At 68.3% G+C, this 44898-nt stretch carries 41 protein-coding genes and 2 tRNA genes; 25 read left to right on the top strand and 18 right to left on the bottom strand.

All coding sequences use genetic code 11. From position 1 onward, the window contains the following. Positions 1-660, top strand: a 660-nt coding sequence (locus ACK4HH_RS10180) for a low molecular weight protein-tyrosine-phosphatase (protein WP_409651335.1), incomplete at its 5' end; no start/stop codon positions are given. Beyond that, positions 657-2054: an adenylosuccinate lyase gene (gene purB / locus ACK4HH_RS10175; protein ID WP_409651333.1), complete on the top strand. Its 1398-nt coding sequence runs from the start codon at positions 657-659 to the stop codon at positions 2052-2054. The genes ACK4HH_RS10180 and purB, both read left to right, overlap by 4 nt. A 13-nt stretch (positions 2055-2067) precedes the next feature. On the opposite strand, the gene ACK4HH_RS10170 is transcribed toward purB, so the two are convergent. From ACK4HH_RS10170 to ACK4HH_RS10135, 8 genes are all read right to left on the bottom strand, one after another. Beyond that, positions 2068-2307 (bottom strand): hypothetical protein, encoded by a 240-nt coding sequence (locus ACK4HH_RS10170; protein ID WP_409651331.1) that lies wholly within the window; start codon positions 2305-2307, stop codon positions 2068-2070. Then, positions 2304-2882, bottom strand: a complete 579-nt coding sequence (locus ACK4HH_RS10165; RefSeq protein ID WP_409651329.1) for a hypothetical protein — start codon at positions 2880-2882, stop codon at positions 2304-2306. Before ACK4HH_RS10165 ends, ACK4HH_RS10170 begins: the two co-directional genes overlap by 4 nt. Before the next feature lie 73 nt (positions 2883-2955). Next, entirely contained in the window at positions 2956-4347 is a 1392-nt protein-coding gene (dnaB, locus tag ACK4HH_RS10160) for a replicative DNA helicase (protein ID WP_409651327.1), read from the bottom strand. 424 nt (positions 4348-4771) lie between these two features. Further along, positions 4772-5224: a 50S ribosomal protein L9 gene (gene rplI / locus ACK4HH_RS10155; protein ID WP_409651325.1), complete on the bottom strand. Its 453-nt coding sequence runs from the start codon at positions 5222-5224 to the stop codon at positions 4772-4774. A gap of 9 nt (positions 5225-5233) precedes the next feature. Then, positions 5234-5494, bottom strand: coding sequence for a 30S ribosomal protein S18 (gene rpsR / locus ACK4HH_RS10150; protein ID WP_047561128.1), 261 nt, complete (start codon positions 5492-5494; stop codon positions 5234-5236). Positions 5495-5547: 53 nt separating this feature from the next. After that, positions 5548-6060 (bottom strand): single-stranded DNA-binding protein, encoded by a 513-nt coding sequence (locus tag ACK4HH_RS10145; protein ID WP_409651323.1) that lies wholly within the window; start codon positions 6058-6060, stop codon positions 5548-5550. A 2-nt stretch (positions 6061-6062) separates the two neighbouring features. Continuing rightward, positions 6063-6464 (bottom strand): 30S ribosomal protein S6, encoded by a 402-nt coding sequence (rpsF, locus tag ACK4HH_RS10140; RefSeq protein WP_255160609.1) that lies wholly within the window; start codon positions 6462-6464, stop codon positions 6063-6065. Between the two features lie 146 nt (positions 6465-6610). Beyond that, complete coding sequence (locus ACK4HH_RS10135) at positions 6611-8041, bottom strand: CCA tRNA nucleotidyltransferase (protein ID WP_409651320.1); 1431 nt, start codon at positions 8039-8041, stop codon at positions 6611-6613. Positions 8042-8066: 25 nt separating this feature from the next. Between ACK4HH_RS10135 and ACK4HH_RS10130 the strand changes: the two genes are divergently transcribed. From ACK4HH_RS10130 to ACK4HH_RS10105, 6 genes are all read left to right on the top strand, one after another. After that, positions 8067-10154, top strand: coding sequence for a DUF6049 family protein (locus ACK4HH_RS10130; protein ID WP_409651318.1), 2088 nt, complete (start codon positions 8067-8069; stop codon positions 10152-10154). Then, positions 10151-11788, top strand: a complete 1638-nt coding sequence (gene murJ, locus ACK4HH_RS10125) for a murein biosynthesis integral membrane protein MurJ (RefSeq protein ID WP_409651316.1) — start codon at positions 10151-10153, stop codon at positions 11786-11788. The genes ACK4HH_RS10130 and murJ overlap by 4 nt, the downstream gene beginning before the upstream one ends. A gap of 123 nt (positions 11789-11911) precedes the next feature. Beyond that, positions 11912-12865 (top strand): thioredoxin-disulfide reductase, encoded by a 954-nt coding sequence (trxB, locus tag ACK4HH_RS10120; protein WP_409651314.1) that lies wholly within the window; start codon positions 11912-11914, stop codon positions 12863-12865. Between the two features lie 29 nt (positions 12866-12894). Then, positions 12895-13218 carry a thioredoxin gene (gene trxA / locus ACK4HH_RS10115; protein ID WP_255160613.1) on the top strand — a complete coding sequence of 108 codons (324 nt, stop codon included), beginning with the start codon at positions 12895-12897 and terminating at the stop codon, positions 13216-13218. 145 nt (positions 13219-13363) lie between these two features. Further along, complete coding sequence (locus ACK4HH_RS10110) at positions 13364-14674, top strand: PLP-dependent aminotransferase family protein (protein WP_409651311.1); 1311 nt, start codon at positions 13364-13366, stop codon at positions 14672-14674. 17 nt (positions 14675-14691) lie between these two features. Then, on the top strand, positions 14692-15660 hold the full coding sequence (locus tag ACK4HH_RS10105) for a D-alanine--D-alanine ligase (protein WP_409651309.1): 969 nt from the start codon (positions 14692-14694) through the stop codon (positions 15658-15660). Positions 15661-15669: 9 nt separating this feature from the next. On the opposite strand, the gene ACK4HH_RS10100 is transcribed toward ACK4HH_RS10105, so the two are convergent. From ACK4HH_RS10100 to rpmH, 8 genes are all read right to left on the bottom strand, one after another. Next, on the bottom strand, positions 15670-16623 hold the full coding sequence (locus ACK4HH_RS10100; protein ID WP_409651307.1) for a ParB/RepB/Spo0J family partition protein: 954 nt from the start codon (positions 16621-16623) through the stop codon (positions 15670-15672). Further along, complete coding sequence (locus tag ACK4HH_RS10095) at positions 16623-17516, bottom strand: ParA family protein (protein WP_409651305.1); 894 nt, start codon at positions 17514-17516, stop codon at positions 16623-16625. Before ACK4HH_RS10095 ends, ACK4HH_RS10100 begins: the two co-directional genes overlap by 1 nt. 91 nt (positions 17517-17607) lie before the next feature. Further along, the gene (gene rsmG / locus ACK4HH_RS10090; protein WP_409651303.1) at positions 17608-18258 is read right to left on the bottom strand and encodes a 16S rRNA (guanine(527)-N(7))-methyltransferase RsmG; all 651 of its coding nucleotides are present in this window, start codon (positions 18256-18258) and stop codon (positions 17608-17610) included. 46 nt (positions 18259-18304) lie between these two features. After that, the gene (locus tag ACK4HH_RS10085) at positions 18305-18826 is read right to left on the bottom strand and encodes a protein jag (protein ID WP_409651301.1); all 522 of its coding nucleotides are present in this window, start codon (positions 18824-18826) and stop codon (positions 18305-18307) included. Between the two features lie 3 nt (positions 18827-18829). Continuing rightward, on the bottom strand, positions 18830-19786 hold the full coding sequence (gene yidC / locus ACK4HH_RS10080) for a membrane protein insertase YidC (protein ID WP_409651299.1): 957 nt from the start codon (positions 19784-19786) through the stop codon (positions 18830-18832). Positions 19787-19795: 9 nt separating this feature from the next. After that, the gene (gene yidD, locus ACK4HH_RS10075) at positions 19796-20101 is read right to left on the bottom strand and encodes a membrane protein insertion efficiency factor YidD (protein ID WP_409651339.1); all 306 of its coding nucleotides are present in this window, start codon (positions 20099-20101) and stop codon (positions 19796-19798) included. 8 nt (positions 20102-20109) lie between these two features. Continuing rightward, complete coding sequence (gene rnpA / locus ACK4HH_RS10070) at positions 20110-20448, bottom strand: ribonuclease P protein component (protein ID WP_409651297.1); 339 nt, start codon at positions 20446-20448, stop codon at positions 20110-20112. An 8-nt stretch (positions 20449-20456) separates the two neighbouring features. Next, positions 20457-20594 carry a 50S ribosomal protein L34 gene (gene rpmH / locus ACK4HH_RS10065; RefSeq protein ID WP_199224450.1) on the bottom strand — a complete coding sequence of 46 codons (138 nt, stop codon included), beginning with the start codon at positions 20592-20594 and terminating at the stop codon, positions 20457-20459. Positions 20595-20897: 303 nt separating this feature from the next. Here rpmH and dnaA point away from each other — a divergent pair, with 303 nt between their 5' ends. The 16 genes from dnaA to ACK4HH_RS09985 all read left to right on the top strand — a co-directional run bounded on the left by dnaA (position 20898) and on the right by ACK4HH_RS09985 (position 42201). Further along, positions 20898-22310: a chromosomal replication initiator protein DnaA gene (gene dnaA, locus ACK4HH_RS10060; protein ID WP_409651295.1), complete on the top strand. Its 1413-nt coding sequence runs from the start codon at positions 20898-20900 to the stop codon at positions 22308-22310. A gap of 397 nt (positions 22311-22707) precedes the next feature. Beyond that, positions 22708-23850: a DNA polymerase III subunit beta gene (dnaN, locus tag ACK4HH_RS10055; protein ID WP_409651293.1), complete on the top strand. Its 1143-nt coding sequence runs from the start codon at positions 22708-22710 to the stop codon at positions 23848-23850. A gap of 5 nt (positions 23851-23855) precedes the next feature. Beyond that, positions 23856-25004: a DNA replication/repair protein RecF gene (gene recF, locus ACK4HH_RS10050; RefSeq protein ID WP_409651291.1), complete on the top strand. Its 1149-nt coding sequence runs from the start codon at positions 23856-23858 to the stop codon at positions 25002-25004. Between the two features lie 35 nt (positions 25005-25039). Beyond that, positions 25040-25555 carry a DUF721 domain-containing protein gene (locus tag ACK4HH_RS10045; protein ID WP_409651289.1) on the top strand — a complete coding sequence of 172 codons (516 nt, stop codon included), beginning with the start codon at positions 25040-25042 and terminating at the stop codon, positions 25553-25555. A 174-nt stretch (positions 25556-25729) separates the two neighbouring features. Then, complete coding sequence (gene gyrB / locus ACK4HH_RS10040; protein WP_409651287.1) at positions 25730-27769, top strand: DNA topoisomerase (ATP-hydrolyzing) subunit B; 2040 nt, start codon at positions 25730-25732, stop codon at positions 27767-27769. Between the two features lie 44 nt (positions 27770-27813). After that, the gene (gyrA, locus tag ACK4HH_RS10035) at positions 27814-30381 is read left to right on the top strand and encodes a DNA gyrase subunit A (RefSeq protein WP_409651285.1); all 2568 of its coding nucleotides are present in this window, start codon (positions 27814-27816) and stop codon (positions 30379-30381) included. Continuing rightward, positions 30378-30785, top strand: coding sequence for a DUF3566 domain-containing protein (locus ACK4HH_RS10030; protein WP_409651283.1), 408 nt, complete (start codon positions 30378-30380; stop codon positions 30783-30785). Before gyrA ends, ACK4HH_RS10030 begins: the two co-directional genes overlap by 4 nt. A 63-nt stretch (positions 30786-30848) precedes the next feature. Further along, positions 30849-30922: transfer RNA gene (locus ACK4HH_RS10025), tRNA-Ile, on the top strand. 173 nt (positions 30923-31095) lie between these two features. After that, a tRNA-Ala gene (locus ACK4HH_RS10020) sits at positions 31096-31168 on the top strand. Positions 31169-31340: 172 nt separating this feature from the next. After that, positions 31341-32318, top strand: coding sequence for a phosphate ABC transporter permease subunit PstC (gene pstC, locus ACK4HH_RS10015; RefSeq protein WP_409651281.1), 978 nt, complete (start codon positions 31341-31343; stop codon positions 32316-32318). 2 nt (positions 32319-32320) lie between these two features. Further along, positions 32321-33778 carry a phosphate ABC transporter permease PstA gene (gene pstA, locus ACK4HH_RS10010; RefSeq protein ID WP_409651279.1) on the top strand — a complete coding sequence of 486 codons (1458 nt, stop codon included), beginning with the start codon at positions 32321-32323 and terminating at the stop codon, positions 33776-33778. A 29-nt stretch (positions 33779-33807) separates the two neighbouring features. Beyond that, positions 33808-35457 carry a phosphate ABC transporter substrate-binding protein PstS gene (locus ACK4HH_RS10005; RefSeq protein WP_409651277.1) on the top strand — a complete coding sequence of 550 codons (1650 nt, stop codon included), beginning with the start codon at positions 33808-33810 and terminating at the stop codon, positions 35455-35457. Between the two features lie 80 nt (positions 35458-35537). Further along, positions 35538-38012 (top strand): hypothetical protein, encoded by a 2475-nt coding sequence (locus ACK4HH_RS10000; RefSeq protein WP_409651275.1) that lies wholly within the window; start codon positions 35538-35540, stop codon positions 38010-38012. Positions 38013-38185: 173 nt separating this feature from the next. Continuing rightward, entirely contained in the window at positions 38186-40243 is a 2058-nt protein-coding gene (locus ACK4HH_RS09995) for an Ig-like domain-containing protein (protein WP_409651273.1), read from the top strand. Positions 40244-40352: 109 nt separating this feature from the next. Beyond that, positions 40353-41360, top strand: a complete 1008-nt coding sequence (locus ACK4HH_RS09990; protein ID WP_409651271.1) for a sortase — start codon at positions 40353-40355, stop codon at positions 41358-41360. A gap of 46 nt (positions 41361-41406) precedes the next feature. Further along, a complete protein-coding gene (locus ACK4HH_RS09985; RefSeq protein WP_409651337.1) occupies positions 41407-42201 on the top strand; it encodes a phosphate ABC transporter ATP-binding protein in 795 nt (264 codons plus the stop codon). On the opposite strand, the gene ACK4HH_RS09980 is transcribed toward ACK4HH_RS09985, so the two are convergent. Then, entirely contained in the window at positions 42177-43610 is a 1434-nt protein-coding gene (locus tag ACK4HH_RS09980) for an ATP-binding protein (protein WP_409651269.1), read from the bottom strand. The two genes, ACK4HH_RS09985 and ACK4HH_RS09980, sit on opposite strands and share 25 nt — an antisense overlap. Further along, positions 43610-44272, bottom strand: coding sequence for a response regulator transcription factor (locus ACK4HH_RS09975; RefSeq protein WP_409651267.1), 663 nt, complete (start codon positions 44270-44272; stop codon positions 43610-43612). The genes ACK4HH_RS09980 and ACK4HH_RS09975 overlap by 1 nt, the downstream gene beginning before the upstream one ends. A 122-nt stretch (positions 44273-44394) precedes the next feature. Here ACK4HH_RS09975 and ACK4HH_RS09970 point away from each other — a divergent pair, with 122 nt between their 5' ends. After that, the gene (locus ACK4HH_RS09970; protein ID WP_409651265.1) at positions 44395-44775 is read left to right on the top strand and encodes a hypothetical protein; all 381 of its coding nucleotides are present in this window, start codon (positions 44395-44397) and stop codon (positions 44773-44775) included. The last annotated feature ends 123 nt before the right edge of the window (positions 44776-44898 follow it).

Raw genomic sequence — 44898 nt, 5'->3', positions numbered from 1 at the left:
ATCCAGCGCCGCCTCGTCGGCCCCCGAGCGTGCCGCACCGGGCGGCCCGCGCTCGCCGCCCGCGCCCGGCAGGTCGCTGCGAGCACGAGCGCAGCGGGTGTGGAGGAGGGCCGACTGGGCCACAATGGGGGCATGAGCTTCGACCGGGTCCTCGATGCACCCGGCATGTTCCGCATCTGCTTCGTCTGCACGGGCAACATCTGCCGCTCGCCCATGGCCGAGGCCATCTTTCGCGAACTCATCCGCGCGCGCGGCTGGGAGCAGCACGTGGGCGTGCACTCGGCGGGCACGGGCGAGTGGCACGTGGGCGAGAGCAGCGATCCGCGCACGGTCGCCTCGCTGCGGGCCCGCGGCTACGACGGCGGCGGCCATCGCGCCCGGCAGTTCGATGTGACGTGGTTCGAGGGCCTCGACCTCATCATCGCCTTCGACCGCACCCACGAGCGCATCCTCAAATCGTGGGCGCCCGACGACGACGCCCGGGCGAAGGTGCACCTGCTGCTGAGCTTCGACCCCGAGGCCGGCGGCGCGCTCGACGTGCCCGACCCCTACTACTCCGACGCGGCGATGTTCGACGCCGTGCTCGGCATGATCGAGCGGTCGTGCCTCGCGCTCTTCCGCCAGCTCGAACCCGGCATACGACAGGGAGTCGTCTCATGAGCCCGCTCAGCATCCAGCCCCTCAGCCCGCTCGACGGGCGCTACCAGGCCCAGGTCGCCGCGCTCGGCGAGCACCTGAGCGAGGCGGGGCTCAACCGCGCCCGTATTCAGGTCGAGGTCGAGTGGCTGATCCACCTCACCGACGCCGAGCTGTTCGGCGCGCGCCGGCTCACGGCCGACGAGGCACGGCAGCTGCGCGCGATCGTCACCGAGTTCGGCGACGACGACATCGCCGACCTCGCCCGCCGCGAGGCCGTGACGCGCCACGACGTCAAGGCCGTCGAGTACCTCGTGCGCGACAAGCTCGCGACGCTTGGCCTCACCGAGATCGCCGAGCTCACGCACTTCGCCTGCACGAGCGAAGACATCAACAACCTCGCCTACGCCCTCACGATCCGCGCGGCCGTGCGCGATGTCTGGATGCCCCGCGCCCGCTCGCTCGTCGAGACCCTGCGCGCCCTCGCTCTCGAGCTGCGCGACCAGCCGATGCTCGCCCACACGCACGGCCAGCCCGCGACGCCCACGACGATGGGCAAAGAGCTCGCCGTCACGGTGCACCGCCTCGAGCTGCTGCTCGCCTCGGTCGACGAGGTCGAGTACCGGGGCAAGTTCTCGGGGGCCACCGGCACCTTCTCGGCGCACCTCGCCGCCGACCCCGACCACGACTGGATCAGCGCATCCCGCGACTTCGTCACGGGCCTCGGCCTCACCTGGAACCCGCTCACGACGCAGATCGAGTCGCACGACTGGCAGGCGCAGCTCTACCAGCGCATCAGCCACGTCGGCCGCGTGCTGCACAACCTGTGCACCGACGTGTGGAGCTACATCTCGATGGGCTACTTCCGGCAGATCCCCCAGCCGGGCGCGACGGGCTCGTCGACCATGCCGCACAAGATCAACCCCATCCGCTTCGAGAACGCCGAGGCGAACCTCGAGCTCGCGAGCGCCCTGCTCGACTCGCTCGCCGCGACCCTCGTGACCTCGCGCCTGCAGCGCGACCTCACCGACTCGACGACGCAGCGCAACGTGGGCGTCGCGCTCGGGCACTCGCTGCTCGCGCTCGACAACCTCATCAAGGGCCTCGGCGAGATCGCGATCGATCCGGATGCCCTGGCTCGCGATCTCGAGGGCAACTGGGAGGTGCTCGGCGAGGCGATCCAGACGGTCATCCGCGCCGAGGTCACCGCGGGCCGCAGCTCGATCGCCGACCCCTACGCGATGCTCAAAGAGCTCACGCGGGGTCACCGCATCGGCGGCGACGAGCTGCGCGCCTTCGTCGAGGGGCTCGACATCTCGGCCGAGGCCAAGGCCCGGCTCGTGGCGCTCACGCCGGCGGGCTACACCGGCGCCGCATCCCGCCTCGTCGACTTCGTCGACCCCGCACTCGGCGAGTAGCGGCGACCGCGGCTCAGTCGTTCTTGGTCTCGGGCTCGCGCTCGCCGTCGCCCGGGCGGTTGGGGGTGATCGCGAGCATGAGCATCGCGAGCACGACGAGATCGAGCACGAAGGTGCCGCCGAACACGATGAGCGAGAAGATCGGCTCGCGCGTGACCATGAGGGTGATGAGCCCGACGAAGACCGCGACGAGCGCCGCGAGGCCGACGAGCTCGCCGGGGCCGAGCGTGACGCGGGGGCGGGGTTCGGTCATGAGGCGGTGCTCTCTTTCACGAGGGGCGTCCACTTGAGACTGAGGCCGGCGATGAGCAGAAAGATGCCGAGCACGACGGCATAGGCGCCGAAGAAGCCGACGGCGCTCACCGAGTCGCCGACGAGGGCGAGCACGATCGCGAGAGCGAGCGTGCCGGCACCGATGATGACGGCGTCGCGCGCGAGCGGGCTGACACCGCGGTGGCGCATGCCCCACACGAGCTCGAGCGCGCCCGCGAGCACGGCGTACCCGCCGACGAGCAGCAGCAGCACGGGCAGGCCGCCCCCGAGGGTCGCGACCGCGACGAAGGCGAGCGCACCGGCGACTCCCGCGACGATCGCGAGGCCGCGGTGCAGTGCCCGCGCAGGCTCGGCCGCGGTCTCGCGCCAGCCCGCGACGAGCAGCGCGAGAGCGGTGGCGAGCCCGAAGACGCCGAGCATCGTCAGGCCGAGGGCGGGGGAGTGGTCGGCCGTGAAGGTGATGATGACGCCGACGGCGATCGCCGGCACAGCCCGCAGCACGGGGGCGAGCCACCCAGAGCGCTCGGCAGCGGTCGAAGTGGGCTCGGCGGTCATTGCTCCATCGTAGAGCGGCGAGACCGAGAGGCTCCTGCGACCCGGGGCGGTCGAGGGCTCAGCGGTGAGGCGCTCAGATGCGCGGCATGTCGGCGAAGCGCGAGAAGTGCCCGTGGAAGCCGACCGTGATCGTGTCGGTCGGGCCGTTGCGGTGCTTGGCGACGATGAAGTCGGCCTCGCCCGCGCGCGGGTTCTCTTTCTCGTAGGCGCTCTCGCGGTGCAGCAGAATCACCATGTCGGCGTCTTGCTCGAGCGACCCCGACTCGCGCAGGTCGCTGAGCGCGGGCTTCTTGTCGGCGCGCTGCTCGGGGCCGCGGTTGAGCTGGGAGAGTGCGACGACGGGCACCTGCAGCTCTTTCGCCATGAGCTTGAGCGCGCGCGAGAACTCGCTGACCTCCTGCTGACGGCTCTCGACGCGCTTACCGCTCGTCATGAGCTGCAGGTAGTCGATGATGACCATCTTGAGGCCGACCTTCTGCTTGAGGCGGCGGCACTTGGCGCGGATCTCGACGAGGGTCATGTTGGGGCTGTCGTCGATGTAGAGGGGGGCGTCGTTGATGCGCCCGCGCGTGGCCGCGATCGTCGTCCAGTCGCGGGCGTCGACCGTGCCCTTGCGCATGGCCTGCAGCGGCACCGAGGCCTCGGCCGAGAGCAGGCGCATCGCGATCTCGCTGCGCCCCATCTCGAGCGAGAAGATGATCGTCGGCAGGTCGTGCTTGATGGCGGCGGCGCGCGCGAAGTCGAGGGCGAGGGTCGATTTGCCGAGTGCCGGACGCGCGGCGACGAGCACGAGCTGGCCGGGGTGCAGACCGTTGGTCAGTGCATCCAGATCATGAAAGCCCGTGGGCACGCCCGTCATCTGGCCGTCGCGGCCCTTGGCGGCCTCGATCTCGTCGATCGCGGTCGTCACGGCCTCGGTGAGGGGGATGAAGTCTTCGGCCTCGACACCGCCCGCGACCTGGTAGATCTCGGCCTGCGCGTTGTTGACGAGGTCGGTGACCTCGCCCTCGGACGCGTAGCCCATCTGCACGATGCGCGTACCCGCCTCGACGAGGCGCCGCAGCACGGCCTTCTCGGCGACGAGCGAGGCGTAGTAGCCCGCGTTCGCGGCGGTCGGCACGATGGCCGTGAGCGTGTGCAGGTAGTCGGCACCGCCGGCGCGGCTGAGCGCGCCCGACTTCGTGAGCTCGTCGGTGACGGCGATGACGTCGGTGGGCTCGCCGTGCGAGTAGAGCGTGAGGATCGCCTCGAAGATCACCTCGTGCTTGGGGATGTAGAAGTCGATGCCCCGCACCGATTCGATGACGTCGGCGACCGCGTCTTTGCTCAGCAGCATGCCGCCGAGTGCGCTCTGCTCGGCGAGCAGGTCGTGCGGCGGCACGCGATCGTGCGAACGGGCGTCGCTCGAGGGCCGGGATTCGGGGGCGCGCGAGTCGGACGCGGTCGAGATGTGCGCGATCGACATGTGCCCCTCCTCCCCGTTCGCGACGCCGTGCCTCAGGTCTACTGCCGACCACTGACGGCGGCCTCGACGACGCGCCAGCGGCGGCGGTTCGTCGTGCGCGCCCACCCTAGGAACCGGGCGCCCGCAGCCTCAAATCAGGCCTGTGGATAACTGTGTGGAATCGTGCGGAGAAACGCCGTGCTCCGTGTGAGCAAGGTGTGGAAAGTGCTGTGCACTCTCAACGAGTTGCTGCGTCGATACCGGCTCTGACCAGGCCTTCAACTGTGCACACGGTGTGTGGAGAAAGAGGGTTCAACCGTGCCATGAGACTTGCCGATGCCGGCGGCCGAGCTGTGGACGAACACGCCGACGAGCCCTTGACAGCGGGATGCAGAAAGCGGTACCCGCGCCGAGGCGCGAGTACCGCTTTCGAGCGCTGCGATGACTACTTCGCGGCCACGACCGAGATCGTGATGGTCGCGACGATGCCGTCGCGCAGCTTGAGGATCGCCTCGTGCTGGCCGAGCCCCTTGATGGGCGCGACGAGCTCGAGCAGGCGCTTGTCGATCGAGCCGAGACCGGCAGCGGCCACCGCGTCGGCGATGTCGCCGGTCTTGACCGAGCCGAACAGGCGGCCCTCGGCGCCCGCCTTGACGGCGAGCGTGACCGGGTTGGCCTCGAGGCGGGCCTTGAGATCCATGGCCTCCTCGATCGTGGCGTGCTCGCGCGCGGCGCGGGCGGCCTTGATCGAGTCGACCTGCTTCTCGCCACCGCGGCTCCACGCCACGGCGAGACCCTGCGGGATGAGGTAGTTGCGGGCGTACCCGTTCTTGACCTCGACGACGTCGCCGGGCGCACCGAGACCGGTGACGTCCTGCGTGAGGATGAGCTTCGACATCAGGTACTCCTATCGGCCCGCGCCGGCGTACGGAAGCAGGGCCATCTCGCGCGCGTTCTTGACGGCGCGGGCGATGAGGCGCTGCTCCTGCACGGAGACACCGGTGATGCGACGGGCGCGGATCTTCCCGCGCTCCGAGATGAACTTGCGGAGGGTCGCGACGTCTTTGTAGTCGATGACGCCGACGCGGATCGCCTTCGCGGGAGCGGCGTTCTTCGCGCCCTTGCCCCCGCGCGGCTTGCGGCGGTCGCCGCTGCTCTTGCCAGCCATGTGGTTGTCCTTTTCTTACGGGATGTTCAGTGGTGATCCGGTGCGCGACCGGATCAGAAGGGAGTGTCGTCCGAGAACGAGCCGGGAGTGTTCCACACGTCGCCGCCGGCGGCAGGAGCGCCGCCCGCCGCGGGTGCGCCCCAGGGCTCGTCGGCGATCGGAGCGCCACCGCCCCGGCCGCCGCCCATGGCGCCGCCGGTGCTCGCGCTGCGCGTCACCTGAGCGGTGGCGTAGCGCAGGCTCGGGCCGATCTCGTCGACCTCGAGCTCGATGGTGGTGCGCTTCTCGCCCTCTTTCGTCTCGTACGACCGCTGCTTCAGGCGACCCTGCGCGATGACGCGCGAGCCCTTGGTCAGCGACGAGGCGACGTGCTCGGCGAACTCTCGCCACACGCTCGCGCGCAGGAACAGCGCCTCGCCGTCCTTCCACTCGTTCGACGCGCGGTCGAACGAACGGGGGGTCGAGGCGATAGTGAAGTTCGCGACGGCGAGTCCGCTCTGCGTGTACCGCAGCTCGGGGTCGGCGGTCAGGTTGCCGACAACGGTGATGATCGTCTCGCCGGCCACGACTACTCCGCGGCCTTGGCGGTCGAGGCGGCCTTCGTCGCGGCGACCGCCGCGCGAGCGGCCTTCGCCTCGGCGCGGGCCGTGTTCTCGGCGGCGATGGACGCAGCGCGGGCGACGGCCTCTTCGGTGCGCAGCACCTTGGTGCGCATGACGGCCTCGCTGAGCTTCAGCTGGCGGTCGAGCTCTTGCGTCGCGGCCGAGGTCGCCGAGAAGTTGACGACGGCGTAGATGCCCTCGGTCTTCTTGTTGATCTCGTACGCGAGCCGGCGACGGCCCCAGATGTCGACGTTCTCGATGGTGCCGCCGTCGTTCCGGATCACGCCGAGGAACTTGTCCAGGCTCGGAGCGACAGTGCGCTCATCGATCTCCGGGTCGAGAATGACCATCAATTCGTACTGATGCATGACTCACCCACCTCCTTCGGACTCGAACGGCTGCAGACGGTCTGCAGCAGGAGGGTTATGGCATCGTTCGCCACCGCGCGCCAGAGCGGCGGGGCAACCTGCAGAGTCTAGTCGGATGCGGAGCCCGACTCAAACCACCGGCCTCGTCACCCGACCCGCTGCGCGTACCACTCGCGCAATCGCCGCTCGGCCTCGTCGGCGCCGAGCGGCCCCGCGTCGAGCCGCAGCTCGAGCAGGAACCGGTACGCCTCACCCACGATCGGCCCGGGTCGCAGGTCGAGCAGGGCCATGATCTGCTCGCCGTCGAGATCGGGGCGGATCGATTGCAGCTCTTCTTGCTCGGCGAGGGCGGCGATGCGCGCCTCCAGCTCGTCGTAAGCGCCGCGCAACCGCGCCTCTTTGCGGCGGTTGCGGGTCGTGACGTCGGCGCGGGTCAGAATGTGCAGGCGCTCGAGCAGGGCATCCGCGTCGCGCACATACCGGCGCACGCCCGAGTCGGTCCACGGGGCGTCGCTGTAGCCGAAGAAGCGCAGGTGCAGCTCGATGAGGCGGCTGACCGCCGTGATCGTGTCTTTGTCGAAGCGCAGCGCGGTCAGCCGTTTGCGCGCGAGCTTGGCGCCGACGACGTCGTGGTGGTGGAAGGTGACGGCGCCGCCGGGCTCGACGCGCTTGGTCGCGGGCTTGCCGATGTCGTGCAGCAGCGCGGCGAGCCGCAGCACGACGTCGGGCGCGGCCCCGGGGGTGCGCTCGGACTCGAGCTCGATCGCCTGCTCGAGCACGGTGAGCGAGTGCTCGTAGACGTCTTTGTGGTGGGCGTGCTCGTCGACCTCGAGCCGCAGCGCCGGCAGCTCGGGCAGCACGATCGCCGCGAGCCTGGTGTCGACGAGCAGCGCGAGACCGCGACGCGGCTCGGTCGTGCTCAGCAGCTTGACGAGCTCGTCGCGCACGCGCTCGGCCGAGATGATCGCGAGGCGCTCGCGCATGCGAGCCATCGCCTCGACGACGGCGGGGTCGACGTCGACCTGCAGCTGGGCGGCGAACCGCGCGGCCCGCAGCATGCGCAGGGGGTCGTCGCCGAACGAGTCGTCGGGGCTGCCGGGCGTCATGAGCCGGCGCGCGAAGAGGTCGTCGAGGCCGCCCGAGGGGTCGACGAGGGTGCGACCCGGCAGCCGCAAGGCCATGGCGTTGATCGTGAAGTCGCGGCGGATCAGGTCGCCCTCGAGCGAGTCGCCGAACGCCACCTCGGGCTTGCGCGAGTCGGGGGAGTACGCGTCGGCCCGATAGGTCGTGATCTCGACGGTGTGCGGCCCGAGCCGCGCGCCGATCGTGCCGAAGGCGCGGCCGATGTCCCAGTGCGCGTCGGCGACGGGCTTGACGATGCGGATGATGTCGTCGGGCCGCGCCGAGGTCGCCAGGTCGAGGTCGTTGACGGGACGACCCAGAAAGGCGTCGCGCACGGGGCCGCCCACGAGGGCCAGCTCGTGGCCCGCCGCGGCGAAGCGCTCGGCGAGCGCTGCGAGGGGCTCGGATGCGGCGAGGGCCTCGAGTCGGGTGACGGCCTCGGCCACGCTCTCCATAGTCACCAGAGTCTAGACTTCCCCCATGTCGGTCGAGCGGGAACGAGCACCCCGCCCCGCCCTCCTCACCCTCGCTCGCGCGGGCGCCGCCGCCGCCATCGCGACCGCGCTCGCGATGGCCCCGCTGCCGGTGATCGAGCCGGGGGGCGCAGCGCGCGCCGCGACGACCGATGCCCCGGCCGAGGTCGCGATCGACCTGCTCGCCGCCCCGTCTGCGACGGGCATCGTGCGGGCGGGAGACGACCTGAGCGTGCGGGTGACCGTGACCAACGCGGGCGAACAGCCGACCGGCGCGATCTCTGTCGCGCTCGGCCTCGACGCGGCGCGCTCCGCCACGGCCGCCGAGCTCGCGGCCTGGTTCGACGGCGTGACCGTCGCGAGCTCTGATCAGCGGGTGGCCACGGCGTCGCTCTCGTCGCTCGATCCCGGGGCGAGCGCCGTGCTCGACCTGATCGTGCCTGCTGAGCGCGCAGCCCTCAGCGGGCCGTTCGGCGCGCGCCTCGCTGTCGTGCGCGCCACGATCGACGACGAGGTCGCGGCCGTCGACCGCACCGCGGTCGTCTGGGTGCCGAGCGCGACGACCGTGCCCGAAGCCGCCACGACCTTCGTCGCCGCGATCTCGACCCCCGGAGAGAGCGCGGCGTTTCTCGATGCCGACGCCCTCGCCGCGTACACCGCCGAGGCGGGGGCACTCACGCGCACCCTCGACGCCGTCGCCGGGCGCCCCGTGCTGCTCGCGATCGACCCCCGCATCATCGCCTCCATCCGCCGCCTGGGCGCCGACGCCCCGGCCACGGCGACGGCCTTCCTCGAGCGGCTGTCGAACGCGCCCAACGAGAGCTTCGTGCTGCCCTGGGCCGACGCCGACCCCATCGCCACGATCGCCGCACAGGGCGTGCCGCTGCCCGAGACCGAGGGCACGGGCGTCGTCGACGCGACCACGGCCAATGTCGAGGGCGCGAGCCCCAGCCCGAGCCCCGAGCCGGGCCCGACCGTGACCCTCGATGAGCTCACGGCCTGGCCCGCGACGCTCGACGGCTGGAACTGGCTCGACCACGGTGCGCTGTCGGCCGATGGCCTGCCCGTGCTCGCCGAGGCGGGCACGAGGGTGCTCGTGGCGCCCGCGGCCGCCCTCGGCAGCGCTGCCGCCGTGCAGCGCGGCGGCGAGATCACGCTGGTGCGCACCGACGACGCGCTCGCCGCCTCCGCCCGCGACGCGAGCCTCGCGGTCTCGCAGCAGCGCTTCGACCGGTCGATGGCGCGCGTCTCGTCGCTGCTCGCCGCGACGGCGAGCGCTGAGCCGGGCATCCCGACCCTCATCGCGCTCAGTCGCGGGCAGCTGGCGGGAACCGACCGCCTCATCGACACGATCGCGCAGACCGTGGCGCTGCCCTGGGCACGCGGGGCTGAGGCCTCGGCGGCGCTCTCGCGCCCTGCCGCCGAGGCGGTCGTCGGAGCCGCCGGCGCTGACGACGCCCGTGCGCAGGCCGTGCGCTCGGCGCTCGAGGCCGAGGCCGCCGACCGAGTGTTCGCGGGCATCGCCGTCACGCCCGCGGCGATCACCGACATTCGCCGGCTCGAGCTGCTCGCCGCGCTCTCGCAAGGCTGGGGCGAGCGCTCGACCGAGGCGCTGCGCGGCTTCACGAGCGACTCGATCGCGCTGCGCTCCTCGGTGCAGGTGGTCGAGAGCAGCGCGATCACGCTGCTCGCCGACCGGGCCTCGCTGCCCGTCACGGTGCAGAACGACCTCGACGTGGCGGTGCGCGTCTTCGTGCGCGTCGAACCCGACACGGCGCAGCTGCGCGTCGTCGATCCCCGCGTCGAGACGCTCGTCGAGCCGCAGTCGCAGACGCGAGCGCTCGTGCCCGTCGAGTCGCTCACGAACGGCCAGGTCGATATCGCCGTCTCGGTGCGGGATGCCGAGGCCCGCGTCATCGGAACCCCCACGCGCGTCTCGCTCAACCTGCAGGCCGGGTGGGAGACCGCGGGAACGATCGCCGTGGCCATCGCGCTGCTCGCCCTGCTCATCGCCGGCATCGTGCGCGACGTGCGCAAGCGCCGCCGCCGCGCGCAGAGCGACGACGCGGTCGTCGAGGCGCAGGACGCCCCGTGAGCGATCGCGAGAGCGGCGGAATCGGCCGAGCGAGCATGATGCTCGCCTCGGGCACGATCGTCTCGCGCCTGCTCGGCTTCGTGAGCGCGGTCGTGCTGGCCCAGACGATCGGCACGGTCGGGGCGGGGGCCGACGCCTTCGCGCTCGCCAACCAGCTGCCGAACAACATCTACGCGATCGTCGCGGGCGGGGTGCTGAGCGCCGTGCTCGTGCCGCAGATCGTCAAGGCTGCCCTGCACGACGATGGCGGGCAGCGGTTCATCAACCGGCTCGTGACGCTCGGGCTCGTCGTGTTCTTCGCCGCGGCGGTCATCGCGACCCTCGCGGCGCCCCTGCTCGTGTCGCTCTACGCCCAACAGTCGGTCGACGGCGGGCGGGGCTTCACCGACGACGAGCTCGCGCTCGCGGTGGCCTTCGCGTACTGGTGCCTGCCGCAAGTGCTGTTCTACGCCGTCTACAGCCTGCTCGGCGAGGTGCTCAACGCCCGACGCGTGTTCGGCCCCTTCACGTGGGCCCCCGCGCTCAACAACGTCGTCGTCATCATCGGCCTCATCGCCTTCACGATGCTGTTCTCTGAGGATGTTCAGGTCGCGACCGCCTGGACGCCCGCGATGATCGCGGTGCTCGCCGGCTCGGCGACCCTCGGCATCGCCGTGCAGGCGCTCGTGCTCTTCGCCTTCTGGCGCCGGGCCGGATTGCGCTACCGACCCGACTTCCGCTGGCGCGGTGTCGGGCTCGGAGCGACGGGCCGCGCGGCCGGGTGGGTCTTCGGCATGGTCATCGTCACGCAGCTGGCCGGCATCGTGCAGGCCAACGTGGCCTCGCTCTCGGCGGCGGGCGGCGAGCCCTCGCTCGCCGTGCTGCGCTTCTCGTGGCTCATCTTCATGCTGCCGCACTCGGTCGTCACGGTGTCGCTCGCCACGGCCTACTTCACCCGCATGAGCGCGCACGCGCGCGACGACGATCGCGACGCCGTGCGGGCCGATGTGAGCGAATCGCTGCGGCGCATCCTCATGATCATGGTGCTCGCGACCGTCGGGCTGCTCGTGGTCGCCGGACCCTTCGCGCGGCTCTTCGGCGGGGCTCCCGAGGTCGTCGACGGCATGGCGCGCGTGATCGTGGCCTTCGTGCTCGGGCTCATCCCCTTCACCGTGCTCTTCGTCGTGCAGCGGGTGTTCTACGCGCTCGGCGACACCCGCACGCCCTTCTTCATCCAGCTCGCCCAGGCGGGCGTGTTCGTCGCCGGCGCCGCGCTCGTCGCGACGCTGCCGACCGGCTCGATCGCCGTCGGCATCGCCCTCGTCACCTCGCTCGCCGGAACCGTGCAGACGCTCATCGCGCTGCTGCTGCTGCGCCGCCGACTCGGCGGTGTCGACGGGCGGCACGTGCTCACGCGGTTCGGGCAGTTCGCCCTCGCGGCGGTGCCGGCGAGCGCCGCGGGCGTGCTCGTCGGCGCCGGGCTCGGCGCCTTCGCCCTCGAGGGCTGGGCGCGCTCGGGCGAGGGCGCGGCCGTGCTCACGATGCTCGCCATCGCGGCGATCATGACCCTCGTCTACGCGGGTGTTCTCGCCCTGCTGCGCCTGCCCGAGTTCACGGCGATCACCGAGCCGATCATCCGGCGCTTGCGGCGCTGACGGCAGGTGAACAGCGGCTGAACGCGAGCCGCCCGCGGAATAGTGCCGACCTAGACTGGGTTGTCACTGCTGCCGCCCGCGCGGGCGGCGACCGCACGGCGAACGCCGACCGCAAGGGGAATCATGCGCCACGTCATCATCATCGGCTCCGGCCCTGCCGGATACACCGCGGCCATCTACGCCGCGCGCGCGAACCTCGCGCCGCTCGTCATCGCGAGCTCGGTCGAGTTCGGCGGCGAGCTCATGAAGACCACCGAGGTCGAGAACTTCCCCGGGTTCCCTGAGGGCATCATGGGCCCTGAGCTCATGACCCGCATGCAGCAGCAGGCCGAGCGCTTCGGTGCCGAGATCGTCTACGACGATGTCGTCTCGCTCGAGCTCGACGGCCCCGTCAAGGCCGTGACGCTCGGCAACGGCGACCGCCACGAGGCGCACGCGGTGATCTACGCCACGGGCTCGGCCTACCGCAAGCTCGGCCTGCCCGACGAAGACCGCCTGAGCGGCTACGGCGTCTCGTGGTGCGCCACGTGCGACGGCGCGTTCTTCCGGCAGAAGACCGTCGCGGTCGTCGGCGGCGGCGACTCGGCCATGGAGGAGGCGACCTTCTTGACGCGCTTCGTCGACAAGGTCTACCTCATCCACCGCAGCGAGAGCTTTCGCGCCTCAGCGGCCATGCTCGATCGCGCCAAGGCCGACGAGAAGATCGAGTTCGTCATGAACACGCGCATCGAGCAGATCTTCGGTGCCGACCTCGTGACGGGCGTCGGCCTCGTCGACACCGTCACGGGCGAGCAGCGCACGCTCGACGTGCAGGGGGTGTTCGTCGCGATCGGCTCCGACCCGCGCACCCACCTGGTGCACGGCGTGCTCGAGCTCACCGAGCAGGGCACGATCGCCGTGGATGGCCGCTCGTCGCGCACGAGCCTGCCGGGCGTCTTCGCCGCGGGTGACGTGGTCGACCCCACCTACAAGCAGGCGATCACCGCCGCCGGCAGCGGCACGGTGGCCGCCCTCGATGCCCAGCACTACCTCGAGACCGTGCACGATGCGAGCCGCGCCGCGGCCAGCGCGGTCTGATCCGACCGAGTAACGACTAAGGAGAACCCATGAGCACGCGCGATGTGACCGACGCCACCTTCGAGGCCGAGGTGCTGAAGAACGAGAAGACGATCATGGTCGACTTCTGGGCAGAGTGGTGCGGCCCGTGCCGCGCCGTCTCGCCGATCCTCGACGCGATCGCGGCCGAGCACCCCGACAAGCTCGAGATCGTCAAGCTCGACGTCGACGCCAACCCCGAGACGGCCATGAAGTACCAGATCACCTCGATCCCGGCCATGAAGGTGTTCCGCGGCGGCGAGGTCGTCAAGACCGTCATCGGCGCCAAGCCCAAGCCCGCACTCGAGGCCGACCTCGCCGAGTTCCTGGTCTGAGCGCTCCCCGCGCAGAAGCCCGTCCCCCGATGCGGGGGCGGGCTTCTGCGCATTCGGCCCGTATTCTTGATCGCACGTGCTCCGGGGGTCCGTCCGCCGCGTCGCTCCGCACCGGCCGCACGCCGACATCGAGAACGGGCACAGCATGACGATCTCCCGCGAGGGCACGAACCTCGACCCGTGGTACGGCCACTACGCCGACCGCACCTCGGGGCTGAGCGCCTCCGAGGTGCGCGCGCTGTTCGCGGTGGCCTCGCGGCCCGAGGTCGTCTCGCTCGCCGGCGGTATGCCGTTCGTCTCGGCGCTGCCCCTGCCCACGATCACCGAGTCGATGGACCGCGTCATGCGCGAGCGCGGGGCTGCGGCCCTGCAGTACGGCTCGGGGCAGGGCACGCCCGAGCTGCGCGAGCACATCCTCGAGATCATGGCGCTCGAGGGAATCCGCGCGGGCGTCGACGACGTCGTCGTCACGACGGGCTCGCAGCAGGCGCTCGACCTCGTCGCGAAGCTGTTCCTCGACCCGGGCGACGTCGTGCTCGCCGAGTCGCCGTCGTACGTCGGGGCGATGGGCATCTTCCGCTCGTACCAGGCCGAGGTCGCGCACATCGCGATGGATGCCGACGGCATGATCCCCGCGGCCCTCACCGAGCGCATCCAGTCGCTGCGCGCGGCGGGCAAGCGGCTCAAGCTGCTCTACCTGATCCCCAACTTCCACAACCCCGCGGGCGTGACGCTCTCGAGCGCGCGCCGCCTCGAGATCATCGATATCGCGCGCAGTGCGGGCATCCTGATCCTCGAGGACAACCCATACGGGTTGTTGTGGTTCGATCGCCCCGCCCCGGCGGCCATGCGCAGCGTCGAGACCGACGGCATCGTCTACCTCGGTTCGTTCTCGAAGACGCTCGCGCCGGGCTTCCGCGTGGGCTGGGCCCTCGCGCCGCACGCGATCCGCGAGAAGCTCGTGCTCGCGGCCGAGGCCGCCATCCTCAGCCCCAGCTCGCTCAACCAGATGGTCATCAGCGACTACCTCGACCGAGCCGACTGGCGCGGCCAGATCGACGTGTTCCGCGACCTCTACCGCGAGCGCCGCGACGCCATGATCGATGCGCTCGAGCAGTACCTGCCCGACCTCAGCTGGACGATGCCGAACGGCGGCTTCTACGTGTGGGTCACGCTCACCGAGGGCCTCGACTCGAAGGCCATGCTGCCGCGCGCCGTCAAAGAGCTCGTCGCCTACACGCCCGGCACCGCCTTCTTCGCCGACGGCTCGGGACGCGGCCACCTGCGACTGGCGTTCTGCTACCCGCCGCCCGCCGAGATCCGCGAGGGCATCCGCCGGCTCGCGACCGTCGTGCGCGGCGAGCAAGAGCTGCTCGAGACCTTCTCGCCCACCGGCCCGATCGCGGCCGTCGCCTACGACCCCCACGTGGCGAGTCCGCCGCCGAACCTCTCATGAGCCAGGATGCTGCGCCCATGACCGGCCCCGACGCACCCGCTCGCCGCGTCGTCGTGCTCGCCGGCGGCATCTCGCACGAGCGCGACATCTCACTCAAGTCGGGGCGCCGGGTCGCCGACGGCCTGGCCGCGCACGGCCTCAACGTGTCGCTGCTCGATCCCGACGCCGCGCTGCTGCCCGCCCTGCTCGCCAATCGGCCCGATGTCGTGTGGCCGACGCTGCACGGGGCGAGCGGAGAAGACGGCGCGCTGCGCAGCCTGCTCGAGTTCATGGGCCTGCCCTATGTGGGCTCGTCGGCGAGCGCGACGCGCCTCGCCTGGGACAAGCCGCGCGCAAAGACCATCGTCGAGCGCGCGGGGGTTCCCACCCCGCACTCAATCGCCCTCACGCGCGACGCGTTCCGCGAGCTGGGCGCCGAGAGCGTGCTCGCGGTCGTGCGCGGCGAGCTGCCCCCGCCCGTCGCCGTCAAGCCCGCGCAGGGCGGCTCGGCCCAGGGAGTGAGCCTCGTCGACACCGACGACGAGCTGCGGCGCGCGATGGTGCTCGCCTACACGTACTGCGACGTCGCGCTCATCGAGCAGCGCATCACGGGCGTCGAAGTGGCCATCGGCATCATCGACACGGGTGATGGTCCCGTCGCCCTGCCGGCCGTCGAGATCGAACCGCTCTCGGGCGTCTACGGCTTCGAGGCCCGCTACAACGCGGGGGAGACGCGCTTCTACGCCCCCGCGCGCATCGACGACGCGACAGCCGCGCGCGCCACCGAGGTGGCCCTCGCAGCGCACCGCGCGCTCGGCCTGCGGCACATCAGCCGCATCGACCTCATCATCGACGGCGCCGGCACCCCGTGGTTCCTCGAGGCGAGCGTCATGCCCGGCCTGACCGAGACCTCGACCTTCGCGCTCGCGCTCGAGGCCGCGGGCCACGACGTGGGCTGGGTCTACGCCGAGCTCGCGCAGGCCGCCGTGCGCGAGGCCCGGCGCTAGCGGCTCTGCCTAGCGAAACCCGTCGTCGCCGAGCTCACCGAGGATTCGGTTGAGGTCGGCCACGGTCGCGAAGTCGATGACGAGCGAGCCCTTCTTCTGGCCGAGCGTGATCGAGACACGGGTGTTGAGCCGGTCGCCGAGCCGCTCGGCGATCTCGTTGAGCTGACCCTGCTTCGATCCTGCCGCCGGCCTCTTGGCCGGCTTCGCGCCGGCGGCTGACCCGCTCAGCAGCGCCGCAGCGGCCTCGGCCTGCCGCACCGAGAGCTCTTCGTTGACGATCTTGTCTGAGAGCTTGAGCATCGCGGCCGGGCTGCCCGCGGCGAGAATCGCGCGCGCGTGGCCCGGGGTCAGCACCCCCGCCGCCACGCGACTCTGCACGGCCTGCGGCAGCTTGAGCAGCCGCAGGGTGTTGGTGATCTGCGGGCGCGACCGGCCGAGTCGCTCGGCCAGCTGCTCTTGTGTGATGCCGAAGTCCTCGAGCAGCTGCTGGTAGGCGCTCGCTTCTTCCAGGGCGTTCAGCTGCGCACGGTGCAGGTTCTCGAGCAGGGCATCCCGCAGCATGTTGTCGTCGCTCGTGTTGCGCACGATCGCGGGGATCGCCTCGAGACCGGCGATCGTGGATGCCCGCAGCCGGCGCTCGCCCATGATGAGCTCGTAGGCGGGCTCTCCCGGCTGAGCCCCGGCGCGCTCGCGCACGACGATGGGCTGCAGCACCCCGAACTCGCGCACCGAGTGCACGAGCTCGGCGAGCTCTTCTTCGCGGAACTCGGTGCGCGGCTGCTGCGGGTTCGGCACGATGTCGCTCGGGGCGATGGCCGCGAGGCGCGCGCCGGGCACGACCGCGAGCTGCTCGCCCTCGGTGGGGGCGGGGGAGGGGAAGAACACGTCGACCGGCCGGTCGCCCTCGCCCGTGGGGATGAGGGCGCCGATGCCGCGACCCAGTCCGGTGCGCTTCTGAGCCATCAGGCGGCCTCTCCTCGACGGGCGATCTCGGCGGCGGCCTCGAGGTACGACAGCGAGCCGGGCGAGCCCTCGTCATAGCTGATGACGCTCTGGCCGTAGCTCGGGGCCTCGCTGATGCGCACCGAGCGGGGGATGAGGGTGTCGAGCACCTGCTCGGGAAAGTGCTCGCGCACATCTTGCACCACCTGGTTGGCGAGGTTGGTGCGGGAGTCGTACATCGTCAGCAGGATCGTCGAGACGCGCAGCTGGGGGTTCAGGTGCCGCTCGATCAGCTGGATGCTGTTGAGCAGCTGGCTGAGCCCCTCGAGCGCGTAGTACTCGCACTGGATGGGGATGAGCACCTCGCGCGCGGCGACGAAGGCGTTGATCGTCAGCAGGCCCAGCGACGGCGGGCAGTCGATGAAGACGTAGTGGAAGGGCTCGGGACTCGCGGCGAGGAAGGCGTCGAGGGCCGAGCGCAGGCGCTGCTCGCGCGCCACGAGCGAGACGAGCTCGATCTCGGCACCCGCGAGGTGGATGGTCGCGGGCACGCAGTACAGCTGCGCGAACTCGGGACTCTTCTGCACGACGTCAGCGAGAGGCGAGTCGCCGACGACGACGTCGTAGACGCTCGGGGTATCGGCGCGATGCTCGACACCGAGCGCCGTCGAGGCGTTGCCCTGGGGGTCGAGGTCGATCACGAGCACGCGCGCGCCGCTGCGCGCGAGGGCGGCAGCGAGATTGACGGTCGTGGTCGTCTTGCCGACACCGCCCTTCTGATTCGAGACGGTCAGCACGCGCGTCGCGGCCGGCAGGGGCAGGCTCGTCGCCTCGAGTGCGATGCGCCGACGAGTGATCTCCGCGACCTCACGCGCCAGGGGCGTGGTCTCGTCGTACGGTCCCTCGGTCGTCACTGATGAGCCTCCTGCTCGAATGTTTCACGTGAAACGTGCGCCGATGCACGGCACTCCGCGGGGCTCCCGCGGCGCGATGAGACGCGACCGGTCAGGATGCCCCGCCTACTGTAGCCCGAAACAGCCGGGTCACCTCGGGCACGAGCCCGCCGCCGAGCTCAAGCACCTCGGCATCGCGGACGCGGTAGCGGCGCAGCACGGCTGCAGCCGCGGCCATCTCGTCGACGACGCGAGCGCCCTTGAGGAAGATGAGCTCGCCGCCGTCACGCACGAGCGGAGCCGTAATGGGCACGAGCGTGCGCAGGGCGCTGACGGCGCGCGCCGTCACCTGATCGAAGGGTCCGGCAGTGACAGCGTCTTCGGCACGAGCACGCAGCACCGTGACATTCCTGAGCCCGAGGCGCTCGGTCTCGTCGCGCAACCACTCGGTGCGGCGCTCCATCGGCTCGATGAGCGTGAGGTGAGCATCCGGTCGCGCGATCGCGAGCACGAGCCCGGGCAGCCCGGCGCCACTGCCGACATCGGCCACGCGCGCACCCGGGTGCAGGAAGGGAGCGACGACGCCTGAGTTGATGATGTGCCGCGACCAGAGGCGGGCGGCCTCGAGCGGACCGATGAGCCCGAGCTGCTCGCCGTACTGCGCGAGGTCGGCCGCGAAGCGACGGGCGACCGGCAGCTGCTCGCCGAAGACCTCGGCGGCCGCGGGGGGCTCGGTCTCGACGACCGGAGGGCTCGCGGGCACCGCCCGGATCCCGGGCGATGTTTCACGTGAAACGGTGGGGGAGTCCTCAGCCACGACGGATGACGGTGTGGCGCTCAGCGCCCTCGCCCTCCGACTCGGAGGTCAGGCCGCGCTCGCCCACGAGGTCGTGCACAAGCTTGCGCTCGTAGCTCGACATGGGCGGCAGAGCGGCCGACTCGGCACCGGCCTCGATGCGCTCGACCGCGCGGTCGACGAGGCGCTGCAGCTCGTCGGCCCGTGCGTCGCGCGAACCGGCGATGTCGAGGATGAGCCGCGAGAACTCTCCCGTGCGCGCGTGCACCGCGAGCCGGGTGAGCTCTTGCAGGGCCGAGACCGTGTCGGGCTTCGAGAGCGTGCGCAGGGCATCCGCCTCTTCGGCCTCGATCGACAGGTACACGCGGCCGGCGCGCGTGGCGATCTCGATGTCGCCGTCGAGGTCGGCGAGGTCGAGCAGCTCTTCCAGGTAGTCGGCGGCGATGTCGCCCTCGTCGGCGACGGCGCTCTGCGCCACGTCGGTCGTCGGGGCGTCGTCGAGCACGGGCTCGGTGGTGTCGATGGTGTCGGTCATGGTCTAGCGACCACCCTTCTTCTTCGCGCGGTTCTTGCTGACCGGCTGCGGGCGCTGGGTCTTCTTGGGCTCTTCGACAGCGACGGTGCCGCCCTCGTCGACCTCATCGACGATGCCGCGCCGCTGGCGCTTCTTGGCCAGGCGGGCCTCGCGGGCGAGCGCTGCGTCGCTACCCGGGGTGGGCATGTTCCGAATAACGATGAACTGCTGCACCATCGTCCAGATGTTCGAGACGAACCAGTAGAACATCACGCCGAGGGGGAAGGCGACGCCCGAGAAGAGGAAGACGAGCGGGAGGATGTAGAGCAGGATGCGCTGCTGCCGGTACATCGGCGAGGCCTTCATCTCGGGGCTCTGGTTCTTCGACATGATCTGCAGCTGCGTGATGAACTGCGACGCCGTCATGAGCACCACGAGAATCGCGGCGATCACGATGACCCAGACGTTGCCGTCGGAGTTGACCATGGTCGCGCCGAGCGGAGCGATGCCGAAGAGCGTCGCGCGGCCGAACTCGGCCGAGAGCTGCTCGTTGAGCAGCCCCACGCCGGTGAGGCCCGCGAACGAGTTGTTGAGCACCGAGAACAGGCCGAAGAAGATCGGCATCTGCAGCAGGATCGGCAGGCACGACGACAGCGGGTTGGTGCCGTGCTTCTTGTAGAGCGCCATCGTGTCGCGCGACATGGCCTCGCGCGAGAACTGGTCGCGCTTGCCCTTGTACTTGTCCTGGATCTTCTTGAGGTCGGGTGAGATCTCGAGCATCTTGCGCTGGTTCTTGATCTGACGCACGAAGACCGGGATGAGCGCTGCGCGCACCACGACGACGAGCCCCGCGATCGAGAGCACCCAGGTGAGGCCGGCCTCGCTCTCGAGCCCCATCATGGTGAAGAGGGTGTGGAAGCCCACGAGGATCGCCTCGATGGCCCACTTGATGGGCCAGAGGATGATGGCGAAGATATCCATGGCGGCGGGTTATGCCTTTCTCTCGAGCACGATCAGGCCCCACGCGGTGCGCCGGTAGGGGGAGTTCTCAGTCACGGGCCAGTCGTCGATGCCGCCCTCGGCCCACGGGTGGCAGCGGGCCAGCCGGCGGGTGGCGAGCCAACCGCCCTTCACGACGCCGTGCTCTTGCACCGAGCCGAGGGCGTACGCCGAGCAACTCGGGTAGTAGCGGCACACGTCGCCGTACAGCGGCGAGATGATCGCGCGGTAGACGCGCAGCACGATGATCACGAGATTGCGGGGAACGAGCGCGACGGTGCGCGCGGCACGCATCACCGTCTCGCTCACGCTGCTCTCACCGCCCGCCTCATACCGTCGTCGATCTCAGCCCGCAGGGTATCCCACGAGACCTCGTGCGCGCCCGGGAGTGCCCGCACGACGATCAGATCCGAGGCCGGCACCTCGTCGAGCACGCCAGCGCAGATCGATTGGATGCGGCGGCGCACGCGGTTGCGCACGACGGCCCCGCCGACCTGCTTCGAGACGATGACGCCGAACCGGGGCCCCTCGGCCTCGCCGGTCAGGCGGTAGAGCACGGCGTGCGACGTCGTCGTGCGACGGCCGCGGCGTACCGCTCGACGAAAGTCATCAGCCCGGACGACCCGGTGTGCTCGCGGGAGCACCGAGGTGCTTAGGCCGAGAGCTCGGTGCGGCCCTTGCGGCGGCGCGCAGCGAGGATGGCGCGACCGGCGCGGGTGCGCATGCGCAGACGGAAGCCATGAACCTTGGCCCGACGGCGGTTGTTCGGCTGGAAGGTGCGCTTGGTCATGGTTCTCTCCTCGGCCCCAGGGGCCAGCGACGACGGATCAGGGATGTCCGATCGCTGCGAGTCAGGTCCGGACAGAAGTCAACCGGTTAACAATAGGTCCCGACCCCTTCCCGGTCAAACCGCGCGGGGCGCCCGCGCATTATCCACATCATGTGCACAGACCATTGGTATCGACGCGCCGGGCCGGATTACAGTAGGCGTCAGTCTTCTCGCCGTGCCGCCCGGTGCGCTGCGGCGACTTATCCACAGCGCTGTTCACCGCAGCCGCGCCTGATCAGCACCGACGAGTCGAGGAGCGCCACGATGCCGGACGAGACCGATTCCCCGCACGACCTCTGGGAGTCGGTGAAGGCGGCGCTCACTGCCGACGACCGCATCACCCCGCAACTGCACGGATTCATCAACCTCGTCGAACCGCGCGGCGTCATGGCCGGCACCCTGTATCTCGAGGTGCCGAACGAGCTGACTCGCGGCATGCTCGAGCAGCGCATCCGGCTGCCCCTGCTCAGCGCGCTGACCACGGTCGACGGCGAGGCCGTGTCGAGCTTCGCCATCGTCGTCAACCCCGAGATCCAGACCGAGAGCCTCGAGACCGCGCCCGATGTCATGGAGCAGAACCCCTCCTATATCGAGCAGTCCGTCTCGCCGCCCGCGGCCGACGCGTCCGGGCGCCGCGGCGACAGTCGCCTGAACGATAAATACAGCTTCGATAACTTCGTCATCGGAGGCTCCAACCGCTTCGCGCACGCCGCAGCAGTTGCGGTGGCCGAAGCGCCGGCGAAGGCCTACAACCCGCTCTTCATCTACGGCGAGTCCGGCCTCGGAAAGACGCACCTGCTGCACGCGATCGGTCACTACGCCGAGAGCCTCTACCCGGGGATCCGCGTGCGTTACGTCTCGAGCGAGGAGTTCACGAACGACTTCATCAACTCGATCGCGAACAACCGCGCGAGCCTCTTCCAGTCGCGGTACCGCGAGATCGACATCCTGCTCATCGACGACATCCAGTTCCTGCAAGGAAAGGATTCGACGCAGGAGGCCTTCTTCCACACCTTCAACACGCTGCACGATCACAACAAGCAAGTCGTCATCACGAGCGATCTGCCGCCCAAGCACCTCACGGGATTCGAAGACCGCATGCGAAGCCGGTTCGAGTGGGGCCTCATCACCGATGTGCAGGCACCCGATCTCGAGACCCGCATCGCGATCCTGCGCAAGAAGGCGCAGAACGACAAGCTGCAGGTTCGCGACGATGTGCTCGAGTACATCGCCTCGAAGGTGTCGAGCAACATCCGCGAGCTCGAAGGAACCCTCATCAGGGTAACAGCCTTCGCCAACCTCAATCGCACGCCCGTCGACATGCAGCTCGTGCAGACCGTGATGAAAGACCTCATCACGCTCGACGGTGACAACGTCATCGAACCGGTCGACATCATCAATCACACCGCCTCGTACTTCAAGCTCACGGTCGACGACCTCTACGGGTCGTCGCGCTCGCAGGCCGTGGCGACAGCGCGGCAGATCGCGATGTACCTGTGCCGCGAGCTCACGAACATGTCGCTGCCGCAGATCGGCAAGCTCTTCGGCAACCGCGACCACACCACGGTCATGTACGCCAACAAGAAGATCAGCGAGCTCATGAAAGAGCGCCGATCGATCTACAACCAGGTCACCGAGCTGACGAGCCGCATCAAGCAGAACCACCGCTACAGCTGAGTCGATCGACGCGAATCAGCCAACGTCCAGCTTCACTGCACGTTTCGCACACTGGGGACAGCCTGTGGATAACTCGTCGGAAGCATGGGGATGATGTGTTGAGGATCACGGCGATGGTGTGAAAGTCGATCGCCGCGCGAGGCGGTTGTCCCCGAGCCGCACGAGGCGCATCCACCAGCTGTGCACATCTTGCACGCGTGTAGTTCAGCCCGATCCCGCGACTGCCGCCGAGTTGTCCACAGTGTGAACAGCGGTTAATGATGGTGTTCTCTTCTTCTCTTCGATGAATGACGAGGGATAACTTTTCGAGGGTCGAAGCCCGGCAACCGCCCGCACACACGCTGTGCCAGTATGGAAGGCCCCGGGTGCCGGGCAGGGTCGACCGAGAGGGAGCCGCGTGAAGTTCCAGGTCAATCGCGACGTATTCAGCGAAGCGGTGTCGTTCGCCGTCAAGCTGCTGCCGCAGCGCACCACGCTCCCGATCCTGAGCGGCGTGCTGCTGCGCGCCGAAGGCTCGACCGTCACACTCTCGTCGTTCGACTACGAGGTCTCGGCGCAGACGTCGATCACGGCCGACGTGAGCGACGACGGCACGGTGCTCGTCTCGGGCCGGCTCCTCGCCGACATAGCCTCGCGCCTGCCCAACGCTCCCGTCGAGTTCACGACCATCGATGGCAAGATCGCCGTTCGATGCGGCTCGGCCCGTTTCACGCTCTCGAGCATGCCCGTCGAGGAGTACCCGAGCCTTCCCGTCGTCGATGGCGCGAGCGGCGTGCTGCCGGGCGAGGCGTTCTCGGATGCTGTGGCGCAGGTCGCCGTCGCCGCGTCGCGCGACGACGTGACGCCCGTCATCACGGGTGTGCAGCTCGAGATCGCCGACAACCGCCTGTCGCTCGTCGCGACCGACCGCTACCGCGTCGCCGTGCGCGAGATCGACTGGGAGTCGTCGGCCGTCGCCGAAGGGGTGACCGCCCTCGTGCCCTCGCGCACGCTCTCTGAGATCGGCAAGATCTTCGCGCACGCGGCCACCGTCACCGTCACGATCGTAAGCGGCGGCGATCGCGAGCTCATCGCCTTCTCGGCCGACCAGAAGACCGTCACCTCGCTGCTCATCAAGGGCAACTTCCCGCCCGTGAAGCGCCTGTTCCCCGAGTCGGTCGACAACTACGCGGTCATGAACACCGCCGAGCTCATCGAATCGACCCGACGCGTGCAGCTCGTGCTCGAGCGCGATGCCGCGCTACGCTACAGCTTCTCTGACGACGGTCTCACGCTCGAGGCCATCGGGTCAGAGAACGCCCAGGCCTCCGAGACGATCGATGCCCATCTCACCGGCGGCGAGACGACCGTCTCGCTCAAGCCCCAGTTCCTCATCGACGGGCTCTCGGCGGTGCACAGCGAGTTCGTGCGCATCTCGTTCACCAAGACCGACAACCCCAACAAGCCCGGTCCGGTTCTCATCACGAGCCAGTCGTCGAAGGACCAGCCGGGCGCCGACAACTACCGCTACCTGCTGCAGCCCAATCTGCTGCTGCGCTGACGCGCGTGCACGTCACGCATCTCTCGCTCGCTGACTTTCGCAACTACGCGCGCGCCGATGTCGAGCTGCGGCCCGGAGCGGTGCTGTTCGTGGGCCGCAACGGGCAGGGCAAGACCAATCTCGTCGAGGCGATCGCCTACGCCGGTTCGGCCTCGTCGCACCGGGTCTCGAGTGATCAGGCGCTCATCCGCTTCGGTGCTGGGTCGGGCATCGTGCGGCTGCGCGTGCAGCACGAGGAGCGCGCCGCGGTCATCGAGATCGAGCTGAACCGGGCATCCCCCAATCGCGCCCAGGTGAACGGATCGAGCGTGCGATTGCGCGATCTTCCGCGCTACTTCGCGAGCGTGGTGTTCGCCCCGGAGGATCTGGCGCTCGTGCGCGGCGACCCCGGTGTGCGCCGCGGATTTCTCGACACGCTCGTCGTGCAGCGCACCCCTCGGCTCGCGGGGGTCATCACCGATTACGAGCGTGTCGTGCGCCAGCGCAACTCGCTGCTGAAGTCGGCACGGGCGTCACGACTGTCCGCCGACAGCCTGTCGACGCTCGACGTGTGGGATGAGCGACTCGTGAGCCTCGGCACCGAGCTCATCATGGCGCGCGCCGACCTCGTCGATGCTCTTCGCCCCCACGTCGCACGCGCCTACCGGGCCGTCGCGGGCGATGACCACCTCACGCGCATGGCGCTTCGCGTGAGCGTCGACGGTCTCGACGACGAGGCGAGTCCCCCCGAAGTGGTCGATGCGGCCGAGCGCGTCGCCGACCGTTTTCGGGCGCGACTACTCGGGCGCCGCCGCGCAGAGCTCGAGCGCGCGGTCACGCTCGTCGGGCCGCATCGCGATGATCTCGTGCTCGAGCTCAACGGGCTGCCGGCGCGCGGATACGCCAGCCACGGCGAGAGCTGGTCGTACGCGCTCGCGCTCAAGCTCGCCGCAGCCGAGGTACTGCGGGCCGAGGCGATCGCGGGCGATCCTGTGCTTATTCTCGACGACGTGTTCGCCGAACTCGACGAGGGGCGCCGTGAACGACTGGCGGATGCCGTGGGCGGGTTCGAGCAGGTGCTCATCACCGCTGCCGTGGGCGGCGACGTGCCCGCTCGACTCGCGGCGACGCGCATCGGCATCGCCGCCGGCGCGATCGTGGAGGACGCGGCGTGACGACCGCCCGTGATCGCTCCGCGGACGATCAGCCGGTGGATGACCGCGCGGCGCCCGACCGCGAGCCGACCGAGAGCGAGGCGAGCGCGGTCTACCGGCGGCTGCGACGGGTCTTCGGCGATCCGGCGCTGCGGTCGTCCGATGCGCGCAAGCGTGCCACGCGCATCCCCGGCGACAGCGCACCGTTCGGGCTCGGCCGCGACCCCTCGGGCCTCGGGGACGTGCTCGAGTCGATGACCCGCACGCTCGGCTGGTCGTCGCCGCTCGCCCGCGGCGAGCTGCTGACGGCGTGGCCCGACCTCGTCGGAGTCGACATCGCGGCGCACTCCGAGCCCGCCGGCATCGACGACGGCGTGCTCACGGTGCAGTGCGACTCGACCGCGTGGGCCACGCAATTGCGCATCATGCGGGCCGAGATCCTCACCACGATCCTGCAGCGGTACCCCGACGCGCAGGTCACGAGCATCCGGTTCAGCGGGCCCGGCGCCCCCAGTTGGAAGCGGGGGCCGCGCTCCGTGCCCGGCCGCGGCCCCCGCGACACCTACGGCTGAGCGCCTGAGGCCGCGAAAACAAATCACTCCACCGGGGGCGAGATATCTCCCCAGAGGGCCGTTCTGACGGCTCCCAGAGGCGTTTTCTTGGTAGGATGGACCCGCCACACAGGGCGGTACCGACGCCCTTCTGATCGGCCACCAGCGATCGACCCGGCGGGAGCGCAATTCCATATGACCACCTCGTCCTCCACCCCCGACGGCACGCTCCCCGAGAGCGAGCCGGCGCTGGCGAAGCCCAACACCCCGACGCCGCGCAACGACCACAGCTACGGGGCCGGCGACATCCAGGTGCTCGAGGGCCTCGAGGCCGTGCGCAAGCGCCCCGGCATGTACATCGGTTCGACCGGCCCGCGCGGTCTGCACCACCTCGTCTACGAGATCGTCGACAACTCGGTCGATGAGGCGCTCGCCGGCCACTGCGACACCATCCACGTCACGCTGCTCGCCGATGGCGGCGTGCGCGTGGTCGACAACGGCCGCGGCATCCCCGTCGACGAGCACCCGGTCGAGAAGAAATCGACCGTCGAAGTCGTTCTCACGATCCTGCACGCGGGCGGAAAGTTCGGCGGGGGCGGCTACGCGGTCTCGGGCGGGCTGCACGGCGTCGGCAGCTCGGTCGTCAACGCGCTCTCCGAGCGCCTCGCCGTCGAGGTGCGTCGGCAGGGCAACGTCTACAGCCAGACCTACCAGCACGGTGTTCCGGATGCCCCGCTCGCCAAGGGCGCGGCGACCGACGAGACCGGCACGACCATCTCGTTCTGGCCGAACGGCGAGATCTTCGAGACCACCGAGTTCGACTACGACACTCTGCGCACCCGGTTCCAGCAGATGGCCTTCCTCAACAAGGGGCTGCGCATCACGATCGCCGACGAGCGCATCGACACCGATGCCGCGGCCGACGCCGCGCCGCGCCGCGAAGAGTTCCTCTACGAGAAGGGCCTCGTCGACTACGTCGAGTTTCTCAACTCGGCCAAGAAGATCGAGGTGGTGCACCCCGAGATCATCAGCTTCGAATCAGAAGACACCGAGAGGCGCATCGCGCTCGAGGTGGCGATGCAGTGGACGAACGCGTACTCCGAGTCGGTGCACACCTACGCCAACACGATCAACACGCACGAGGGCGGAACCCATGAAGAGGGATTCCGGGCTGCGCTCACGACGCTCGTCAACAAGTACGCCCGCGACAAGGGCATCTTGAAGGAGAAGGACGAGAACCTCTCGGGCGACGACGTGCGCGAGGGCCTCACGGCGGTCATCTCGATCAAGCTCGGCGAGCCGCAGTTCGAGGGCCAGACCAAGACCAAGCTCGGCAACACCGAAGCGAAGTCGTTCGTGCAGAAGGTGGCGGGCGAGCACTTGGCCGACTGGTTCGATCGCAACCCGGCGCAGGCGAAAGACGTCATCCGCAAGGCGCTGCAGGCCTCGGCCGCGCGCATCGCCGCGCGCAAGGCGCGCGAGCAGACTCGTCGCAAGGGCCTGCTCGAGTCGGGCGGCATGCCCGGCAAGCTCAAAGACTGCCAGTCGAAAGACCCCTCGCTCAGCGAGATCTTCATCGTCGAGGGCGACTCGGCCGGCGGTTCGGCCGTGCAGGGGCGCAACCCCGAGACGCAGGCGATCCTGCCGCTGCGCGGCAAGATCCTCAACGTCGAGAAGGCGCGCCTCGACCGCGCGCTCGGCAACGCCGAGGTGCAGGCCATGATCACGGCCTTCGGAGCGGGCATCGGAGAAGACTTCGATCCCGACAAGGTGCGGTACCACAAGATCGTGCTCATGGCCGATGCCGATGTCGATGGCCAGCACATCACGACCCTGCTGCTGACGCTGCTGTTCCGCTACATGCGTCCGCTCATCGACCTCGGCTACGTGTACCTCGCGCAGCCGCCGCTCTACCGCCTCAAGTGGACGAACGCCGAGCACGAGTACGTCTACAGCGACCGCGAGCGCGATGTGCTGCTCGAGTCCGGCCTGGCCGGCGGCAAGCGCATCCCGAAGGACAACGGTATTCAGCGCTACAAGGGTCTCGGCGAGATGAACCACCAAGAGCTGTGGGACACCACGATGAACCCGGCCTCGCGCACGCTGCTGCAGGTGACGCTCGAAGACGCCGCGGTCGCCGACAGCGTGTTCTCGACCCTCATGGGCGACGATGTCGAGCAGCGCCGCACCTTCATCCAGCAGAACGCGAAAGACGTGCGCTTCCTCGACATTTAGTCGAAGTCGCGCTCTGATCTCACTACCACCGAAGGATTCCCCTCATGGCAGACGACAACACGGGCACCGAGCCGGTCGACTACGGACCGGGCGGCCGCGTGAACCAGGTCGACCTGCAGCTCGAGATGCAGCGCTCGTACCTCGACTACGCGATGAGCGTCATCGTCGGGCGCGCGCTGCCCGATGTGCGCGACGGCCTCAAGCCCGTGCACCGCCGCGTGATCTACGCGATGTTCGACGGCGGCTACCGCCCCGACAAGGCCTACTCGAAGTGCTCGCGCGTGGTCGGCGACGTCATGGGCCAGTTCCACCCGCACGGCGACTCGGCCATCTACGACGCGCTCGTGCGGCTCGTGCAGCCGTGGGCGATGCGCTACCCGCTCGCCGCGGGTCAGGGCAACTTCGGCTCGCCCGGCAACGACGGGGCCGCCGCCCCGCGGTACACCGAGACCAAGATGGCCCCGCTCGCCATGGAGATGGTGCGCGATATCGAGGAAGACACGGTCGACTTCCACGACAACTACGACGGCCGCACGCAAGAGCCGGGCATCCTTCCCGCGCGGTTCCCGAACCTGCTCGTCAACGGCTCGGTCGGCATCGCCGTCGGCATGGCCACGAACATCCCGCCCCACAACCTGCGCGAGGTCGCCTCGGCCGCACTGTGGCACCTCGAGCACCCCGAGGCCGATCGCGAGAGCCTGCTCGAGGCGATCCTGCAGCGGGTCAAGGGCCCCGACTTCCCGACCGGCGCGCAGATCCTCGGCGTCAAGGGCATCCACGACGCCTACCGCACCGGCCGCGGTTCGATCACGATGCGCGCGGTCGTCACGGTCGAAGAAATCCAGAACCGCACGTGCCTCGTCATCACCGAGCTGCCGTACCAGGTCAACCCCGACAACCTCGCGATCAAGATCGCCGACCTCGTCAAAGAGGGCAAGCTCGGCGGTATCGCCGACATTCGCGACGAGTCGTCGGGCCGCACCGGCCAGCGCCTCGTCATCGTGCTCAAGCGCGACGCCGTCGCGAAGGTCGTGCTCAACAACCTCTACAAGCACACCCAGCTGCAAGACAACTTCGGCGCGAACATGCTCGCGATCGTCGACGGTGTTCCGCGCACGCTGCCGATCGACGGCTTCATCACGTACTGGGTGTCGCATCAGATCGAGGTCATCGTGCGCCGCACGGCCTTCCGGCTCAAGAAGGCCGAGGCCGACGCCCATATCTTGCGCGGGTACCTCAAGGCGCTGGATGCCCTCGACGAGGTCATCGCCCTCATCCGCCGCTCGCCCACGGTCGACGAGGCCCGCGACGGACTGATCGCGCTGCTCGACGTCGACGAGCTGCAGGCGACGGCCATCCTGAACCTGCAGCTGCGCCGCCTCGCCGCGCTCGAACGGCAGAAGATCCAGGATCAGGCCGACGAGCTCGAGCGGCTCATCGCCGACTACCAGGCGATTCTCGCGAGCCCCGAGCGCCAGCGGTCGATCGTGTCGGAGGAGCTCACCGAGATCGTCGACAAGTACGGCGACGACCGCCGCACCGAGATCATGTTCGGCTTCGACGGCGACATGAGCGTCGAAGACCTGATCCCCGAAGAAGAGATGGTCGTCACCGTGACGCGCGGCGGCTACATCAAGCGCACGCGCAGCGACAACTACCGCTCGCAGCACCGGGGCGGCAAGGGTGTCAAGGGCGCGCAGCTGCGGGCCGACGACGTCGTCGAGCACTTCTTCGTCACGACCACCCACCATTGGTTGCTGTTCTTCACGACGACCGGGCGGGTCTACCGGCTCAAGGCGTACGAGGTGCAAGAGGCGGGGCGCGACGCCAAGGGCCAGCATGTCGCCAACCTGCTCGCCCTGCAGCCGGATGAAGAGATCGCGCAGATCCTCGACATCCGCGACTACTCGGTCGCGCAGCACCTCGTGCTCGCGACGCGCAACGGCCTCGTCAAGAAGACCGCGCTCACCGAGTACGACACCAACCGCACGGGCGGCATCATCGCCATCAACCTGCGCGAGGGCGACCAGCTGGTCTCGGCGATGCTCGCCGACGACTCTGACGACATCCTGCTCGTCTCGCGCCAGGGCATGTCGCTGCGCTTCACCGCCGACGACTCGGCGCTGCGGCCCATGGGCCGCTCGACTTCGGGCGTCACGGGCATGAAGTTCCGTGCGGGCGACGAGCTGCTGTCGGCCGCGGTCGTCGGCGACCGGGGGTTCGTCTTCGTGGTCACCGAGGGCGGCTACGCCAAGCGCACCGAGGTCGAGCAGTACCGCGTGCAGCAGCGCGGCGGCCTCGGCATCAAGGTCGCCAAGCTCAGCGACGACCGCGGCGGGCTCGCCGGGGGGCTCATCGTCGCCGACGACGACGAGGTGCTCGTGGTGATGCAAAACGGCAAGGTGGTACGCTCCTCGGTGGCCGAGGTGCCCGCCAAGGGTCGTGACACCATGGGTGTCGTGTTCGCTCGGCCCGACGACGACGACCGCATCATCGCCATCGCCCGCAACAGCGAGCGAAACCTGGTCGATGCTGATACCGAGGTCATCGAGAACCCCGACACCACCGAGTCCGCGCCCGCGGTCGAGGTCGGAAAGGACGAGAACGAGTGAGTACTGTCGCCGAGAAGCTGCAGCGCAAGTCGCAGCGCCAGACCCCGACGAAGCAGGTTCGTCTCAAGTTTGTCTACATCGACTTCTGGTCGGCGGTGAAGCTGTCGTTCCTCGTCGCGGTGTGCGGCGCGATCCTGCTGCTCGTCGCCACCTTCTTCATCTGGATCGTGCTCAACTCGATCGGCGTCATCCAAGACGTCGACGCGGTGTTCGCCGACATCATCGGTGAAGACGGCCCGAGCCTTGCGGCGATCCTCTCGCTCGGGCAGGTCATGTTCTTCGCCACGATCGTGGCGCTGCTCAACCTCGTCGGCGGTACGGCGATCGGCGCCATCAGCGCCCTGCTCTACAACCTCAGCGTGCGCCTCACGGGCGGTCTGCTCGTGGGCTTCACCAACAACTGATCGACCGCCCCTCCCGAATTGGGAGGCGGTGACCGGATGCAGTACAGTCGTATCCGGTCTCACGGGGATATAGCTCAGGCGGTTAGAGCGCTTCGCTGATAACGAAGAGGTCCGAGGTTCAAGTCCTCGTATCCCCACTCCATTTATTGTCGCGCCGCCGCTCCTGCGGCGTGACGGCGCTTCCGCGTCGCGAACGCGGTCGCGACGCTTCGCGTCTCGCATTCGAGCAACACGTTCGCCTGAGCGAGGGAGTGACGGGGTTCCTCCGCTCAACTCTCTCCGGACGGTTCGGTAGAGTGGATGGCGGTTCGGGGCCTTAGCTCAATTGGTAGAGCGCCTGCTTTGCAAGCAGGAGGTCAGGAGTTCGATTCTCCTAGGCTCCACAGGTTCTTTTCACCGTGCTGCTCGTTCAGAACGATGCCGCCTCCTCGAGGCGTGGCCTGTTGTTGCATCACGTCGCTGATAGAGCACCGATTGTTAATCTGAACCGGCGTCAGAGTTCACGGGATTGATCGACACTCAATCGTCCTTCCCCCTCCGACGAGATTGCCTTCGGTGTCCGCAGAAACCCCCCTCACACTTCGGGTCACTCGCGCGCGCCCCGACCGAGTATTCCGTGGCTTCGCCCTTGCGGGCGGCATCTCGGTGCTTGCGATCATGCTCCTGGTGGGCCTCTTCCTCTCCATTCGCGCAGCGGACGCGCTGGGGGCAGCAGGGTGGAGCTTCTTCACTGAGCAGGCCTGGGAGCCGGACGCCGGCCGATTCGGAATCGCTGCCATCCTGTTCGGAACGGTCTTGATTGCCCTCGTCGCGATCTTGACTGCAGTTCCTCTTGCTTCGGCGTGTGCGCTGTACATCACGCAGTATGCGCCATTGCGCTTGCGACCAACCCTGATCTCGCTCGTCGACCTCATGGCGGCGATTCCCAGCATCGTCTTCGGACTCTGGGGCTTCTTCTGGTTGCAGGGGGAGGTCGTACCGGTCGCGCGATGGATCTCACAAAACTTCGGATTCATTCCCATCTTCGCTGTAGAAGGAGCAGACCCGAGCGATCCGCTTGCTCCCACGACAGTCTTCACGTCCTCCACGTTCATCGCGGGTCTGGTCGTCGCCATGATGATCACCCCGATCATCACCTCGATCATGAGAGAGGTCTTTGATCAGGCCCCCATTGGTGAGCGAGAGGGAGCGCTCGCCCTCGGTGCGACGCGCTGGTCGATGATTCAGACGGTAGTCCTTCCCTTTGGTCGGGCGGGGATGATCGGGGGCAGCATGCTGGGCCTCGGTCGTGCTCTCGGGGAGACCATCGCCGTGTACATCATCATTTCGCCGGTCTTCGTTTTTCAGCCCCGGATTCTCGAGAACGGAGCAATCTCAGTCTCGTCACTGATTGCTCTCCGGTACGGCGAAGCGACAGAGTTTGGCCTCTCGGCGCTGATGGCGGCCGGGCTCGCGCTGTTCCTCATGACCCTCGCGGTCAATTTTGCCGCCTCCCTGATCGTCGCGCGTTCGCGGTCGGGGGTGAGTAGCTGACCATGGCCATCGACACCCTTCCACCACCTGCCGTTGAGCAGTTGGCCCCGGTCGATGACGCGACGCGATTCGATGAAATCACTCAGGGCCAGGAGGCTGCTGCTCGCACCATTCAACGGGAAGTACGGCGGCAGCTCGGGGGGGCGCGGCTGGGAGACCTCTTCGCTATTGCTGGCGCTTTCACCGCGTCACTCGGCTCGACGTGGGCCGTGACCACGCAGATAATGCCCGTGACAGGGGTGCTCGGGCCGCTCCTCATTGCCTACGTCTTGTTCCTTGTCTTTTACGCACTGCTCTTGTCATTTAATGAGCCGGGTCCGGTTGTGCGCGACCGCGTCGCGGCGGTGATCGTGCACAGTCTCGCCATCATCGTCGTGTTGACGCTGGTGTTTGTCGTGACGTTCACGATCTATCGGGGGCTCGAGGCACTCCGCTTCCCGAACTTCTTCGTCCAAGACATGTCGCTCGCGGGACCCCTCGACCCACTGAGCCTCGGGGGAATCATTCATGCGATCGTCGGTTCACTGATCCAGATCACGATCGCCCTTGTGATCACGATTCCGCTCGGCATCTTGACGGCGCTCTATCTCAATGAAATGCCGGGTAGGTTCGCGAGTTTCGTGCGAACCGTCGTCGAAGCGATGTCGGCATTGCCGTCCATCGTCGCCGGCCTCTTCATTTACGCCACCGCGATTCTCATCCTCGGCCTCGAGAAGTCGGGCTTCGCAGCGGCGTTGGCGATCAGCGTGATGATGCTGCCGATCATGATCCGCGCCGCAGACGTCGTCATTCGCATGGTTCCAGCCACCCTGAAGGAGGGCGCCATCGGTCTCGGGGCGGGCCAGTGGCGAACCGTGTGGCACGTGGTGCTGCCGACATCTCGGTCGGGACTGACGACCGCCATCATTCTGGCCACCGCTCGCGGCATCGGCGAAACCTCACCGGTGCTGCTCACCTCGGGGTTCACGGCAGCTCTGAACCTTGACGCCTTCCGGGGTCCGATGATCTCGCTTCCACTCGCTGTCTTCCAGTTTGTCAAGTCACCCGAGCCGACCATGATCGCTCGAGGCTTTGGGGCCGCTGCCGTGCTGATGCTGCTCGTGCTCGTGCTCTTCGCGGGTGCGCGGTGGCTCGGTGGGCGAACGATCGAGAAACGCGAGCGCGCGCGAGTTCGTCGCGAGCGGGTCTTCGCGTCGATCGCCGCCGCACTTGCTCCGTTGGGTCGGGCGCTTGCGCCCCTCGGGCGACTCGCTGTTCCTGTGCTTCGCAGCGTGAGAGACGCGATTGCGCGCGCGCAGGTGTGGATAGGGCGCTCGGCGAGGGCGTATGTCGCACGTGTGGGCAGCGCCATCGCGGAACGTCGCGCACAAAAAGCGGCAAGACGCGGCGACGTTGAGGTCGACACGCCCACCACCGAACCGTCCCCTTCGTCACACCACGCAGCAGGAGAAACGACATGATCCGGCCCCGACGCACTCCGATGAGCGCTGTGCTCGCGACCATCGTTGCCTTGTGCCTTCTCATCACGACGGCCGCGGGCGCACCGCAGGCTGCATCTGCTCGCGAAGACATCGTCCCCCAATCGTCCACTGCAGCGACCTACGTGCCCATCAGCGGTGCAGGCTCCTCGTGGAGCGCCAACGCGATCGATCAGTGGCGCCGCAATGTTCAGCAGTTCGGTATGCGCGTGAACTACGCGAGCACGGGGTCGTCTGATGGCCGCAATCAGTTTCGCTCGGGAACGGTCGACTTCGCGTCGTCCGAGATTCCGTACGGCCTCACTGACGGGGGCGTCGTTGACACTCCTCCAACTCGAAAGTTTGCCTACATGCCGATCGTTGCTGGAGGCACGTCGATCATGTACAACCTCACGATCGGCAACCAGCGCATCACGAACCTTCGTCTGTCGGGGGAGACGATCACGCGCATCTTCACCGGCGTCATCACGAGCTGGGACCATCCTGCGATCAAGGCTGATAACCCCGGGATCACCCTTCCCGCACGACGCATTGTCCCGGTTGTTCGCTCGGACGGCTCGGGTTCGACCGCGCAGCTCACGGCTTGGATGGCCTCCGAACACCGCTCTCTCTGGGACGCGTACTGTGCCAAGGCCAACCGACCGACACCGTGCGGTCAGACGTCGAACTACCCCGTGCTCTCTGGATCGGGATTCGTCGGGCAGCCGGGCTCGCAAGGCGTGGCGGGCTACGTCTCGCAGCGCGCCAACGTGGGAACCATCACCTACGTCGAGTACTCATATGCACTCAAGGCCGGATATCCCGTGGCCAAGGTGCTGAACAGGGCCGGCTACTACGTCGAGCCCACCGCGTCCAACGTGGCTGTCTCCCTGTTGAGCGCCCGCATCAACAACGACCCCTCCTCGTCGGCGTATCTGACGCAGATTCTTACCGGGGTGTATCGCAGCACTGACCCGCGCGTGTACCCGCTGTCGTCGTACTCGTATCTCATCGTGCCCACGGCCGCGGAAGGCAACTTCACGGCGGCAAAGGGCGAGACGCTCGGGGATTTCGCCTACTACTTTCTGTGCGAGGGGCAGCGTCAAGCCGAGGCCTTGGGCTACTCGCCACTTCCGATCAACCTCGTGAAGGCAGGTCTGGAACAGGTTCGGCGAATCCCGGGCGTTGAAGTGCAGTCGATCAACATCAGCAAGTGCAACAACCCGACGTTCTCGGCGGATGGAACCAATACCCTCGCTAAGAATGCTCCGCAACCGGCGGCGTGCGATCGACGGGGTGACACCCAGTGCGCGACAGGCACGGGTGGCGCTGCCGATAATCCGACCCCCACCGATAACTCCGGCGGCTCTGACTCGGGCTCAGACGCGGGGGAAGGCGTCGACACCGGTGTCGACGCCGGCGGCGGCATGGGTGGCGGCGGCGGACTCGGTGGCGGCGGAGGACCCGGGTCCGTCGGTTCCGGCGGGGGAACTGCGATCTGCGACATCGACACAGGGGCGTGTCAGACCGTCGCGTCGGTGCCTGTCGAGATCGAGAGCGCGGCCGAGGGATGGACTCGCGACAACGTCTTGATGATGGTCGCTCTTCTCGTCCTGCTGGCGACGGTCATCATTCCGCCTGCACTCGCTCGCATGATTCGCGGCTCGAGGAGCAGCTCGTGAGTGGGTCCCGGCTGCTTCGTTCAGCGCGCCAACTTGTCGTTGGAGGGCTTGTAATGAGCCTTGTTGGGGCGATGGGTCTGATGGCCACGCCTTCGTTCGCGGTCGCCGACGACAGTCCTGGCGATAACGTCGTCGAGACCGCTCCTCCTGTCGACGACACCGCTTTCCCGACGGAGTCGCCCGAGCCCACTCCGCGTGCCGCGACCCCCGCACCGAAGCCGGTTTCCGCCACCGCGACGGTTCCCGCTGGAACGCGGTCGGTCAGGTGGGGAGATCTCTACCCCGACGCGACCGGCCCCGATGCGGCAAGCCTGGCTGACCTCGAAGTGACCGTGAGTCAGACGGAGCAGCTGACGAACCAAGGTATCGAGATCTCGTGGCGCAATGCGCGCCCCACCTCTCTCGGGGAATTCGCCACGGACTATCTGCAGATCATGCAGTGTTGGGGAGACGACCCATCCGGGCCCCTTCCGACGCAATGCCAATGGGGAGCACCCACGAGTTCGATCACCACCCTGATCGGTTTGCGCACGGGCTCCCGTGACCTTGTGCGCAACGAGGACCCAGCACAGGTCTACGACGCGACCGTTCGCATCCCGCCGCCCCCGGACAACCCGTTCGCCAACGTCTTTCGAGTCCCGTTCCAAGCCGTGGATGGAACGCGAACCTTCGCTCCTGGCGACTTCTTCGACTCGACGACATCGAACGAGGTCACGGCGGTGCGCACCGGTGCTGACCGGACCGGCTCGGTCTTGTTCGAAGTTCAGACGGCGCTCGAGGCTCCGCATCTTGGATGCGGTGCGTCGAATGAGGGCAGCCCTCGGTCCTGCTGGCTCGTGATCGTGCCGCGCGGGACTTTCAACCTCAATGGGCAGAACGCCACGACAGCGTCGGCCGCGGGGCGTATTCTCGGCAGTCCGCTGTCTGCCACAGCCTGGGCGCAACGCATCGCCATCCCGCTTGGCTTCCAGCCGCTCACGCGCTCGTGCGCACTCGGTTCTGAGGAGCGTCGGGTTGCGGGTGCTGAGACCATCAGCGCAGCCATCACCCGCTGGCAACCGGCTCTGTGCGACGGCGGTACGACCTTCGGCTTCTCCATGATCGGGGACGGCGAGGCACGACGCCTCATCGTCCGCGATGACCCGACCGCGAGCAAGCTCGCCTTCGTGACGTCGGTCTTCCCGGAGGAAGAGCGTCAGGGCGCGACGATCAAGTACGCGCCGGTGGCGCAGAGCGCGATCGTCGTGGCGTACAACATCGACTATGCCCTCAATAGCGAGTCAGCAATTGCGGCGAGAAATGGAACCCGCGTCGGCGAACTCGTTCTCAACGCGCGGCTTGTCGCGAAGCTGCTCACGCAGTCCTACCGCAACGACATCCCCGACGGTGGTGTGATCGGGGGAGTCACCAACAACCCCGTGTCGATCGTCAAAGACCCGGAGTTCTTGCGGCTGAACCCTGACTTCCGAGACTTTGGAATCAACGCGTTCCCGCCCGGACTCGTTGTTGCGCTCGGGGGCAGTGACGCCAACGCTCTCGTGTGGCAGTGGCTGCGCGCTGACCCGCTCGCGCGCGGATTCCTGGCTGGCGTTGCCGATGAGTGGGGCATGCGCATCCACAGCGCCTATGACGCTCTCGACCTCGACGTCACGCCGACCGACACGTTCCCGAAAGCGGATCTGTCGACGCTTCAGGAGGACCCCGCCCCTCCGCCCGGCTTCGGAACGCTCGACATGCGCCCGTACGCTGCCGATTACCAGGAGGCCGCCCTTCGAGCTCTTCGCGGTGAGTCGGGAGCTCGAACCGCGTGGGATCCGACCCGGCTGCCACCCAGTTACGTGTCGACGGGTGTGCAGCGGCCGGGCGCACGATTCATGATTGCGATCGTCGATGCTCCGAGCGCGGCGCGATTCGGTCTTCGAACGGCCAAGCTCGTGAACGCAGCAGGCCAGGCAGTGGCGCCCACAGCCGAGTCGATCTCGGCAACGATCGCGAGCGCAACTCCTGACGCAGCGACAGGCGTTCGCACGATCGATCCGTCCCTCGTGAAGGGTGGAACGTACCCGCTCAGCGTTCCGATCTACGCGGCGGTGAACTATTGCGGTGCCGACACGGCAGCCCTCGCTGACTACAAGAAGCTGCTCGACTATGCGGTCGGGGCCGGCCAAGTGGCAGGAGATGCGTCAGGTCAATTGCCCGACGGGTACGTCCCGCTCCCGGCCGTGGATGTCGACGCCGCGAAGGCCGTGACGGCGTCGTTCGCCACGGCATCGACGACGTGCGCGATTCCGACATCGCCTGCAATCGAGGAGCCGAACTTCGATGACTTTGGCGAGGACTTCGGTTCTGGCGGAGCGCTCCCGATCGACGGTCCGGTACCAACGGCGTTTCCCGAGGTCGAGACGGTTCGGGCTGTCGCTTCGGTGCCCGCGGGGATCGGACCGGTCGGCTTCGCGGCAGCTCTGGCGCTCGGGGTGCCGAGCATGTTTGCCGGCGCGATCCTCTCGCGCCGCGCACGACGACTTCTCGATGACGAGGAGGCCTTGTTCGACTGAACAGCCGGCGCACCACCTACGTGACTCCCCTGCGACAAACCCGTGTGTCTCGACATCGAGACACGTCATTCGAAAGGAAACACGCACTCATGAACACCACACTCTTTGCACGCAGCCTCGCGGCGGCGTGCGCTGGAGCCCTCATCGCGGGAGCCGTCGTGGCCACGCCCGCGGTGGCCGACCCCGCTGCTGACGAATACGGCCAGCTCGTCGTCTTCGGCTCGGACACCACGCAAGACGTCATGCAGGGCCTCTCGGCGGCCGTGAACACCGCTGCCGAGGAAGACCTTCTGGCGAACTACCTTGCGGTTGGCACGTCGACCGTTCAGATCGACGCTGCAGGAACGATCGCGCCCCGAGCGAACGGATCGTCTGCGGGTCGCGACATGCTCCGCGTCGCGATCGGTCAGACGGCGACGGCGACCATCGCCCGTCAGACCGGTGGCTCCTTCTCGGCCAACTCGAACGTGATCGGCCAGATCCAGGCAGCGCGCAGCTCGAGCGGTGTGGGATCGAACGGTGCGGCCAACGGCGTTCTGGCATACGTGCCCTTCGCCAAAGACGCCCTCACGATGGCCGTCAAGACGGGGAGCCCGCTGGCGGTCGTTCCGTGGTACATCGGCAAGGGTGAGGACACCACCAGCAAGCCGAACCTCACTGCTGTCTACAAGGGTGCCGTGACGCACGCCTACATCGATGGCGACGGCACGGAACTCGACCCGTACACCTACGTGGGTGTTGGGCCTGACGCCACGATTCCGGTTGACGCGCCGGCCGGCACGCAGGCCATCGCGATCCGCCCGGTCATCCCGCAGTCGGGCTCGGGAACCCGCTCGTACTTCATCGTCGATGTTCTCGGCCTGGCCGACAACAACGCGGGTGGCATTCCGGCCCTGTTCCGCAGCTCGGTGATCAACATTGAGGGCACGGACTATCCCGTGCAGGAGCACGACGGCACGGTCATGGGTCTCGACGAGACCGTCATCGGTCCGTTCTCGATCGGCCAGTATGTCGCGTTCACCAACTTCGCCAGCACCGGGCAGCCGGTCGTGACCGATCGTCGTAACGGAGCGTCGCTCCTTCCCCTGCGGGCGACCGAGGCGCTTGAGGCGCAGGCGCCTTTTGTGGCGGCGGAGGGTGACCTGATCAAGGCCAACCCGGCGTTCGTCGCGGCGACCCGCAATGTGTTCAACATCGTTCCGTCGCGGAAGCTCGACGACCCGAGCACAGTTGAACACCGTGTCTTCAACGGGCCCGATTCGCTGATCTGCCAGCAGGAAGCCACGATCGAGCTGTATGGATTCGTGCCGATCGAGGAGTGTGGCGACGACACGAACCGCGCGTACGCCCCGAACGCTGACAACACGAGCACCATCTCGTGGGAGGCCCCGACTGGTCTGGCCGTCAACGAGTCGTCGAACGTTCTCGTGACGGTCGACTCGAAGACCCACCGTCAGGGCGGCACGGTCAACATCCTCGCCGGAACCGAGGTCGTGGGAACGGCCGATGTCGCTCCGCATGTTGCGACCGCAACGGCCACCGTTCAGGTTCCGGTCACGATCGACACGAATGAGTCGAGCGTTGACCTGCGAGCGGTGTTCATTCCCACCCTCGCCGGGGTTACTGGTTCGCAGACTTCCGTGTCGAGCGTTCCCGTCACCCAGGAGACCACGACCTTCATCTCGACGAAGGCGACCTCGACGATCGGTCAGTTCATTACGGTGGTCGGCTGGGTCAATGGTGCGGAGGGTGGATCGCTCGCTCTCTACGATGGCGACACGCTGCTGAGCACGTATGAGCTCGACAGCGACGAGCAGGCGACTGCCTTCCGGTTTGCCGCGCGTCAGCTGAGCTACAACTTCCAGGTGCGTTACGTGCCGCCGACGGCGACCAACTTCGCCCCGAGCGTATCGAGCACCCGTACGGTGACCGTCGCTAAGGCAATCCCGACGGTGACGGCGTCGGCCCCGACCGTGCGATTCGGCACGGCCGGTCGCGTTTCGGTCACCGTTGCTCCGGTGAACGGGGTCGTGCCCACGGGGCGCGTTGAGATCCGTAGCTCGACGACGGGTGCGCTCCTGGGAGCGGGGAACGTCTCGGCGACGACTGGGAAGGTGACCATCACCCTGCCGAAGACCCTCTCGCGTGCAACCCGCACGCTGTCGGTCCGGTACCTCGGCAACACCTTGTTCAACGCCCGCAACACGACGGTCAAGTTCACCGTTCGCTAGTGCGCCACGGCGGGGGGGGGGGGGGGGGCGGGGGGCCCGCCCCCCCCCCCCCCCCCCCCCCCCCCCCCGCCTGCTCGGTCCACACGTCATTCACCCGAAAGCACCCACCATGTCCCCGACTGACCTCCGCGAGCTTCCGCGTCGCCTGCACCAGTGGGCCGCGGGAGCATGGTCAGCTACGCGCTCGTCGTTCGCGCGAGCGTCGAACAGGTTCGCCAGCGACAACGCGGATCTCGAATCGGTCGTCGATCGCGCGGCCGCACCGTTGTCTCCGCTCGAGCGGGCCCGATTCGGCTCCACGGTGCTGCTCCTGCTCGGCTCAACCCTGCTCGCCTTCGCGGCCTACGTGGTGGTGATCAGTCCCGTCACTCACGCCCGGGATCAGCACATTCTTCAAGAGGAGCTTCGGTTCGAGCTGGCGAACTCCACGTCGCCCGTCTCGCAAACCGGTGCAGACGGAGAGCTGCTGCCGCTCGGCACCCCGATAGCCCTGCTTGAGATTCCCACGATCGATCTGAGAACGGCCGTCGTGGAAGGCACGACCTCCTACACGCTGCAGTCGGCACCCGGACACCGTCGGGACACGGTCATGCCCGGCCAGCAAGGAGCGTCGGTGATCTTCGGGCGTCAGGCCGCGTTCGGTGGACCATTCGCCAACCTTGGTCAGCTCAGTGAAGGTGACCGCATCGAGGTGACGACTGGCCAAGGAACGTCGACCTATCGCGTCGTCGGAGTTCGCGTCGGACAGGAAGAGTTGCCTGACCGCCCCGCTGCCGATGGAACCCTCACCCTCGTGACCGCAACCGGCCTGCCGTTCTTTGCGATGGACACACTTCGGGTCGACGCGGTATTGATCGGCGACGCCTTCGAGGCAGGGGCTCGAGCCTTCACCTATGCCGCCCTTCCGGACGACGAGCTCGCTATGGCCTCGCAATCCGGTGGCGCTGCCGAGCTCGCACTGTATTCCCTGATCCTCTTGGCGGCCGTGGCGCTCGTGCCGTTCGTCCGCCGCTACTGGGGCCGATGGCAGGCCTGGGTCGTGGCGTCTCCGCTTCTCGCGGCCCTCGCCTTCTTGCTCTTTCGCGAAGCCTCAGCTCTCCTCCCTAACCTCACATGAACGGACCGATCGCATGACCGACACCACAACGACAGAGGCACTACCCATGGATGGCGAAAACCACGGCCTCGCCACTCTGGAGGCTCGGGGAGTCTCGGCCTGGTTCGGAGATCGCAAGGTTCTGGAACGCGTCAGCCTCGTCATGCAGCCCGGTGAGGTCACCGCACTCATTGGCCCGTCGGGGTGCGGAAAGAGCACCTTCTTGCGAGTTCTCAACCGGATGCACGAGCTGGTGCCGGGTGCCAGCCTCGCGGGTTCTGTGCTCGTCGATGACAAAGATGTCTACGACTCGACCATGCGAATCACGGATGCCCGCCGGGCTATCGGCATGGTGTTTCAGAAGCCCAACCCGTTTCCGGCGATGTCGATAGCCGACAACACGATCGCGGGCTTGACGCTGACGGGCCAGAAGCTGTCCAAGTCGGAGAAGGCGCGAGTGATCGAAGAGTCGTTGACCATGGCGGGGCTGTGGAACGAAGTGAAGGATCGACTGCAGGCGGCGGGCGGCGGACTCTCGGGCGGCCAGCAGCAGCGACTGTGCATCGCGCGCTCGCTGGCCGTGGAACCGCGCGTGCTGTTGATGGACGAGCCGTGCTCGGCGCTCGATCCCACCTCGACGCGGCGCATTGAGCAGACCATTCTCGAGCTGAAGTCCCGCGTGACGATCGTCATCGTGACCCACAACATGCAGCAGGCGCAGCGGGTCTCTGACCAGTGCGCCTTCTTCCTCGCGGAGGCGGGAACCCCCGGGCAGATCGTGGAGCACGGTCACACCGACACGATGTTCTCGACCCCCAACGATGAGCGCACCCTCGACTACGTCAACGGCCGCTTCGGATAGGTCGCGGTAGAGAGTCGCTCCTTCCCCTCCGCCGGGTCGAAGGTGATCGTGGCGGCGAGACCCCTCGGTTCGCGTCGGGTGAGCGCGACATCGGCGCCGCTCGCGCGGGCGAGCTCGGCGACGATCGCCAGGCCGAGACCGGTGCCGGGTGTCGTCGTGCCGCCGCGCCAGAAGCGGTCGAACGCGCGGGCGAGCTCGTCATCCGTCATGCCAGGACCCTCGTCGAGCACGGTCAGGGTGGGGCGCTCGCCGTCGGCGATGACGACCCGGATGCTGTCGCCCTCGCGCGAGACGGCGAGCGCGTTGTCGATGATGTTGTCGAGCATCTGATCGACGCCTGTCGGCACGGCGCGCACCGCGACGTTCGACGGGCCGTCGACGGTGAGGGCGACGCCGCTCTCGGCGGCGAGCGGCTCCCACTGCTCGACGCGCTCGCGGGCGATGGCACTGAGATCGACGTCGGTGCCGGCGGTGATGGATGCTCCGGCCCGCCCCAGCGCGAGCAGACCTTCGACGATCGTCACCAGGCGGTCGGCCTCGAGCTCGGCGGCGGCGAGCCGCTCGGCGGCACCGTCGGGGTCGGAGCCGATGAGGTCGCGCGCCCGCTCGAGCTTGAGCCGCAGCGCCGTGAGCGGGGTGCGTAACTGGTGCGAAGCGTCGGCCGCGAAGGCGCGCTGCTCGTCGATGAGCCCCGACAACCGGTCGGCCATGCGGTTGAACGACCGGGCAAGTCGCACGAGCTCGGGCGCGCCGCTCGTCGGATCCGCCCGAGCGGTGAGGTCGCCCCCGGCGAGCCGTTCGGTCGTGGCGGTGAGCACGGTCAGACGTCGAGTCACGGTGCCCGAGAAGACGATGCCGGCGATGCCCGCCATGAGCAGCGTCAGCAGCGCGACGATGCCGATCACCCGCAAACGCTGCCCGACCTCGACGTCGACAACCGACTCGTCGTAGGTGAGCCGCACGGCGCCGAGGATCTCGTCGCCGCTCAGCACGGGAACCGCGACGTAGACCAGCTGCTGCTGCAGCGTGGTCGAGTACCGCGAACCCGACGAGATCGTGCCGGCGAGCGCTTCGGCGATCTCGGGCCGCGACGAGTAGTCCGCGCCGAGCGCCGATTCGTCGTCATCGCTCGTGACGAGGGCCGTGCCGTCGATCGACGTGATGACCACGCGGCCGCCGCCGGCCGCGCGATACTCGAGCGCGGCATCCTCGACCACGGCCAGTTCGGCCGCATCGAGCGATTCGAGCGCCTCCTCGGCGCGACCGGCGAGCACGAAGGCGTCGCGCTCGAGCCCCGTGACGAGCCGGTCGAGCTCGACCGTGCGCAAGTACTGCGCGAGGGGAACCGTCTGCACGACGAGAACGAGCGCCGTGATGACCATCACCATGCCCATGAAGCGCCAGCGCATCAGGGTTCTCCGAGCCGAAAGCCGACCCCGCGCACCGACTCGATCCAGCCCGGGTCGCCGAGCTTCTTGCGCACGGCGGCGATGTGGGCGTCGAGGGTCTTCGCCGTGCCGAACCACGTGGTGTCCCACACGTCGCGCAAGATGTCGGTGCGCCGATAGACGGCGCCGCGGTCGCGGGCCAGGTACTCGAGCACGTCGAACTCGCGCGGGGTCAGGTGAACGGGCTCGCCATCCAGCAGCACGCGACGCGCCCGCGAGTCGATGACGAGCCGCGAGCCCTCGTCGCCCGCGCCCCGATCGGTGGCGCCCGAGCGACGCAAGATTGCATGGATGCGCGCGACGAGCTCGCGCATGCCGAAGGGCTTCACGATGTAGTCGTCGGCCCCGAGCTCGAGCGCGACGACGCGATCGACCTCGTCGTCGCGAGCGCTCACGATGATGATGGGCACGGCGCTGGCCGCCCGGATGCGGCGGCACACCTCGGTGCCGTCGATATCGGGCAGGCCGAGGTCGAGCACGATGAGGTCGGGCGCCTGCTCGGCCGCGGCGGCGATGCCCGCCGCCCCCGTGGCGACGCGCGTCGCGGTGATCGCGCGATCGGCGAGACCGTCGACGATGCCGTCGGCCACCGCATCGTCGTCTTCGACCACCAGTACCCGCATGCGCTCATCATGCCGCGATCGCGCGGCCCGATGTGCGCATCCACCGCCGACGGCGGCGATCTTGGACGAATCTTGGATGTTCGCGGGATCGGCCTGAAGTCGCGCCGACCTACCGTCGAAGCATGAGAACACAGATCATCACCGCCCTCTCGATCGTCGCCGTGCTCGGTGCCGCGGGTGGGGCCTACGCCGTCAACCAGTCGGTGCTCGGCACGGCCTCGGCCGAAGAGACCGTCATCGGCAGCGCGACGCCCGTGCTCGTTCCCGTCGAGCCGAAGGGCGACGACATTCCCGAGGAGTACCTCAAGCAGCTCGAGCGCGCCGAGGCCGCTGCGGCGCAGCCGGCCACCCCGGTCGCAGCGCCCGCTCCCGTCAGTGCGGGGTCGAGCGGGGACGACGACGACCACGACGACGACGACGATGAGTCGGATGACGACGATGACGACGACGAGTCGGAGGACGAGGACCACGAAGATGAGGACGAATCCGACGATGACGACTAGTCCGCGGCCGGCCGCCGTGGCGCGCACCCTCACGGGTGCCGGCACGGCGATCGCGCTCATCGGCATGGTCACCGGGTTTCAGGTCTCGGCCGCCGTGGCCGAGCAGCAGGCGCAGGTCGAGGC

It is taken from the genome of Microcella sp. (assembly GCF_046296455.1).
GTDB lineage: Bacteria > Actinomycetota > Actinomycetes > Actinomycetales > Microbacteriaceae > Microcella.
The sequence above is the reverse complement of the archived record's forward strand: the minus strand, read 5'-3'. Positions and strand labels throughout refer to the sequence as shown.

What these genes read in the sequence shown, in the direction of transcription:
- purB (WP_409651333.1), top strand. Translation starts at nt 657, where the DNA reads ATGAGCCCGCTCAGCATCCAGCCCCTCAGCCCGCTCGACGGGCGCTAC.
- ACK4HH_RS10170 (WP_409651331.1), bottom strand. Translation starts at nt 2,307, where the DNA reads ATGACCGAACCCCGCCCCCGCGTCACGCTCGGCCCCGGCGAGCTCGTC.
- ACK4HH_RS10165 (WP_409651329.1), bottom strand. Translation starts at nt 2,882, where the DNA reads ATGACCGCCGAGCCCACTTCGACCGCTGCCGAGCGCTCTGGGTGGCTC.
- dnaB (WP_409651327.1), bottom strand. Translation starts at nt 4,347, where the DNA reads ATGTCGATCGCGCACATCTCGACCGCGTCCGACTCGCGCGCCCCCGAA.
- rplI (WP_409651325.1), bottom strand. Translation starts at nt 5,224, where the DNA reads ATGTCGAAGCTCATCCTCACGCAGGACGTCACCGGTCTCGGTGCGCCC.
- rpsR (WP_047561128.1), bottom strand. Translation starts at nt 5,494, where the DNA reads ATGGCTGGCAAGAGCAGCGGCGACCGCCGCAAGCCGCGCGGGGGCAAG.
- rpsF (WP_255160609.1), bottom strand. Translation starts at nt 6,464, where the DNA reads ATGCATCAGTACGAATTGATGGTCATTCTCGACCCGGAGATCGATGAG.
- ACK4HH_RS10135 (WP_409651320.1), bottom strand. Translation starts at nt 8,041, where the DNA reads ATGGAGAGCGTGGCCGAGGCCGTCACCCGACTCGAGGCCCTCGCCGCA.
- ACK4HH_RS10130 (WP_409651318.1), top strand. Translation starts at nt 8,067, where the DNA reads ATGTCGGTCGAGCGGGAACGAGCACCCCGCCCCGCCCTCCTCACCCTC.
- trxB (WP_409651314.1), top strand. Translation starts at nt 11,912, where the DNA reads ATGCGCCACGTCATCATCATCGGCTCCGGCCCTGCCGGATACACCGCG.
- trxA (WP_255160613.1), top strand. Translation starts at nt 12,895, where the DNA reads ATGAGCACGCGCGATGTGACCGACGCCACCTTCGAGGCCGAGGTGCTG.
- ACK4HH_RS10110 (WP_409651311.1), top strand. Translation starts at nt 13,364, where the DNA reads ATGACGATCTCCCGCGAGGGCACGAACCTCGACCCGTGGTACGGCCAC.
- ACK4HH_RS10105 (WP_409651309.1), top strand. Translation starts at nt 14,692, where the DNA reads ATGACCGGCCCCGACGCACCCGCTCGCCGCGTCGTCGTGCTCGCCGGC.
- ACK4HH_RS10100 (WP_409651307.1), bottom strand. Translation starts at nt 16,623, where the DNA reads ATGGCTCAGAAGCGCACCGGACTGGGTCGCGGCATCGGCGCCCTCATC.
- ACK4HH_RS10085 (WP_409651301.1), bottom strand. Translation starts at nt 18,826, where the DNA reads ATGACCGACACCATCGACACCACCGAGCCCGTGCTCGACGACGCCCCG.
- yidC (WP_409651299.1), bottom strand. Translation starts at nt 19,786, where the DNA reads ATGGATATCTTCGCCATCATCCTCTGGCCCATCAAGTGGGCCATCGAG.
- rpmH (WP_199224450.1), bottom strand. Translation starts at nt 20,594, where the DNA reads ATGACCAAGCGCACCTTCCAGCCGAACAACCGCCGTCGGGCCAAGGTT.
- dnaA (WP_409651295.1), top strand. Translation starts at nt 20,898, where the DNA reads ATGCCGGACGAGACCGATTCCCCGCACGACCTCTGGGAGTCGGTGAAG.
- gyrB (WP_409651287.1), top strand. Translation starts at nt 25,730, where the DNA reads ATGACCACCTCGTCCTCCACCCCCGACGGCACGCTCCCCGAGAGCGAG.
- gyrA (WP_409651285.1), top strand. Translation starts at nt 27,814, where the DNA reads ATGGCAGACGACAACACGGGCACCGAGCCGGTCGACTACGGACCGGGC.
- pstA (WP_409651279.1), top strand. Translation starts at nt 32,321, where the DNA reads ATGGCCATCGACACCCTTCCACCACCTGCCGTTGAGCAGTTGGCCCCG.
- ACK4HH_RS10000 (WP_409651275.1), top strand. Translation starts at nt 35,538, where the DNA reads ATGGCCACGCCTTCGTTCGCGGTCGCCGACGACAGTCCTGGCGATAAC.
- ACK4HH_RS09990 (WP_409651271.1), top strand. Translation starts at nt 40,353, where the DNA reads ATGTCCCCGACTGACCTCCGCGAGCTTCCGCGTCGCCTGCACCAGTGG.
- ACK4HH_RS09985 (WP_409651337.1), top strand. Translation starts at nt 41,407, where the DNA reads ATGGATGGCGAAAACCACGGCCTCGCCACTCTGGAGGCTCGGGGAGTC.
- ACK4HH_RS09980 (WP_409651269.1), bottom strand. Translation starts at nt 43,610, where the DNA reads ATGCGCTGGCGCTTCATGGGCATGGTGATGGTCATCACGGCGCTCGTT.
- ACK4HH_RS09975 (WP_409651267.1), bottom strand. Translation starts at nt 44,272, where the DNA reads ATGCGGGTACTGGTGGTCGAAGACGACGATGCGGTGGCCGACGGCATC.
- ACK4HH_RS09970 (WP_409651265.1), top strand. Translation starts at nt 44,395, where the DNA reads ATGAGAACACAGATCATCACCGCCCTCTCGATCGTCGCCGTGCTCGGT.